Below are 55,528 nucleotides of genomic sequence, written 5' to 3'. Positions count from 1 at the left end.
GACAACTACCGGCGCTCGGGGTTCGCGACCGCCTACCGGACCGCCCGCTATGTCGGAGAAGTCCCTTCCCCGGAGCGCCCGGTGGCCGGGGTCGTGCCGGCCGGGCGGGTCGATCCCGCGCTCCTCGCCGCGTACGACTCCGCCTGTCACCACGCCGAACGGCCCCGCTTCCTCGCCGCCTGGCTCGCGACCCCGGGGCACCGCGCCCTCGCCCGGGTGACGGACGGCCGGGTGACCGGCTACGGCGTCGTACGGCCCTGTCAGGACGAGGCGCGCGTGGGGCCGCTGTTCGCGGACGGCCCGGCGGACGCGGCGGCGCTGCTCGACGCGCTGGCGGAGGAGGCCCGGGGCTTCGGCGCGCGGTCGATCGCCGTCGACGTGCCGGACACGAACCCGGCGGCGGCCCGGCTCGCCGAGGAGCGCGGCCTCACCCCCACCTTCGAGACGGCCCGCATGTACACGGCCCCGGTGCGGCCGGTCGCGACGGACCGCGTCTTCGGCGTCACGACCCTCGAACTCGGCTGAGTCCGGGCCGGAACCGGCCGGGAACCGCCCCTCGGCAGCCCGGCCGCGCCGCCCCACCCCTCGTACCCCTCGCCGCTCCCCGCGCCCTCGCCCCGCACCCCGCCGCGTGCCCGTGAACGGGTCGGATCGCGCCGTTTCGCCGCCCGGAGCGGGGCCGCGGGCCCGCCCGGACCTCCGCGCGCCCGCCGCGCCGGCACCCCCCGGCCGTCCCCCTGCCGTCCCCCGGCCGTCCCCGAGGGGGGACCCCCTCCCCGCCCCTGAGGGGTGACAAGGGTTTTCCCCGTATCGCGTTCACCTCCCCGTTCCCTACTGTCCTCCGCACCGGCGGATATCATCCCCCGCAGCGCACCTGACAGGTGCATGCGGGGAGATCCCCTCCGGTGACGGCCTTGACCCGGGCCGTCGGCGCCGGTGGCGGCGCACGGGCCCCCCAGCCCAGGGACCACGGCCGCGACCCCACTTCGCACCGCGACTCCCGCGCCGCCGCCACTGCCCGCAACCACGTCGTACTCGAAAGGGCCACCCACTTTGAACGGTTCCAGGCGGAGAGTCATATCCGTGGTCGCCACCGCCGCGATCATCGGTGCCACTGCCACCACCACCGGGGCGTTCGCCGCCGCCCCGGCCGCTCCCTCCCCGAAGCCGGCTCCGGCTTCGCAGGCGATGGGGACGCTCCCCAGCGCCCCGGTCGAGAAGGTCATCGTCACCTACAAGAGCCAGGCCGCCGAGGCCGGTTCCAACGCGGCGGCGAAGACCGACACCGCCGAGAAGGCCGCGAAGACCGGCGAGGACCTCGCCTTCGAGCGCCGCCTCTCCGGCGGCGGCGCCCTGGTCGACCTGGGCGACTCCGCCACCTCCCAGGACGTGAACGAGGTCATGGCCGCCTTCCGCGCCGACCCGTCCGTCGCCACCGTCGAACCGGACGTCCGCGCCTACGCCATGGCCGTGGCCCCGAACGACACCGACTACGCCAAGCAGTGGGACCTCTTCGAGGCCACCGGCGGCATGAACGTTCCGTCCGCCTGGGACAAGACGACCGGCTCGGGCGTCACCGTCGCCGTCATCGACACCGGCTACGCGGCCCACACGGACCTCGCGTCCAACGTCGTCTCCGGCTACGACTTCATCTCCACCTCCGCCGACGCCCGCGACGGCAACGGCCGCGACGCGGACGCCAAGGACGAGGGCGACTGGAACGCCACCGACGGCGAGTGCGGCACCGGCTCGAAGGCGTCGACCTCCTCCTGGCACGGCACCCACGTGGCCGGCACCATCGGCGCCGTCACGAACAACACCAAGGGCATCGCGGGCATCGCGTACAACGCGAAGATCCAGCCCGTGCGGGTGCTCGGCAAGTGCGGCGGCTCGTCCTCCGACATCGCCGACGCCATCACCTGGGCCTCCGGCGGCACCGTGTCGGGCGTCCCGGCCAACCCGACCCCGGCCAAGGTCATCAACCTGAGCCTGGGCGGCGCCAGCTCCACCTGCCCGAGCGTCTACCAGACCGCGATCAACGGCGCCGTCTCGCGCGGCACCACCGTCGTCGTCGCCGCGGGCAACAGCAACGCCAACACCTCCGGCTTCACGCCCGCGAACTGCTCGAACGTCATCACCGTGGCGTCGACCAACCGCGCCGGCTCCCGGTCGTACTACTCCAACTACGGCACCCTCGTGGACGTGTCCGCCCCCGGCGGCGAGACCCGCAACGCCACCGACACGCCCGGCACCGTCACCACCCCCGAGAACGCGATCTACTCCACGCTGAACTCGGGCACGACGACCCAGTCGGCCGAGAACTACAAGCCCTACCAGGGCACCTCCATGGCCGCGCCGCACATCGCGGGCCTCGCCGCCCTCCTGAAGTCGGCCAAGAGCACCCTCACCCCGGCCGAGATCGAGTCGGCGATCAAGACGAACGCCCGTCCGCTCCCCGGCACCTGCTCCGGCGGCTGCGGCACCGGCATCGCCGACGCGGCCAAGACCGTGAACGCGGTCACCGGCACCACCCAGCCGGGCACCGTCTTCACCAACGCCAACAACGTCACGATCGCCGACAACACCACCGTGTCGTCCTCGATCGCCGTCACCGGCCGCACCGGCAACGCCCCCGCCGCCCTCAAGGTCGACGTGGACATCAAGCACACCTGGCGCGGGGACCTGGTCGTCGACCTGGTCGCCCCCGACGGCACGGTGCGCAACCTGAAGGCGTCCTCCTCCTCGGACAGCGCCGACAACGTCATCGCGACGTACACGGTCGACGCCTCCAGCGAGGTCGCCAACGGCACCTGGAAGCTCCAGGTCCGCGATGTGGCCTCGGGTGACACCGGCTACATCGACTCGTGGAGCCTCACCTTCTGATCCACCGCTCAACCACCCCCCACATCAGCATCATTGCTGGTCAGCGACGCGCTCGTGGTCTACACCACGGGCGCGTCCTGGCGCGTGGGAGCGCGACCGCGCGGTGCGGCGTGTCCGCATGCCGGACAAGGGGCCTGGACGGAGCGCCCCGGCTCCGTATCCTCTGCGCAGGGCTCATGGGCGGGGCCCACGGGCGGAGGTGGCGACCAGGTGACGACGGTTCCGAACGGCCCCCTGCCCCCACGTGCTCCCGGAGCGGCCGGGTCCCCGGCCCCGGTGGGCCGCGAGGAGCTGCTGTCCCGTCTCGAATCCGTCCTCCACGCCCGCGGCCGCGCCCTGCTCACGGGCCCCGCCGGCGTCGGCAAGACCGAGGTCGCGCTGGCCGCCGCCGCCCGGGCCGAGGCCCGCGGCGAGACCGTGCTGTGGCTCGCCGCCCTCCCCGCCGACCGTGCGATACCCGGCGCCGCCGCGGCCGCGCTGGTGGCCTCCGTGGCGGCCACCGTCGCCCGGCCGGGCCCGCGCGCCGAGCCGGTCCCCGCCACCGAGGACGGCCCGGCCGGCCTCGACGGCACCCCCCTCCCGGGCACCCCCGGCGCCCTGCCCTCCGGAGTCTTCGCCTCCGGCGTCTTCGACGACCTGCCGGGGCCCCAGCGCACCGCCGTCGCCATGCTCTGCCGCGAGGCGCCCATCCAGCAGGGCGGCTGGGACCCGATCGCCCTGCGCCTGGGCATCGCCCGCATCCTGCGCGTGCTGACCTCCCGGGGGCCGGTGCTGCTCGTCGTCGACGGGGCCGAGTTCCTCGACCCCGACAGCACCGACCTGCTCCGCTTCGCCCTCCACCTCGCCCCGCCGTCGCTGCGGGTGATCGCGGTCGAGACCCCGGAGCCGTACGGGGACGCCCACGGCGCCGACGCGCCGGAGCCCGGCACCGGCGCCTCCGGCCGGACGGGCGTCGGGCACACCGCCCACCTGTGGGTCCCGTCCGAGGCCGACCTGCTGCTCGTGCCGCCGCTCCAGGCGGACGAGATCGCCGAACTCCTCATCCACCACCGGCTGCCGTCCCGGATGGCCGGCCGCATCCACCGCGCCAGCGGCGGCAACCCCCGGCTCGCGCTCGCCGTCGGCCGCTCCCTCGCCGACGCCCGCACCCCCGTGCACCACGCGGAGGCCCTGACGCTCTCCGGGCGCGCCCGGGACCTCGCCCGCCAGCTCCTGGGCGCCGCTCCCCCGCCGGTCCGGGCCACGCTGCTGCTCGCGGCGCTCGCCCTGCGCCCCTCGGCGACCCTGGTGCGGCGGGCCGGGCGGCCCAACGCGGAGGCGGACCTCGCCGCCGCCGAGCGGGCCGGCCTGGTGTCGCTCGCCGAGGACGGCTCGCTCGCCTTCACGGCGGGGCTCCTGCCGTCCACCCTGGTGCACGACGCCTGCTGGGCGGAGCGCAGCGCGGGGCACGCGGCGCTCGCCGAGGTCGTGGACGACCCGGTGGAGGCGGTCCGGCACCGGGCGCTGGCCTCCGACCGGCCGGACGAGGAGCTGGCCGCCGAGGTCGCGGCCGCGGCGGAGACCGCCCGGCGGCGCGGGAACAACGCGCTCGCCGCCGAACTCGCTCTGCTGGCCGCCGAGTCCACGCCCGGCCGGGACGGGGCACGGCGCATCGCGCGCCTCGTGGACGCGGCCGAGGAGGCCGCGCGGGCGGCCAGGGCCGACCTGGCGATGCGGGCCACCACGGACCTGCTCGCCCGCGACGCCTCCCCCACCGACCGGGTGCGGGCCCGCCTCGCGGTCCTCGACACGGCGGGACAGGGCCTCACCGACCTGGACGACATGTACGTCCACGCCATGGAGGACTCGGAGGGCGCCACCGCGCTCCGGGCCGCCGTGCAGCTCCGACTGGCCGTCAAGTACGTGCTGGCCGACGGCGATCCGGAGCGCTCCCGGACCGCCGCGATGGAGTCGGCCGCGCTCGCCGCGTCGGTGGGCGACCCCCGCACGGCCGCGCAGGCGCTGACCGTGCAGGCGCGGATGGAACGGGCGCTGGGCACCCCCGACGCGGAACCGGTCCTGGCCCGCGCCCGGGAACTGGAGCTGGCGGAGCGGCCGTTGGGCATCCGCAACGCCGCCCAGATCCTGACGATCCGGCACGCCCTCTTCGACGACCGGCTGACGGACGCCCGGGACGAGCTGAACGCGCTGCTGCCGCTGGTGCAGCGGCGCGGCTCGGTCGAGGACGCCATCGAGCTGTTCCGCACGCTCGCGGAGATCGAGTCGCGGATCGGCGCGTGCGCGGCGGCGCTCGCCCACGCCGGCCAGTCGCTGGCGCTCACCCTGGAGGCCGGCCTCTCCCCCGGCCCCGCCTGGTACGCGCTGGCGCTCGCCGAGACCGCCGGCGGCAGCCTGGGCCGGGCGGCGAGCTACGCGCGGCGCAGCGTGCAGGCCTCCGAGGAGGAGGGCGACCGGGTCTTCCTCTCCCGCAGCCGGTACGCCCTCGGGCGCGTCCAGCTGGTCAACGGCGACGTGGCAGCGGCCCTGGAGACCCTGCGCCGGGTGCAGACCGACGAGCGGGCGCAGTCCACGGTCGACCCGTCGATGCTGCGCTGGCACGAGGAACTGGCGGAGGCGCTGCTCGCCCACGACGCCGTCGACGACGCCCTGGCGCTGCTCGCCGAGGTCCGTCCGGTGGCCCGGCGCCTCGGCAGGTCCACGGTGCTGCTCGGCTGCGACCGGGTGCGGGCGCTGTGCCTGGCGGCGGAGGGGCGGACGGACGAGGCGGCGGAGCTGCTGACCGGGACGGCCGCCCGGTTCGCGGAGGCGGGGCTGCCGCTGGAGCAGGGGCGGGCGCTGATGGCGCTGGCCCGGGTGGAGCGCAAGCGGCGGCGCCGGTCGGCGGCGCAGACGGCGCTGCACGCGGCGGCCACGGTCTTCGAGCGGGCCGGGGCGGTGCCGTGGCTGGCGCTGGCCACGGAGGCCCCGGCCGGTGAGCTGCCGGGGACGGCGCAGGGCGGCGAGGAGGGGCCGACGGCGCTGGCCTCGCTGACCGAGGCGGAGCTGCGGCTGGCCCGGCTGGTGGGGCAGGGCGCCTCGAACCAGGAGGCGGCGGCGAAGCTGTTCCTGAGCGTGAAGACGGTGGAGGCGCGGCTGACCCGCATCTACCAGAAGCTGGACGTGCGCTCCCGCTCCCAGCTGGCGACGGCGCTCCGCCCCTGAGGACGGAGCGCGCCGCCGGGGTCAGGCCCGGTGGACGGAGACGTACGCCCCGCGCGCGGCGGCGCCCCCGGCTCCCGCCGGGGCCCACTCGGCGGTGACGCCCCCGAGCGCGCCGTCCCCGGCGCCGCCCGGCCGCAGGACCCGGTGCAGCCGCAGGACGAGGGCTCCGGCGTCGCCCTCCGCCCGGACGCGGACCTCGGTGTGCCCGGCGCCGTCGACGGCCTCCGCCGGTCCGGCCGCCCGCAGGCCGGGGACGGCGGCGACGGCGACGGTCTCGTCGACGGCGTCGCTGACGGACTGCTGCTGCGGCACGGCCCGTCCGTCGAGCAGTGCCGTCAACTCCCGGACGAGCACCGGGTCGTGGGCGCCGTCGTAGATCCACCGGGTGCCGAGCACCCCGTGCTCGGAGGTGCCGATGAGGGCGTGCTCCGCGCCGTCGAGGGGCTTGCCCCGGTACGTCATCGGGACCAGGTACGCGACCGCCTCCGGCCCCTCGCCGTCGGCGACGACCATGAACTCGATGCCCACCTCGCCCTCGGGGTCGTCGAGCCGGAACCCGCCGACCCTCACCGGCCGCGGCCCGTCCGCCCCGCCGGCGTACCACGCCCGCCTGGGCAGCCAGTCGGCGATGAGCTCCAGCTTGGTCGGCGTCATCGTGGTGCGGTGGATGAGGGCCATGAGCGGGTCGCTTCCTCTCCTCGGGACGGGGAGCCGCCAACGTAACAGAGCGCCCCGCCACGGCCGTCGGCCTCCCGCCGTCCCGGGCGGCGCGGGCGCGGTGGGAGCGTTTGACGTACCGGGCGGGGCGGTGGGCCGGGCGGCGTCGGGGCCGGTGGCCTCGCGGGCGCCGGGGGCGCGGGACGGCCGGCCCCGGGCCGCGCGGCCCGTCCGTGGCTTGAAGTGGGGTCCGCTCGGGGGCCGCTCGGGGGGCGTTCCGGTGGGGAGGGATGGTGGACGGGTCCGTCGCTTCCATTGACGTCGGCGCAACGGTAAGGAAGGTTTCCTGTCAACCATCGCCGACCGCCCGGCGCCGCCCGGCAGGAGGAGACGACCCATCATGCGCAGAGCGATTCCGGCCGCGGCCGCGACGGCCGCCGCCGTCCTGATCGCCGCGGGACTCCTGACCCCGTCGGCCCGGGCCGACGCCGCCCCCGTCCTCACCGCCTCGGTCGCCCGGGCGAGCGTCTGGAGCACCGGCTACGGCGCCGAGGTGACCGTGGCGAACGGCGGGGACGCCCCGGCGAGCGGCTGGACGGTCGAGTTCGACCTGCCGGAGGGCACCTCGGTCAGCGGTCACTGGTCGGCGACGAAGACCCAGAGCGGCCGCCACTACACCTTCACCTCCGTCTCCTGGAACGGCTCGGTCGCACCGGGCGGGACGCAGGGCTTCGGCTTCAACGCGAGCGGCCTCGGCCTCCCCCTCAACTGCACGGTCAACGGCGCCCCGTGCGCCGGCGGCAGCCCCACGCCGACCCCCACGCCCACGCCGAGCTCTACCCCGACCCCGACGCCGACGCCGACCCCCACGCCGAGCTCTACGCCCACGCCCACCCCCACCTCCACGACCGCCCCGCCCGCCGGCCCCGTCGTCGACGTCGCCACCGCGGCGGAGCTCCGGGCCGCGCTGGACTCGGCGACGCCCGGGCGGACGATCCGGCTGGCCCCCGGCGAGTACCGCGGCTCCTTCGTCGCGCAGCGCGCCGGCACGGCGGACCGGCCGATCACGCTGACCGGCCCCCGGACGGCGGTGCTCGTCAACGACGGTCCGTCCGGCAGCGGCCCGTCCTGCCCGGTCCCCACCGCCGGCTGGGACCCGGGGTACGGCCTGTGGCTGTACCGGGCGCCGCACTGGAACCTGGAGGGCTTCACCGTCCGGGACTCCAAGAAGGGCGTGGTCGTCGACGCCTCCCCGCACGTGACGGCGGACGGGCTGCACGTGCACCGCGTGGAGGAGGAGGGCGTGCACTTCCGCCGCTCCTCGGCGGACGGCGTGCTCCGGGACTCGACGGTCGAGGAGACGGGCCTGGCGCAGCCCGGCTACGGCGAGGGCGTGTACATCGGCTCCGCGGGCTCCAACTGGGGCTGCCACGGCAACGAGGGCGGCGCCGACCGCTCGGACCGGGTGCTCGTGGAGAACAACCGGATCGGTCCGGGCGTCGCCGCCGAGGCCGTCGACGTCAAGGAGGGCACCTCCGGCGGGACCATCCGCGGCAACACCTTCGACGGGCGCGGGATCAGCGGTCAGAACTCGGCGGACTCCTGGATCGACGTGAAGGGCGTGGACTACCTGATCGAGGGCAACACCGGCACCTTCACCGCGCCGGGCACCTTCGCCAACGGGTACGAGACGCACAACCCCGTCACCACGCCGGCCTTCCCGAACGGCTGCGGCAACGTGTGGCGCGGCAACTCCTCCGACCTGGGCGGGGTGGGCGCGTACGCCGTCCGGATCACGTCGACCTCGAAGTGCCCGGGGCGGCTCAACGTGGTGCACGCCTCCAACACGGTGCGGGGCGCCACGAGCGGTCTGACCAACATCGCGGTCACGCCGTGAGGCCGTCCTCCCCGTAGGGGTCGAACCAGTGGCCGTCGAAGTGGCGGGCCAGGGAGTGGGGGTGGTGCCGGTCGGTGAGGACGCGGTGGAGGAACTCGGTGACGGTCACATCGAACCGCTCCCAGGAGTCGAAGTCGTCCTCGCAGGCGACGACCGGCCACCGCTCGGGGTCGTCGCCCTCGGTGAGCCAGTAGAAGGTGTCGGCCTGCTCCGTGTCGCCCCACTGCAGGAGGCCGCCGGGCGCCGGGTACACGCCGTACGGCTCCCACAGGCCGGAGCCGCGCGTCCGCGCCCACTCGGCCGACCGGAGCGCGTTCCCGACGAGGTCGGAGCCGCGCGCGTTCGAGCCGGGGACGTACAGCCGGAGGTAGTCGTCGAAGGCGCCCTCGCCGAAGACCTCGGCGAGCTGCTTGTAGTCGGCGGGGAGCGCCGTGCCGAGCCGGGCCTCGGTGTCCGCCCAGTCCACCGGGTGCCGGGGCGCGGCGAGGTCCCGGCCGGTGGCCGCGACGATCCCGCCCAGCCAGGTGGACCCCTCGGGAGGCTCGTCCGCCGGGGTCCGGCCCTCGGCGACGAGGAGCACGGGCAGCGGGCCCTGGGGGTGGCGGATCGCGCCGAGGCCGATCCACCGGCCGCCGTGCGACCAGCCGCGCATCGCGAGGAGCCGGTCCCCGAAGGGGGTGAGCAGCGGCAGGCCGGTGAGGGCGGTCGCGGTCGGGTCCGCGCAGCCGTCCGGGGCGAGGCTCCGCGCCCGTCCGTACCGCTCGACGAGGGCCCTCCGGAACGCGTCGAGCGCGCCCTCCCCGATCGGCGGCGGCAGGCAGACGTGGCCGTCGGGATGACCCGGCTCCCCGCAGCGGAGCTCGCCGGTGTCGGCCCAGGCCAGGCGGCGCACGAGGGCGAGGAGTTCGGCCGGTTCCCCGTCGTGCTCGTTCGGTCGGTCCATGACGGGCATGGAACCAGACGGCACCGACAACGCCGCCCGCGCCCCCGGGCGCGGCGGGATGCGGCGGGGCGCGGCGGACAGGGAAGGCGCCGGCCATGGCGCGAAACTCTGAATGGTGGTTCACTCCTTTCATGGCCTACCGCAAGACCCCCGCCGAAGTCCGCCGGCTCGAAGCGGCCCGGGAGCACCTGGTCGCCTGCGCCACCTCCGTCGTGGCCGAGGTGGGCTGGTCCCAGGCGTCCGTGACCGCGGTCGCCGACGCCGCCGGGATCGCGGCCGGCTCCGTCTACCAGCACTTCCCGTCCAAGGCGGCGCTCGCCGTGGAGGTCTTCCGGCGCGCCGCCGGGCGCGAGGTGGAGGTGCTCGGCGAGGTGCTGGCCGCGCCCGGCGACCCGGTCGAGCGGCTGACCCGCGGCATCCACGTCTTCGCCCGCCGCGCCCTGGAGAACCGCGGGCTCGCCCACGCCCTGCTCGCCGCCCCGGCCGAGCCCGCCGTCGGCGCCGAGCGGCTCGACTTCCGGCGCCGCTACCGCGCGCTGTTCGCCGCGGTGGTGCGCGAGGGCATCGCCGGAGGGGTGCTGCCCGAGCAGAACGGCGAGCTCACCGCCGCCGCGCTCACCGGCGCGGTCGGCGAGGTCCTGGTCGACCCGCTCGGCGCCCCCGGCGGGACCACCACCGAGGCACTCCTCGCCGACCTCACCGCGATGGCGCTGCGCTGCGCGGGCGCGCCCCCGCCGTAGACCGCCGCCGTAGGCCCCCGGCGCAGACCGCCGTACGCCGGCGCGCCCGGCCGGCGCCGTACCGACCCGTCCCCCGCCCCGCCCCGCCTTCCGGAGGAGCAACCACCGTGACCACGACCCCCGGCTCCGACACCGACGCCTCCACCGCTCCCGCTCCCGGCACCGGCACGGGCGCCCCCGGCGCCGCGCCCCGGAGCCGTCCCACCGCCGTGACGCACGCCGTCACCAACCAGGCCCCGCCGCTGACCGGCCACGACGCCGCGGCCGACCCGGTGCTGCTCGAAGGCGTCGAGCGGGAGGGCGCCGGGTGGCACCTGGCGGACCTGCACCGCTTCGGCCGCGTCGTCACGGGCGAGGAGGCCCAGCGCTGGGCGGACCAGGCCAACCGCCACGAGCCCGAGCTGCGCACCCACGACCGGTACGGCAACCGGATCGACGAGGTCGAGTTCCACCCGGCCTACCACCGGCTGATGGACCTGTCCGTGGGCGAGGGCCTCGCCGGCGCCGCCTGGGCCGACGACCGGCCCGGCGCCCACGTGGCGCGCGCCGCCGGCTTCATGCTCGCCGGCATGCTGGAGGCGGGCCACCTGTGCCCGGTCTCGATGACGTACGCGGTGGTCCCGGCGCTGCGGCACTCCCCCGAGCTCGCCAAGACGTACGTGCCGCTGCTCACCAGCCGCTCGTACGACCCCGGGCTGCGCGCCCCGGCGGAGAAGCGCGGGCTGCTCGCCGGGATGGGCATGACCGAGAAGCAGGGCGGCAGCGACGTGCGCGCCAACACCACGACCGCCATCGAACTGCCGGACGGGACCTGGCGGTTGCGCGGCCACAAGTGGTTCACCAGCGCGCCGATGAACGACGTCTTCCTCGTCCTCGCGCAGGCGCCCGGCGGCCTCTCCTGCTTCCTGGTGCCGCGCGTCCTGCCCGACGGCGCCCGCAACACCTTCCGCATCCAGCGGCTCAAGGACAAGCTCGGCAACCGCTCCAACGCCAGCAGCGAGCCGGAGTTCGACGACACGGTGGCGTGGCTGGTCGGCGCCGAGGGCAAAGGCGTGCGGACCATCATCGACATGGTGACGATGACCCGCCTGGACTGTGTGCTCGGCTCCGCCGCCGGCATCCGCGGCGCGCTCGCCCAGGCGGCCCATCACGCCCGCCACCGCTCGGCGTTCGGCGCCACGCTGATCGACCAGCCGCTGATGCGGAACGTCCTCGCCGACCTGGCGCTGGAGTCGGAGGCCGCCACCACCCTCGGCCTGCGGCTGGCCGGTGCCGCGGACCGCGCCCGCCTCGGCGACGAGGGCGAGCGGGCCTTCCTGCGCCTGGCCACCGCCGTCGGCAAGTACTGGGTCTGCAAGCGGCAGCCCGCCGCCGTCGCCGAGGCCCTGGAATGCCTGGGCGGCAACGGCTATGACGAGGCGTCAGGCATGCCCCGCCTCTACCGCGAGGCCCCGCTCAACAGCATCTGGGAGGGCTCCGGCAACGTCAGCGCCCTGGACCTGCTGCGCGCCCTGGCCCGCGAGCCGGAGGCCCTGGACGCCTTCCGCGCGGAGGTCGGGGCGGCGTCCGGCGCCGACCGGCGGCTCGACGCGGCCTGGGCCGCCCTCCAGGGCGAGCTCCGGCTCACCGAGGACGCCCCGCTGCGGGCCCGCCGGGTCGCCGAGCGGGCCGCCCTGGTGCTCCAGGGCTCGCTCCTGGTCCGGCACGCCCCGGCGGCGGTCGCCGACGCCTTCTGCGCCTCCCGGCTCTCCGGCGACCGGGGCCTCGCCTTCGGCACCCTCCCGCCGGCGACGGACTTCACGGGCCTGCTGGACCGCCTGCCGGTCTGAGGGGCCCCGCGCCGAGGCTCTCGCGCAGGACGGCCGCCTCCTCGTCGAGGTGGTGGAGGAGGGCGGCGAGCGCCGGGGTGCGGGTGCGGTGGGCGGCTTCGGTGACGCCCACCGTGCGCCCCACGGAGGGGAGTTCGACCGGCAGCGGCGCCAGGTGTTCGTCGTCGCGCAGGACCAGTTCCGGCAGGAGCGCGACCATGTCGGTCTGGAGCAGCAGCGCCCGCATGGTCAGGATGGACGTGCACTCGACCCGGTCCGCCGGCAGCGAGAGCCCCCGGTCCACGAAGAGCGCCCCCAGCTCGTGGCGGAGGGCGGTCTGCTCGACCGGCAGGATCCACGGGAAGCCGAGCGCGTCCGTGAGCGTGGCCGTCCGCTCCGCCAGCAGCGGGTGCCCGGAGCGGACGGCGAGCCGGATGGGCTCGCGGTAGAGCATCCGGTGGCGCACCTTCTCGCCCTCGGCCGGCGCGGCGCCCACCCGGCCGACGATCACGTCGAGTTCGCCGCCGAGCAGCGCCGGGTGGAGCACGTCCGGGGTGCCCTCCCGGACGACGACGGTCAGCCGGGGCCGCTCCCGCTTCAGCCGGGCGACGGCCCGGGGCAGCAGCACGTTGGCCCCGGCCAGCAGGGTGCCCACGGTGACCGTGCCGTCCTGCCCCTGCCGCAGTCCGGTGAGGTGCTCCTCGGCGCGCCGCACCTCGGCGACGACCGCGCGGGCGTGGGCCACGAGGGCCTCTCCGTAGACGGTGGGCCGCATCCCGCGCGGCACGCGGGTGAACAGCGGCAGTTCGGCGATGGCCTCCAGCTCCCGCAGCGTCCGGGTCGCGGCGGGCTGGGTGAGGTGCAGGGTCTCGGCCGCCCGCACCACGCTCCCGTGCTCGAAGACCGCGAGGAGCAGGGTCAGGTGCCGGAACTTCAGCCGGCCGTCCAGGAGGTCCATCGGAGCCGTCTCCTTCCGGGGGAGCGCCGGCGGCGGGCCGCGCCCCGGCCGTCGCATACCAGGATCGCTATACCTCTCGCACCGATCGGCATTGGATCGGCATAGCTGGGTGGGCGCACTATACCGGCACGCCCCGGGGGCGAGTTTCGGACAGTCCCCGGCCCAGCAACGGAGGTCTGCAAGGTGAGTTCACCCGTGCGGCATTACGTAGGAGGCGGGTTCGACGCGTCCGGCGTGCCGTTCCCGCTCGTCGACCCGGCCACCGGGCGCACCGTCGGGGAGGTGCCCGCGGCCTCGCGGGAGCTGGTCGGCCGGGCGGTGGGCGCCGCCCGGGAGGCGCTGCGCGGACCCTGGGCGGGGTGGAGCCCGGCGGAGCGCTCGCGGGCGCTGCACCGGATCGCCGACGGCATCGAGGCGCGCTTCGACGAGTTCGTCGCCGCCGAGTGCGCGGACACCGGCAAGCCCCGCGGGCTCGCCTCGACGGTCGACGTCCCGAGGGCGGTCGCCAACTTCCGCGCCTACGCGGACCTGTCGGCCGGGCGGAGCGAGCGGTCCTGGCACACCCCCGCCCCGGACGGGCGCGGCGCGCTGAACTACACGGTGCGCAAGCCGCTCGGCGTGGTCGCGGTGGTCTCGCCGTGGAACCTGCCGCTGCTTCTGCTCACCTGGAAGCTCGCCCCGGCCCTCGCCATGGGCAACACCGTGGTCGCCAAGCCGTCGGAGCTCACGCCGTCCACGGCCTGTCTGCTGGCGGAGGTGATCGCCGGGGCGGAGCTGCCCGCGGGCGTCTTCAACCTGGTCCACGGACCGGGGGCGGACGCGGCCGGGCAGTGGCTGACCGAGCACCCCGGGGTGGACGCCGTCGCCTTCACCGGCGAGTCCCGTACCGGTTCGGCGATCATGCGGGCCGCCGCGGACCGGCTGGCCCCGGTCTCTTTCGAGCTCGGCGGCAAGAACGCCGGGCTGGTCTTCGCCGACGCGGACCTGGAGCGGGCCGTGGAGGGGACCCTCCGCTCGTCCTTCACGCACAGCGGGCAGGTGTGCCTGTGCACCGAGCGGGTGTACGTGGAGCGGCCGGTGTTCGAGGCGTTCGCCGGGGCCCTCGCGGCCGGGGCGAAGGAGCGGACCGGGTACGGCCCGATGATCTCCGCCGCCCACCGAGACAAGGTCCTCGGCCATCTGGCCCGGGCCGCCACGGACGGCGAGGTCCTCGCGGGCGGCGGGGCGCCGTCGTTCGGCGACGCGCGGGACGGCGGCTTCTGGGTGGAGCCGACGGTGCTCGCCGGACTGCCGGAGGACCACCCGGCGGTACGGGAGGAGATCTTCGGCCCCGTCGTGCACCTGGCCCCCTTCGACACCGAGGAGGAGGCCCTCGCCCTGGCCAACGCGGGTCCGTACGGGCTGGCCGCCACGGTGTGGACCGGCGACCTGAGCCGCGCCCACCGGGTCGCCCCCGCCCTCGACGTCGGCGTCGCCTGGGTCAACACCTGGAACCTGCGGGACCTGCGCACCCCCTTCGGCGGGGTGAAGGCGTCCGGGATCGGGCGCGAGGGCGGGGACCACTCCCTCGACTTCTTCTCCGAGCCGATGAACGTGTGCGTGAAGCTGTGACGACGACGGACGGGCCCGTGCCCGTGCCCCGTGGTACGGCGACCCACCCGGCCGCGACCCGGCCCGCCGAGAGCCGCCCCACCGAGGCCGTGGAGGCCGCCGCCGCCCGCATCGAGGAGGCGTACCGCACCGGCGTCCCGTGCGCCCCCGTGCGGGAGTTGCTGCCGCCGGACGACCTGGACGCGGCCCACGCCGTCCAGTCCCTCGTGACCGGACGCCGGCTCGCCGCCGGCCGCCGGGTCACCGGCTGGAGGACCGGCCCGGCCCTCCCGGCGGAGCGGGACCCGCGCGGCGCCGGAGCCCCGCGCTCCGGCGTCCTGCTCGACGACACGGCGGTCCCGGACGGCGCCGAGATCCCCTGGGGCGCGGTGCTCCAGCCGTGGGCCGGGGCCGGGGTGGCCCTGGTCCTGGACCACGGCCTCGTCCACGAGCGGCACACGGTGGCCGACGTGATCCGGGCGGTCGCCTTCGCGCTGCCGGTGATCGAGGTGGCCGGCAGCCGGATCCGCGACTGGGACGTCACCGCCGTCGACGCCCTCGCCGACAACGCCTGCGGCGGCGCGTACGTCCTGGGCACCTGCCCCGTCCCGCTGCGCGGGACGGACCTGCGGACGGCGGGGACGGTGCTGGAGCGGCGGGGCGAGCCCGTCTCGACCGGCGCGGGCGCCGCCCCTCCCGGCCATCCGCTGCTCGCGGCGGTGCGGCTGGCCGACGCGCTGGTCCGGCGGGGGACGCCGCTGCGGGCCGGGAACACCGTCCTGACCGGCGCGCTCGGACCGCTGACGGCCGTGGCGCCCGGAGACGTGCTGGAGGCCCGGATCGACGGACTCGGCTCGGTGCGCGCGGCCTTCGGGCCCGCCGGGCCGGAAGGAGACGCACGATGAGCACGACGACGGTACCGGCCGGGACCCCGGCCGAGGACCTGGCCGGGGCACTGGACGCGGCGGCCCTGGAGGCCCGCCCGCTGCCCGGCGGCGGGAGCGGCCTCGCGGACGTCGCGGAGGCGTACGCGGTGCAGGAGGCGCTGGTCGCGCGGCGGCTGGCCCGCGGCGAGCGGCTCACCGGCGTGAAGCTGGGGTTCACCAGCCTCGCCAAGATGCGGCAGATGGGGGTGGCCGACCTGATCCACGGACGGCTGACGGACCGCATGGAGATCGCGGACGGCGGCCGGTGCGAGGTCGCCGGACTGATCCACCCCAGGGTCGAGCCGGAACTCGCCTTCCTCCTCGGCTCGGTCCTGGCCCCGGGCGGCGACCCTGCGGCGGCGGTCGCCGCGGTGGCGCCCGCCCTGGAGGTCATCGACTCCCGCTACGACGGCTTCCGCTTCTCCCTCCCCGAGGTGATCGCCGACAACACCTCCGCCGCGGCCTACGCGGTCGGGCCGTGGACCGCGCCCCGCGACCTGGGCGGCCTCGGCGCGCTCGGCAACCTCGGGGTGCTCCTGGAGCTGGACGGGCGCCCGGCCGGGACCGGCTCCACCGCCGCGATCCTCGGGCACCCGCTGCGCGCGCTGGCCGCCGCGGCCCGGCTCGCCGGCCCGCTCGCCGCCGGCACGGTGATCCTCGCGGGCGCGGCCACCGCCGCCGTGCCCCTGCCGCCCGGCACCCATGTGCGCGCCACGGTCGCCCGCCTCGGCCACGTCTCCGTCACCACCGGGGAGGCGGCGTGATCGTCCCCGGAGCAGCCCCGCCGCGCGGCCGCTTCCCGCACCTGAGGCGCGCGGGCGACCTGGTCTTCGTGTCCGGTACGAGCTCCCGCCGCCCGGACGGCGGCTTCGCCGGCGCGAGCGCCGACCCGATGGGCGTGACGGACCTCGACATCCGGGTCCAGACCCGGGCGGTGCTCGACAACATCGCGAGCCTGCTGGCGGCGGCGGGCGGCGGTCTCGGCGACCTCGTGTCGGTGACCGCGTACCTGGTCAGCATGAACGACTTCGGCGGCTACAACGAGGTCTACGCCGAGTACTTCGACGAGACCGGCCCGGCCCGCACCACCGTCGCCGTCCACCAACTCCCCCACCCCCACCTGCTGATCGAGATCAGCGCGGTGGCCCACCTCCCGCAGAGCGAGGAACAGCGCCGATGACGATGAGACCGTTCAACCTCCACGCCTGGATCGACGAGCACCGGCACCTGCTGAGGCCGCCGGTCGGCAACGTCCAGATCTGGCGGGACGCCGACCTGATGGTGACCGTCGTCGGCGGCCCCAACCGCCGCACCGACTTCCACGACGACCCGATCGAGGAGTTCTTCTACCAGCTCAAGGGCGACATGGTGCTGCGCGTCATGGAGGAGGAGGGCCGGCCGCCGCGCGACCTCCACATCCGCGAGGGCGACGTCTTCCTCGCCCCGGCCCACCTGCGGCACTCCCCGCAGCGACCGGAGGAGGACAGCATCGGCCTGGTCGTCGAGTTCGCCCGCCCGCGCGGCAGCCTCGACGCCTTCGAGTGGTACTGCCTGGAGTGCCACCACCTGGTGCACCGCAGCGAGGTCCAGCTCACCTCGATCGTCGACGACCTCCCGCCGCTCTTCGGCGCCTTCTACGCCGACGAGGCCGCCCGCGCCTGCGGCCGCTGCGGCGCGCTCCACCCCGGCCGCGACTGGCCGGAGGAACTGCGCCCGCGCACCCGCCGCGACGGGGCGGGCGGCGCATGACCGTCGTCGACGTCCACGCGCACGTCTTCCCCGCGCTCGGCCGCGCCGAGTCCCGCCGGCTCACCGGCTCCGACGACGGCCCCTGGCTGCGCACCACCGACGGGCCCGACGCCGGGATGATGATGGCCGGCGCCACCGAGTACCGGCCGGTGCGGCGCACCCTGTGGGACCCGGCCGCCCGCGTCGCCGACCTCGACCGGCTCGGCGTCGACGTCCAGGTCCTCTCCAGCACCCCGCTGCTCTTCGGCTACGGCCTGGAGCCCGGGCGCGCCGCCGACTGGTGCCGCACCGTCAACGCCCACCTGCTGGAGTACGCCGCCCACGCCCCCGACCGGCTGGCCCCGCTGTGCCAGGTGCCGCTCCAGTCCACCGAGGCGGCCTGCGAGACGCTGAGCGAGGCGGTGCGGCAGGGCTTCCGCGGCGTCCACATCGGCAACCACCTGGGCGACCGCGACCTCGACGACGGGGCGCTGACCGAGTTCCTGACGCACTGCGCGCACGAGGGCGCGGCCGTCCTCGTCCACCCGTGGGACCTGCCGTCCGGGCCGCGCCACGCGCGGTACATGCTGGCCTGGCTGGCGGGCATGGCGGGCGAGACCCATCTGACGATCCTGTCGCTGATCCTCTCCGGGGCCTTCGAGCGCCTCCCGTCCTCGCTGCGGCTCCTCTTCGCGCACGGCGGCGGCAGCTTCCCGTACCTGCTGGGCCGGGCCGACAACGCCTGGCACCGGCGCGACCTCGTCCGGGCCGACAGCCCGCACCCTCCGTCGCACTACACCGACCGGTTCTCCGTCGACTCGGCCGTCTTCGACCCCGGGGCGCTGCGCCTGCTCGTGGACGTGATGGGCGCGGAGCGGGTGCTGCTCGGCTCCGACCACCCCTTCCCGCTCGGCGAGGAGGAGATCGGCCGGCTGGTGCGCGACAGCGCCCTCACCGACCGCGAGAAGACCGCCGTCCTCGGCGGCAACGCCGTCCGCTTCTTCGGACTGAACCGGCTGCCGGAAGGAGCCCCCGCATGCTGACCGAGCGTGCCGCCGCGCTGGACGCGGCCGACCCCCTCGCCGCCGTCCGCTCCCGCTTCCTGCTCCCGGAGGGGGTGGTCTACCTGGACGGGAACTCGCTGGGGGCGCTGCCCGCCGCCGTCCCGGCCGTCGTCGAGGACGCCGTGCACCGCCAGTGGGGCACCGACCTGATCCGCTCCTGGAACGCCAACGGCTGGTGGGAGGCACCGGCCAGGACCGGGGACGCCGTCGGCCGGCTGATCGGCGCCGCGCCGGGGCAGGTCGTCGCCGGGGACTCCACGAGCGTCCAGCTGTTCAACACCCTCCTCGCGGCCGCCCGGCTGCGGCCCGGACGCCGGCTGCTGCTGACCGACCCCGACCACTTCCCCACCGACCAGTACGTCGCCGACTCGGTGGGCCGCCTCCTCGGCCTCGACGTCCGCCGGGTGCCGGCCCGGGAGGCCGCCGCCGTGCTGGCCACCGAGGGCGCGGACGTGGCCGTCGCCGCGTACGCGCCGGTGGACTACCGCACCGGCGAGCTGTACGACATGGCCGCGCTCACGGCCGCCGCGCACGCCGCAGGCGCCCTGGCGCACTGGGACCTCTGCCACGCGGCGGGCGCGCTGCCGGTCGGTCTCGACGCGATCGGGGCGGACTTCGCGGTCGGCTGCGGCTACAAGTACCTGTCCGGCGGGCCCGGCGCACCGGCCTTCGCCTATGTCGCCGCCCGCCACCAGGACGGCTTCGACCAGCCGCTGACCGGCTGGCACGGGCACGCCGAACCCTTCGCGATGTCCGGCACGTACGCCCCCGGGCCGGGCATCGGCAGGGCCAGGATCGGCACGCCCGCGCTGCTGTCCCTGCTCGCCCTGGAGGCCGCGCTCACCGCCTTCGACGGGGTGGAGATGGCCGAGGTGCGCCGCAAGAGCCTGTCGCTGACCGGCTTCTTCCAGGAGTGCGCCGACTCCCTCCTCGACGGCCTCGGCTTCGCCTCCGTCACCCCGCGCGACCCGGCGCGCCGGGGCAGCCAGGCCGCGCTGCGGCACCCGGAGGCGTACCCGCTCGTCGCCGCGCTCACCGCCCGGGGCGTGATCGGCGACATGCGCGCCCCGGACCTGCTCCGCTTCGGCTTCAACGCGCTGTACGTCACGCACGCCGACGTCCTGCGCGCCGTCGAGGAGTTGAGGGACATCACGGTCTCCGGCGCCCACCGGGCCCCCGAGTTCCGCGAGCGCCCGACCGTCACCTGAGCCCCCCACCCCACAGCACCGCTCCCTCCCCCGCGTACGTCTCCGAAAGGACCGTCCCATGCGCTCCACCCGCAGAAACGCGGCGCTCGCCGCCGCCGTCGCCGCCGCCGCGACGGCCACGCTGCTCGTCCCCGGGGTCTCCGGCGCCACCGCCGGGGCCGCCGGTCCGGCTGCCGGCGACCCGGACGTCCGCGCCGTCTGCGCCGACCGCCGGCCGGAGCAGGCCGACCCCGGCGCGTACGGCATGCAGCTCGACGGCACCTTCCGGCACCCCTCGCTCACCCCGGTCGACGAGGAGTCCGAGCACCCCTTCCCGGGCCGCCGGGCGGAGTACGACACCCGGTCGTACATCAAGAACATGAAGGTCGAAGCGGCCTACGAGGGCGCCGACTTCACCCCGGACTACTTCCACACCTGGCAGAACGTCGTCGACTTCGACGGGCGCCGCTACCTCTTCCAGTACGACCGCTCCGAGGGCCGCGTCTACGACATCACCGACGTCAGGAAGGTGAAGGTCGTCGAGAAGCTGAGCCGCGAGGACGTCGGCGGCGACGAGACCCGGGCCAACGGCGACTGGGCGGCGCACGACTACTGGGGCGCGTCCACCGTCCAGTGGAGCGAGAAGCTGGACGCCTACGTGATGGTCCAGAGCTTCGAGAGCAGGCGGCAGATCTCCGAACTCTCCGACCACCCGCCCCTCGACAAGTACAACAACCCGGACGGCGTGCGGAAGCTGCGGGAGAAGCCGGGGCTGAAGGGCTTCAAGGTCTACCGGCTGGACGGGCCGCGCAAGAAGGACTGGAAGCTGCTCGCGACGGTCTCCACCGACGCCACCCAGGCCGACCCGCTCCGCTCCGACCCGGCGGCCGCGCAGCAGGGCTCCGGCTCGATCGACGTGCCCCACTGGGCGGGCGGGCGGTACATGTTCATCGCCACGGCGCCGGACGACACCTACTCCGGCACCGAGTACCCGACCAACCTGCACTCGGCCGGCTACCAGTCCTGGGACATGTCCGACCCGGCCCGCCCCCGGCTCCTCGACACCTGGCACCTGCCGGGCCAGCGCACCGGCGAGGACGCCGCCTACCGGAAGAACCCGCGCTGTGGCAACCGCACCAGCTGGATGGGCGCCCGGATGCCGCTCTTCCTCCCCAAGCCCGTGGAGAAGGGCGGGCGTTACGCCTTCGCCGCGATGGGCGGCTACGGCCTGACGGTCCTGGACGTGTCCGATCCCTCCGACCTGAGGACGGTCTCCCACCTGGACCTCCCGGCGTCGGTGGCGGGCACGGAGGGGGACAACATCGACGTCTCCCAGTACGAGGAGACCGGGATGATCTACTACTCCGGCTACCCGCTCACCGAGGACTGCTACGAGCCCTACAAGGACGTCTACCAGATCGACGTCCGCGACCCCGCCCGCCCTCGCGTGGTCGGCGCCCTCCCCCGCCCCGTCCCGCCGCGGACGGCCGGCTTCGCCGACTACTGCCAGCGCCGGGGCAGTTTCGGGCCCAAGCGGACCGGCTACTACACCAACCCGGGCCGCCACGACGCCGGGCTCCTCGGCTACGGCTTCTACAACGCGGGCGTGCAGTTCTTCGACGTCTCCGACCCGGCCCGGCCCGAGATCGCCGCGTACTTCGTGCCCAAGGCGTACGGCCGGGACACGGCGGACTACGCGTACGGCAACCAGACCCACGGGGTCTACGTGGAGTGGGACCGCAACATCGCCTGGGCGCTGACCAACCACGGCATCTACGCCCTGTCGTCGAAGGTCCTGGGCAAGCCCGACCTCGACCGGCCCGCGAAGCCGTTCCGCACCAGCGAGTTCTGAGCCCCCTCCCCCGCGCTCCCTCGCTCCTTCCCCCTCCCTCTCCCTCCTGTTCCCGTCCCCCGGAAGGGTCCCTCCGTCATGCCCGCATCCAGCGACTCCGCAGGACTGGTCCGCTCGCTCACCCACCGCCAGACCACCATGATCGGACTGGGCTCCGCGCTCGGCACCGGTCTCTTCCTCGGCTCCGGGACGGCGATATCCGTCGCCGGGCCGGCCGTGATCGTCTCGTACGCGATCGGGGCGGTGCTGGTGGCCGTCATCGCCGTGCTGCTCGGCGAGATGTCCGCCGCCCACCCCGTGCCGGGCTCGTTCGGCACCGTCGCGCACCGCTACCTCGGCCCGTGGGCCGGCTTCCTCAGCCGGTGGCTGTACTGGTTCAGCGCGGTCGTGGTCATCGGCACGGAGGTCGTCGCCTCCGCGCTGTACATCCGGTGGTGGTGGCCCGGCGTGCCGATGTCGCTGGCCATCGTGGCGATCGCCGGGATCGTCCTCGCGGTCAACGTCATCAGCGTGAAGTCCTTCGGCACCACGGAGTTCTGGCTCTCCACCGTCAAGGTGGTGGCGCTGTGCGCCTTCGTGCTCTGCGCCGCGCTGCTGGTCTTCTTCGGCCTGCCCGACACCGAGGCCACCGGCCTCGCCCACCTCACCGACGACGGCGGCTTCCTCCCGCACGGCGCCGAGGCCGTCTGGATCGGCATGTCCGTGGTGATGTTCGCGTACGCCGGCTTCGAGGTCGTCGCCATCGCCTCCGCCGAGGCCGCCGACCCGCAGCGCGCCGTCCGGACCGCGATGCGCCAGCTGGCCTGGCGGCTCGCCTTCTTCTACCTCCTCTCCATCACCCTGGTCCTGGCGCTGATCCCGTGGCGCAGACTCGCCGCGGGCGACGGCAGCGTCGAGGCCAGCCCCTTCGTGCGGGTCTTCTCGGAGATCGGCGTGCCCGCCGCGGCGACCGTCACCAACGCGGTCGTCCTCATCGCCGCCATGTCCGCCGCCAACGCCCACCTGTACGGCGCGTCCCGGCTGCTGCACTCGCTCGGCGCAGACGGCCTCGCCCCGGCGCCGATGGCCCGGCTCAGCCGGCGCGGGGTCCCCGCCCCCGCCCTGGCCGCGTCCACCCTGGGCATCGCGGTGGCCGCCCTGCTCGCCTTCCACGACGTCAGCGGGCTCTTCGGGATCCTGATGTCGATCGCCCTCTTCGCCGTCCTGATGGTGTGGCTGCTGATCCTCGCCTCGTACGTGGCCTTCCGCCGGCACCGGAACGCGCACCCGGAGGAGTTCACCGGCTTCACCGTGCCGGCCGGCGACAAGCTCGCCGTCGTCGCCGGGGCCGGGGTCCTCGCCGTCGCCGCGACCGCCGTGGAGGTCCCCGACATGCGGCAGGCGGCCGGCATCGGCCTCGCCTTCACCGCCGTCCTCCTGGTCTGTCACGCCCTGACCCGCGCCCGCCGGGCGGCCCGCGGCGGGCGGCCCGACGCCTCCCCGGTCTCCCCGGCGGCCCCCGCCGGGGAAAGGCCCTAGAAGATTTCCGCGCCGGGGCGAATCCTCCGCGGGGTCCCCCGTCTCTTATCCGCGTACCGGCCGCACGGGCCGGTACCGCCGGAAGGAGACATCATGCTGATCACCGCCCTCGTCGTCGTCGGGGTCCTGCTCGTCGGAGCGTGCGGCTGGCACCTGACGCGGCGGTACCGGAGCCGCACCTGATCCGCGCCCGCCCACGGGAACCCGCAGAGCACGAGGAAGAGCCCATGAACCGACCCTTCTCCTGGCCGGACGAACGCCTGGTCAGAGCCGCCCAGGAGGGCGACACCGCCTCGCTGACCACCGTCGTCGCGGAATCGCAGCCGCACGTGCGGAAGTTCGCCCGCTCGCTGTGCGCCTCCCCGCAGGACGCGGAGGACGCGGCGCAGGAGGCCCTGATCATCCTCTACCGGAAGATCGGCACCCTGCGGGCGACGGGGGCGCTCGCCTCGTGGATGTTCCGCATCGTGCGCAACGAATGCCTCCGGCAGGTCCGGCTGCTCGTGTCGCGGCCCGAGGAGCCGGTGGCGGCCGGACCCGAGGGCGCCGCGGAGCCGTCCGCCGAGGAGGCGGTCCTGCACCGGCTGGAAGCACGGCGAATCGCCGCCGCCCTCGGGGCCCTGCCCCGGGAGCAGCGGCAGGTGCTGATCATGCGGGACGTGCAGGGCCTGCCCGGCAGGACCGTCGCCCACGCGCTCGGCCTGAGCAACGCGGCGATGAAGTCCCGGCTCCACCGGGCGCGCGCCGCCCTCCGCCACTCCCTGGCGACGACCGACTGAGCGACCGGGCCGGCCACCGGCCCGGGGGCCGAGCGACCCCCGCCCCGACGAAGGAGACCCGCGACCATGAACCCCCTCCCGACCCTCGACGCCGTCCGGGCCGCCGCCACCGAGAAGACGGCCCGGCCGGGCCCGGACTTCGCAAGCACGTCGGTCCCGCGCCACCTGGCGCGCGGCGCCCTCGGCTTCGGGCTGGTCATCGGCTCGGTCGCCCTGGTGCCGGTCGCCGGACCGGCCACCCTGCTGGCGGCCCCGCTGGCCCTGATCGCCTTCCGCGGGTGCCCCACCTGCTGGATGGTCGGCCTGGTCCAGACGATCTCCCGCGGCCGGCTGGAGCGCCGGTGCGCGGACGGCGCGTGCACCCTCGCCAAGGCGCACCCGCACCCCGGCGGAACGCCCGGCACCTGACGGCCCCGGACGGGCCGTCCGCAAGTCTGGTAGGAAACCTTACTATCCGCTAACATCCCGGCAGCGGCTCGGCGCGGCGCCCCCTTCCGAGGGGCGTGACGCGCTCAGTGAGAGCTCTGACCCGGCCGCCGAGCACCACCCCGTCGTGTGGCGCCCCGAACGCCACGCGGTCGGTCGTCCGCGCCCATGTCCCAGGGTGTTCGCCCTTGGGCGCGGACGGCCCACTCCGTGGTGCCCGTCACGGTGTCCAGCTCTCCCCCTCAGGCCAGGGAGCCCAGGTATGCGCCTGTACGCCTCCGCACCGCACCGCCGCACCACGACCCCCCTCTCCCTCGTCCTCGCCGCCGTGCTGCTGCTCGTCGGCGGGCTCCTCCTCGCCCTCCCGGACCGGGCGGGCGCCGCCGCCGACACCCTGATCTCCCAGGGGCGGCCGGCCACCTCGTCCTCCGTCGAGGACAGCACCTTCGGACCGGAGAAGGCCTTCGACGGCGTCTCCACCACCCGCTGGGCCAGCACCGAGGGCGTCGACCCGCAGTGGCTGCGCGTCGACCTCGGCCCCTCCGCCACCGTCTCCCGGGTCAAGCTCGTCTGGGAGGTGGCCTACGCCAAGGCGTACCGCGTCGAGATCTCCGCCGACGGCACCACCTGGACCCGCCTCGCCACCGAGACCGCGGGGAACGGCGGCACGGACGACTGGACCGGACTCACCGGCCAGGGCCGCTTCCTGCGCGTGTACGGGACCGCCCGCGGCACCTCGTACGGCTACTCGCTCTGGACGGTCGAGGTGTACGGCACGACCGGCACGACCACCCCGCCCACCGGCTCCTTCACGGTCGTCGCGGCCGGCGACATCGCCGCGCAGTGCACGGCCTCCAGCAGCTCCTGCGCCCACCCGAAGACGGCGGCCCTCGCCCAGCGGATCGCCCCGTCCTTCTACCTGACGATGGGTGACAACCAGTACGACGACGCCCTGCTCTCCGACTTCAAGAACTACTACGACAAGAGCTGGGGCGCCTTCAAGGCGAAGACCCGGCCCGTCCCGGGCAACCACGAGACGTACGACCCGGCGGGCCCGCTCGCGGGGTACAAGGCGTACTTCGGCTCGATCGCCTACCCGCAGGGCGAGCCCTACTACAGCTACGACCAGGGCAACTGGCACTTCGTCGCCCTCGACTCCAACTCCTTCGACGACCCCGCGCAGATCCAGTGGCTCAAGGACGACCTCGCCCGCACCACCAAGGGCTGCGTCGCCGCCTACTTCCACCACCCGCTGTACTCCTCCGGCGGCCACGGCAACGACCCGGTCTCCAAGCCCGTGTGGGACATCCTGTACGCCGCCAGGGCCGACCTGGTGCTCAACGGGCACGACCACCACTACGAGCGCTTCGCCCCGCAGGACCCCGCCGGGCGGGCCACCGCCGACGGCATGGTCGAGATCGTCGGCGGCATGGGCGGCGCCGAGCCGTACGACATCGAGACCGTCCAGCCGAACAGCCAGAAGCGGATCAGCGGCACCTACGGCGTGCTGAAGCTGGACCTCACCGACACCACCTACACCTGGCAGTACGTCGGCACGGACAACCAGGTCAAGGACTCCGCCCCGACCTACACCTGCCACTGATGTACCTCGCGACCACCGGTCGCCCCGACGCGCCGCCCGCCCCCTCGGGGGTCCGGCGGCGCGTCCCGGGCACCGTCCTCGCGCTCGGCGCGGTCAGCCTGGTCACCGACGTCTCCTCGGAGATGGTGACCGCCGTCCTGCCGCTCTACCTGGTCCTCGGACTCGGCCTCTCACCCCTCCAGTTCGGGCTGCTGGACGGTCTGTCGACCGGCGCCACCGCCCTGGTACGGCTCCTCGGCGGAGCCGCCGCCGACCGCGGCGGACGCCACAAGACGGTCGGCGGACTCGGCTACGCCCTCTCCGCCCTCTCCCGGCTCGGGCTGCTCCTCGCCGGCGGCGCGACCGGCTGGATCGCCGGCTCCCTCGCCGCCGACCGGCTCGGCAAGGGCGTCCGCACCGCCCCGCGCGACGCCCTGATCACCCTGCACAGCCCGCCCGAGGACCTGGGCCGCGCCTTCGGCGCCCACCGCGCGATGGACACCACCGGTGCCCTCCTCGGCCCCCTCGCCGCCTTCGCCCTGCTGTGGGCGACGGCCGACGCCTACGACGCCGTCTTCGCCGTCAGCTTCTGCGTCGGGTCCTTCGGCGTGCTGCTCTGGCTGCTGCTGGTCCCCGGCCGCGGCCGCCCCGCGCGCGTGGCACCGCCGGACGTCCCGCGCCCGCCACGCGCGCGTGGCGGGCTCCTGGGCGCGCCGCGCACGCCCGGCTACCGGCGGATCGTCCTGTGCGCCGGGCTCCTCGGGGCCGCCACCATCGGCGACTCCTTCGTCTACCTGCTGCTCCAGCGCCGGCTCGGCCTCGACGCGACCTGGTTCCCCTTCCTGCCGCTCGGCGCCGCCGCCGTCTTCCTGCTGCTCGCCGTGCCGGCCGGCCGGCTCGCCGACCGCCTGGGCCGGCGCGGCGCCCTGCTGTACGGCCACGGGGCGCTCCTCCTCGCCTACGGCCTGCTCCTGACCCCGCTGCCCGACGCCGCCGTCCTGCCGGGCGTCCTCGTCCTGCTGGGGGCGTTCTACGCGGCCACCGACGGCGTCCTCATGGCGCTGGCCGGCCCCTTCCTCGCCGAGGGGCGGCAGGCGGGCGGCCTGGCCGTCGTCCAGACCGTCCAGGCGCTCGCCCGGGTGGGCGCCGCCGTCGCCTTCGGCGCCCTGTGGACGGCGAGCGGCCCGGAGACCGCCCTGGTGGCCGCCCTCCTGGCGCTCGCCGCCGCCGTCTGCTGCTCCGCGCGCCTGCTGCCCCGGGGGCTCGCGGCCCCCGCCGGACCCGCCGCCCCCGAGCCCTCCGAGAGGACCGACTGACCATGCCCGCCCCGACCGGCGCCTCCCGCCGTACCCGCGTGTGGATCATCGTCCTCGCGCTCCTGCTGCTCGGCGGCGGTGCCACCGCCTACACCCTGCGGGCGGCCTCGGGCCACCGGGCCGCCGACCGCGCCGCCGATCCCGGCTTCACCCTGGACGGCGGCGGACCCGGCGCGTTCTACGTCCGGGACGCCCCGACCGGACGCGTCGCGCGCGTGGACCCGGCGGCGCCCGGCGGCCGGGTGGCCGCCGGGCCCGCCTGCGACCGCTTCCACGCGGCCGGGAACACCGCGCTGTGCCTCCAGCGGCGGCCGGGCGTCCCGGCCCGCTCGTACGCGATCGTGCTCGACCGGCGGCTCCGGGAGGTGCGCCGGGCGGGCCTGCCGGGCATCCCCAGCCGGGCCCGGGTCTCCGCCTCGGGGAACATGCTCGCCTGGACGATGTTCGCGACCGGCGACTCGTACGCCCGCTCGTCCTTCTCCACCCGCACTTCCGTGCTCGACCTGCGCACCGGCTACCTGGTGAAGAACATCGAGCAGATCCCGCTGACCCTCGGCGGGCGCCGCCACCACGCCCCCGACGTCAACTACTGGGGCGTCAGCTTCGCGGCCGACGACAACCGCTTCTACGCCACCGTCTCGACCGGCGGCCGCACCCACCTCGTCGAGGGCGACATGGCGAACTGGTCGGCCCGCGCCCTGCGCGAGAACGTCGAATGCCCGTCCCTCTCCCCCGACGGCACCCGGATCGCCTTCAAGAAGCGGGTCGCCGAAGGACCCCGCGAGCCCTGGCGGCTGTACGTCCTCGACCTGGCCACCGGCCGCGAACACCCGGTCGCGGAACGGCACGGCATCGACGACCAGGCCCTGTGGACGGACTCCGGCACCCTCGCCTACGGCCGGGGCGGGGACGTCTGGTCGGTCCCCGCCGACGGCACCGGCTCCCCCCGCCTCCTGGCCCGCGGCGCCTCCTCCCCGACCCTCGCGGCGCGCCCGTCCTGACCCGCCGGACCCCCGCCGAGGCCCCCCGGGCCGGGGCGCGGGCCCGGTCCGGCCGCCGCGGATCAGACGGTACGGGCCAGCAGCATGACGCCCATCGTGAGCATCGTGGCGGCCACGAGGGCGTCCAGGACGCGCCAGGCGGCGGGGCGGGAGAGGACGCCGCCGAGGAGGCGGGCGCCGTAGCCGAGGCCGGTGAACCAGGTCAGGCTCGCCAGCATCGCGCCGAGGCCGAAGACCCAGCGCAGCGAGCCCCGGTCGGCGGCGACGGAGCCGAGCAGCAGCACGGTGTCCAGGTAGACGTGCGGGTTGAGCCAGGTCATGGCCAGGCAGGTCAGCACGGCGGTGCGCGCCGAACCGGCCGCCGCGCCCTTCGTCGCGAGCGCCTCCCCCGCGGGGCGCAGGGCGCGGCGGGCGGCCAGGAGCCCGTAGCAGATCAGGAAGGCGCCGCCGGCGAGGCCGACCGCGGTCAGCCCGGCGGGCCAGGCGGTGACGACGGCTCCGAGGCCGGCCACGCCGAGGGCGATGAGGAGCGCGTCGGACGCCGCGCAGATGCCGACCACCGCGAGGACGGCCTGCCGGCGTGCGCCCTGGCGCAGGACGAAGGCGTTCTGCGCGCCGATGGCGACGATGAGGGACAGGCCCGTGCCGAATCCGGCGACGGCCGCCGGGATGATGCCGCTGTTCATGCGTCGACGCTACGAGCCGGACCCGTCTTCAGTACACCTAAAGATCCTTAGCCACATGAAGCCGTGCTTAAGGTGGGGGCATGGACGAGCTGCCCTTCGACCAGGTCCGCACGCTGCTCGCCGTCGTCGACGGGGGCACCTTCGACGCCGCCGCCGCGGCCCTGCACGTGACGCCCTCCGCCGTCAGCCAGCGCGTCAAGACGCTGGAGCGGCGCACCGGGCGGGTCCTGCTCACCCGCACCAAGCCGGTCCGGCCGACGGAGTCCGGGCAGGTGGTGGTGCGGTACGCGCGCCGGCTGGCCGCGCTGGAGCGGGACGCGCTGACGGAGCTGGGCATCGCGGGAGGGTCCGGCCCGGCCCGGCTGCCCATCGCGGTGAACGCGGACTCCCTGGCCACCTGGTTCCTGCCGGCCCTGACCCGGGTGCCGCAGGACCCTCCGGTCTGTTTCGAGCTGCACCGCGAGGACGAGGCGCACACGGCGGCCCTGCTGCGCGACGGACAGGTGATGGCGGCGGTGACGTCCTCGGCGGAGCCGGTCGCGGGCTGCACCGCGCGGCCCCTGGGCCTGGCGCGGTACCTGCCGGTGGCGAGCCCGCCGTTCGCGGCCCGGCACCTGTCGGGCGGGCCGCTGGAGCGCCTCCTGCCGGACGCGCCGGTGATCGCCTTCGACCGGCGCGACGAACTCCAGGACCGGTTCGTCCGCGCCCTCGCGTCCGGCACGCCGGGCGCGAGCGGGCTCCGGCACCTCGTGCCCACGTCGGAGGGCTTCTGCGACGCCGTCACCGCGGGCCTCGGCTGGGGCCTGGTCCCCGAGCCCCAGGCCGTGCCCCTGCTCCGCTCCGGCGCCCTCACGGAACTGGCGCCGGGCCGCCACCTGGACGTGCCCCTGTACTGGCAGCAGTGGAAGCTCGACGTCCCGGCCCTGGCCCTCACGGCCCGGACCGTCGCGGCGGCGGCCGCCGGGTCCCTCCACCCCCTGGCCCCTCCCGGCCCCGTCCTCACGGGCCGGGACGGCAGGGGGTGAACCCGCGTCAGGCGCCGGCCCGGCGCCTGCCCCGCACGCGGCGCGGGTACGGGAAGAGCCGCGGGGAGCGTTTCGCGGCCACGTCCTCGACCCAGCCGAAGACCAGCACCAGCAGTCCGATCAGGGGGACCGCCACCATCAGCGGGAACCACTGGCTGGCCAGCAGCCACCGGAAGTGCTCGTAGACGAAGCCGACGGACCAGAGGGGGTCGATCAGGGGGATGGCGGCCACCAGCGCGACCTGGTGCCAGAGGTAGACGCTGACGGCACGGCTGTTGAGCAGGCTGATCAGGCCGTTCCAGCGTTCCAGCGGCCGGGGCCACCGCTCCCAGGAGGGACTGACGTGCAGCAGGAGGGCGACGAAGCCGAAGGACCACAGGGCCTGGGCCACCGGCCAGCTCTCGATGTCGGTGTGCACGGTCGGATCGACCGGCCGGGTCTGGAGGTACCACCAGCCGGCCACCATGATCAGCGGCGCCACGGACGGCACGACGTACCGCGGGATCTTCCTGAGCAGGCCCTCCTGGTGGGCCATGCCGAGGATCCAGCAGGAGCCGAAGGTGGCGAAGTCGCTGGTGTTCTCCCAGACGCGGCCGTAGAGGAACTCCTGGTCGATGAAGAACGTGTGCATGACGATCACCAGGCCGAGCGGCGCGCACAGCGTCACCACCGGCATCCGCCGCAGCGCCCACAGCATCAGCGGTGACAGCAGGACGAACCAGAGGTACGCGCGGAGGTACCAGAGCGGGACGATGACCTGCACCGCCCAGCCCTGCCCCACGAGGTGGTCGAAGCCGTTCAGGGCCTCGGCGTACGGAGGGGTGCTCAGCGGCAGGATCCAGAAGAGCAGCTTGCCCCACCACCAGTCGGGGTGCCCCTCGGCGTCGGGCCCGTCGCCGTCGAGGATCTGGGCGGTGAGCAGGATCGCGCCGAACAGCCACATCGGCGGCAGCAGCCGGCGCAGGCGGCCCCGGATGACGCCGAGGGCGGGCCGGCTGAGGGAACGGGCCATCAGCAGCCCGGCCAGCGCGAACATCACGCCCATCGACGGGAAGACGACGGGCAGCCAGAACCAGCCGAAGTTGTGGTAGACCACCACGCGGACCAGCGCCAGGGCGCGCAGCAGGTCGAAGTAGCGGTCCCGGCCGCCCTTGGCCCTGGCCGGTGCCGTGGGGTCCGGCTCCGGATCGTGCGCCGGTTCCCGTCGGGGGGCGGCGGGGACGCGCAGCCGGAGGGTCTCGTGGGTGCCCACGGATTCGAAGGACGCGGTCATGGTCAGGCCTCCACCGGTGCGGCGACCTCGCCGGTGCGCCGGAGCTTCTGCCAGCGCAGCCGGCCGCCGGTCAGCGCCGTGATCACGGACTGCAGCAGGACGATGTACATCAGCTGCCGGTAGACCACCTGCTGGATCGGCAGGCTGATGAGGTGCAGGGGCTTCTCGCCGTCGAGCCGGAAGGCGTACCAGGACAGCGCGGCCTGGAGCAGGATGAAGCCGCCCCAGCCGGCGAGGGTGATCGGGGCGTCCGCGAACAGCACGCCGTACAGCAGGAACATGTCGACCAGCGGCGCGAGCAGCGGGGCGACCACGCCGAACATCACGACGAGCGGCAGTCCGAGCCGGCCGAAGCGTCCGGCCGGGCCGCGGGAGGTCACGGCGCGGCGGTGCTTCCACATCGCCTGCATGCTGCCGTAGCTCCAGCGGTACCGCTGGGACCAGAGCTGCTGGAGGCTGGCGGGGGCCTCGGTCCAGGCGCGGGCGCGCTCGGCGTAGACGATCCGCCAGCCGTCGCAGAGCACCGCCATGGTGATGTCGGTGTCCTCGGCGAGGGTGTCGTCGCTCATCCCGCCGACCCGCCGCAGGGCCTCCTTGCGGAAGGCGCCGACCGCGCCGGGGATGGTCGGGATGACGTTGAGCATGTCGTACATCCGGCGGTCCAGGTTGTGGCCGAGGACGTACTCGATGTGCTGCCAGGCTCCGATCAGGCTCTCGCGGTTGCCGACCTTGGCGTTGCCCGCGACCGCGCCGATCGTCCGGTCGCCGAAGGGCTGGACCAGCTCGCGCACGGTGGACGGCTCGAAGACGGTGTCGCCGTCCATCATCACGACGATGTCGTACGACGCGGCCGCGATGCCGGTGTTGAGCGCGCTGGACTTGCCGCCGTTGGGCTGGCGGATCAGCCGGACGAAGGGCAGGGCCATCGCCTCGACGATGTCCGCCGTGCCGTCCGTGGAGCCGTCGTCGACGACGATGACCTCGATCGGGTAGTCACTGGCGGCCAGCGAGTTGAGGGTGTTCGCGATGCACTCGCGTTCGTTGTAGGCCGGGACGAGGACGGTCACCGGCTCGGTGACGGGCGGTCCCCACGCGTCCCGCCGCCGGGAGCGCCGGGCGTGGAGGGGCGCGAGGACGAGCATCAGCGCGAACCGTCCGAAGTTGAGGAAGCCGACGACGGCCAGCAGCGCGACCAGCACCGGCAGGGTGAGCACGGCGGCCTGGCTGGCCCAGATGAACCCCTTGCCCGCCCACAGCCGGTAGCCGTCCACCGGCACGGTGGCGTCGGTGGCGCCGAGCGCCTCGGAGACGGTGGCGAAGCGGTAGCCCTCGCCCTGCAGCCTGTCGATGATCTTCTCGAGCGCGGCGAGGGTCTCGGTGCGGTCGCCGCCCGCGTCGTGCAGCAGGACCAGCGCGCCCGCGCCGGGCTTGCGCGGCATCGCCGCCTCGACGATCGCGTCGACGCCGGGATGCTTCCAGTCGTCGGTGTCGCGGTCGATGAACGCGGTGAGGTAGCCGCGGGAACCCACGTACTTGATGACCGGGTAGTTCCAGTCGTCGAGCGCCGAGGCCTCGGAGGAGTACGGCGGGCGGAACAGCGCGCTGTGGACGCCCGCGACGCCGGCCAGCGCCAGCTGCGTCTGCGCCAGCTCCCAGCTGATCCGGGCCTCGGACTGGTACGCCAGATCGGGGTGGGTGAAGGTGTGCACGCCGATCTCGTGGCCGCCCGCGACGATCTGCCGGATGAGCTCCGGGTGGCGCGTGGTCATCGCGCCGGTCACGAAGAAGACCGCGTGGATGTCGCGGGCCGCGAGCACGTCCAGGATCTTCGGGGTCCACTCCGGCGAGGGGCCGTCGTCGAAGCTCAGGACCACGGTGCGGTCGGGGACCCGGTAGCTCACCGGGTGCTCGTTCCTGTCGCCGCGCGCGTCGATGATCGGCCCGCCCTTGAGCAGGGTCTCCGGCACGGTCGTCTTGTCGACCGAGGTCGCGATCCGGGTGTCGTGGAACGCCTCGTTGGTGGCGAGGCCGCGGAGGACGAGGAGCGCGAGCAGGCAGGCCAGCAGGGACAGCGGCATGAAGAAGCGCAGCGGCGGCGCGGCCAGTCGGCGCGGTCTCAGCAGGGACTGCCGGCGGCGCTGGTGGCGGGACAAGGGCGCTCCTGGAGATGGGTGGTGCGGACGATCAGGCGGGCCCGGCCGGCCCGCGGGCGCCGCTCCGGGCGGCACGGCGGTCGCGGCGCGCCGTGGGGCGTCGCGGGGTTCGGCGCGGGGCCGGACTTCTCGGTCGGGTCTCGCGGACCGCGCCCTCTAGGGCCAGAAGGGAGGCAGGGGTCCGCTGGTGGGCAGGTACGCGGGCTTCGGCGGAATCTCCATCGCCGGCGCGTCGGACTGCATGCCGATCAGGCTGCCGCCCATGGCGGCCGCCAGGATCGCGCCGACCACGGAGACCGGCCAGCCGAGGCGGCGGAACAGGCGGCTGCGCAGACCCGACTGGTCGACGAACACCGGTGCCGGAACGGGCTCCTGGGGGCTGGATTCGGCCACGCCGGGTGGTGCCGGGTACGCCGGTTCACGCCCGAAGGATGTGGAGGCTCGGCGCATCTCGTGTGGCCTTTTTGTGCAGGGATGTAAACGGCTGAAGCGTAGAGCGGACCGTATCGAATCCCGCCGGGCGATTGGTGCGCGATATCCGGTTTTGACATGATCCGATCGAATGTCGTAACCGGATCGGTATGTCGGCGGACACCTCCCGGCTGCCGGCCGGCCGGCTCCGGCACACACGGCGGGATGGCCGAAACCCTTCGCTAGGATGACGCCTCCATTCCCGTGATCAGCGTGCGGCCCCCTCCGAGGGGCGCGCCCAGCCATCGCCCCACTCCCCGAGGAGCCCGCGTGAGCCAGCCCCGCCGCACCCCTCGTCGCCGCGCGTGGACGGCGCTCACGCTGCCCGTCCTCCTGTGCGCACTCGCCGCGTGTGCCGCCGACCCCGTGGCCGGCGGGGACACCGACGCCGCGGGGCCCGCGCGGGACGCCTCGCCCACGCCCACCGGACCGCCCGGCACCCTGTTCGACGACTTCGACTACACCGGCGCCGACGACCCCTCCCTCGCCGCGCACGGCTGGGAGATCCGTACCGGCGGGGGCGGCCCGGGGATCAAGGACACCTGGAGCGCCGACGGCGCCGCCTTCCCCGCCGACCCGGCGGCCGAGGGGGGCAAGGTCCTGCGGCTGCGCTCCTCCACCGACGGCACCGCGCGGGGCACCACGCAGACCGAGGTCCACACCACGGGCCGGAACTTCTTCACGGGGACCTTCGCCGCCCGGGTCCACCTCAGCGACGACCCCACGAGCGGCCGCGACGGCGACCACGTCGTCCAGACCTTCTTCCCGATCTCCCCCTCGGACTCCTCGGAGAACTACAGCGAACTCGACTTCGAGTACCTGCCGAACGGCGGCTGGGGTTCGGTGGGTCCGCGGCTCGACAACGTCAGCTGGTACAAGGCAGACCCGCCGGACCGGGTCCACAAGACCCTCCAGCGGCGCCTCGGGGGCTGGCACACCATGGTGATCACCGCCATGGACGGGAAGGTCACCTACTCCCTGGACGGCGAGAAGCTGTTCACCAGCTCCGGCAAGTACGTCCCGCGCGAGCGGATGGACATCCACTTCAGCAACTGGCTCATCGACCTCCCCTTCACCGGCGGCCCGCGCACCTGGGACATGAAGGTCGACTGGGTCTACCACAAGGCCGACGAGGCCCTCTCCCGGGCGGACGTCCAGAAGGCGGTGGACGGCTTCCACGGCGCCGGCACCGCCTACGTCAACACCGTCCCGAAGCCCTGACCCCCTCCGCCGCGGACCGCGGCGGAGGGTGCTTCACGACCACGAGGCGTCCGTTCCCGGACCCTCAAGGTCCGGTGTCCGGGTGGCGCACGCGGGGGCACGGCCCCTCGTGGTGCGGACGTTTGACCGTGAGAAGCGGTGGAAGAGCTGATTCCGACCACCGGTCGGCCGGGGCGCGGTGGGGGCGGCCGGACTTTCCCGCCGCCACGACTCGAACGGAGCCCTCCGTTGCGCTTCTACGCCCAGACGCCCGCACGGCGGAGCCGCCAGGTGCTCGTGGACCTGGTCGCCGTGGCCCTGATCGCCGCGGCGGTGTGGGGGGCCCTCGCCGTCGGCGGGGCGATCACGCTGCTGGCCGAACCGGGGCGGAAGGTGGAGAGTTCCGGCGACGGCCTCGCCAGGGAGCTCGACCGGGCGGGGGACGCGGCGTCGGACGTGCCGCTCGTCGGTGACCTCCTGGAGAAGCCGCTGCGGTCCGCGGCCGACGCCGGTTCGGGGTTCGCCGACGCGGGCGCGTCGTTCCAGGAGACCGTCGGCCAGGTCGCCGATGTCGTCACGGCCGCCCTCATCGTCGTCCCGGTGCTCTTCGTCCTGCTGCTGTGGCTCCCGCCGCGCCTGCTCTGGGTCCGCCGGAGCAGCACCCTGCGCCGTCTCGCCGGGGCTCCCGGGGGCGCCGATCTGCTCGCCCTGCGCGCCCTCACCGGGCCTCCGGGCGCGCTGGACGGGCTCCCGGTGCCGCCCGGCGGATGGGCCGACGCCTGGCGCCGGGGGGACCAGCGGGCCATCACCGACCTCAGCGCGGTCGCGCTCGAACGCGCCGGGCTCCGGCCTTGAGGCGGCCGGCGGTCGGTGTCCGGCCGCAGGCGGCCGGGCCGGGTGAGCACGGTGGCCTCGTTCCGCAGCCCCGGTGGAGGCGATACTGACCGGGTGGGCGCCCCGCCGTCGCGCCGGTCGCGGGACCGGCCGGTGGGGTCCGCCCCGTCGACGTCTGCGAGGGGAGCCGTTCATGAGCACGGCGAAAGACCTGTTCCTCATCTCGGTGGATCCGGGGCCGGGGCCCGACGTGGGGCAGGGCGACCTGTCACTGGCGCTCGCGGGAGCCGAGCTGATCGACCTCGTCGGCGCGGGGGCCGCCGGCGTGGACGGCGACCGCATCGTGCCGGGCGCGCCGTCGGGGCCGGACGACCGGCTTCTGGCCGGGGCCGGGGCGGCACTCGTCCGGCAGCCGCCCTACGAGCGGGTCGAGGACTGGCTGTGGCGCCGGGGCCGGGACCTTTCGGCCGCCTACCGGACCGCGCTCGAGGAGGACGGCGAGCTGAGGCGGAGGCGGAGCGGCCGGCTGCCCTTCGGCCCGGAACGGGTGGAGCCGGCCGACACGCCGGCCTTCCGCCGGGCGGTCGGCCGCCGGGAGGAGGGGGAGCCCGTCCTGGCCGCCCTCGCCTCGGCCGTGGGCATCGGCGGCGAGGTGCGCGAGGAGGAGCCCGGTTTCGACGACGAGGCGGTGACGAGCGTGGTGGCCGCCGTCCACGACGCGGTGATGGAGCTGGAGGCGGTGCGCCGGCGGCGGACCATCGAGAACACGGCCTTCGCCAACGTGTGGCGCGGACCGTGAGCCGGTCGCCCGCGCCGCGCCCCGGCCCCGACGGCGTTCCGGGGCCGGGAGCGTGATGATCCCGCGACCCCGCCGAGCAGGCGTCGGGCCGGGGCGGCCCGGGACGGCCTCGGACGGCCCCCGAAAACGACCGAGGGGCCGTCCCAGACGAATCTGAAACGGCCCCTCGGACCACGACTTCGAAAAGTCGGGACGACAGGATTTGAACCTGCGACCCCTTGACCCCCAGTCAAGTGCGCTACCAAGCTGCGCCACGTCCCGTTACCTGTCTGACCTGGGGTTTCCCCCGGCCCGACGTGCAAGAGAACCATACCGCACTTCCCCCGGTGGTCACGAACCGCTTTGCGGGGGTCACTCCGGGCGGCGGCCCAGCGGATGTCATATGCCAGCGGCATGTGGCGGAAAGACGACCCTCCCCGAGGGCCTTCCGGCGGACGATGTGGCTCCGGATCACCCAAAACATAGTCGGAAGCGATCGTCAACAGCACCTGTTTCGGACAAAGACCGGGGCAATATTGATCCATCACGGAAAGATCAACACCATGAACGGGTCGGCCTGTTCGGGACGGGACCACCGCCGATGCACCACCTGCCCGGATCACGCCGGGCAGGCGCTTCGCAGGGGAGGTACTCGTATGGACAGCTATTTCAGCAGCAGGCTCCATCATCGGCTCCGGGAGACGGTCCGCGGCTTCGCGGAACGGGAGGTGAGGCCCCGCATCGAGGAGATGGAGGCCTCCCGGACGGTGCACCACGAGCTGTCCCGCCGGATCGCCGAGCAGGGCTGGCTGGGCGCGACGATCAGCCCCGAGTACGGCGGCATGGGCGCGGGGCACCTGGCCAAGACGATCATCATCGAGGAGCTGTCCCGGGTCAGCGGCGCCATGGGCGCCATGGTCCAGGCCTCCCAGCTGGGCACCGCCAAGATCGTCCACTTCGGTTCCGACGCCCAGCGCAAGACCTGGCTGCCGAAGGTCGCCTCGGGCGAGTGCCTGCCGACGATCGCGGTGACCGAACCGGAGTCCGGCGGACACGTGCTGGGCATGGAGGCGAGCGCGGTCCGGGACGGCGACGACTACGTCCTCAACGGCAGCAAGGTCTACGTCGGCAACAGCCACGTCGGCGACCTGCACGGCGTGGTGGTCAGGACCGGCCCCGGATCGAAGGGGCTCACCGCCTTCCTCGTCGAAGCCGACCGCCCGGGCTTCCGGCTCGGCCCGCAGCAGCCCGCCATGGGGCTGCACGGCTTCAGCTTCGGCGAGCTGATCTTCGAGGACTGCCGGGTGCCGGCCGCCAACCGGCTGGGCGACGAGGGCGACGGCCTGTCCGTCGCGTACTCCTCCAGCGTGCTGTACGGGCGGGCCAACCTCACCGCCGTCTCGCTCGGCATCCACACGGCGATCCTGGAGGAGACCACCCGCTTCGCCACCGAGCGGATCCGCTACGGCAAGCCGCTCTCCGAGCTGCCGACGGTGAAGCTCAAGCTGGGCCAGATGCAGTCCCGGCTGATGACCGCCCGGCTCGCCGCGTACCACGCGGTGCACCTGCTCGACCAGGGTCTCTCCTGCGACACCGAGCTGATGAACGCCAAGCTGGTGAACGTCGAGTCGGCCATCGACTCCGGCCGCAACGCCATGGAGATCCACGCCGCCGCCGGCCTCTTCACCGACCGCTCCATCGAGCGCTACCTCCGCGACGCGCACCACATCTTCGCGCCGGCCGGCACCTCCGACATCCAGCTCCTCCGGCTGGGCGAGGTCGCCCTCGGCCAGGACAAGGGCAGCTGGTCGGAGCGCCTCTCCGACCTGGTCCGCACCCCGGAGCCGGCGGCCGCCCCCGCGTGACGGACGGGTGAGGGCCCGTACGGCGTGCCGTACGGGCCCTCACCACCGCGCCGTCCCGGGTCAGAACACGCCGTCCTCGCGGCGGTGGATCTGCTCGACCAGCTCCGCCGCCATCGCCTTGATGGTCTCCAGGCCGGACCGGCCCCACGGCCGGACGTCGGTGTCGACCACGCAGATCGTGCCGAGCGCCACGCCGGTGCGGTCGATCAGCGGCGCGCCCATGTAGGAGCGGATGCCGATCTCGTCGACGACCGGGTTGCCCGCGAAGCGCGGGTAGTCGCAGACGTCCTCCAGGACGAGCGCCTTGCGCCGGACCACGACGTGCGGGCAGTAGCCGTGGTCGCGCGCCATGAAGCGGCCGACGCCGCCCGCGCCGGCCGCCGCCGCGCCGAGGTCGCTGCCCGAGTGGGAGCCGCCCGGGGTGTGCAGGCCAGCGAAGAACTGCCGGTTCTCGTCGATGAAGTTGACCATCGAGAACGGGGCTCCGGTCACCTCGGCGAGCCGCTGCGCGAACTCGTCGAAGGCCGGCTCCGGGCGCTCCCCGAGACCGAGTTCGCGCAGCCGCCGGACCCGGTCCGGGGCTTCCTTGTCGATGGGGGTCAGGAGGAGGTGACCGGTCGGGTCGTAGGTCATGGCGTGACTCCGAAGCTCGGCTCGCTGGCCGGGGTCGAGTTGAGGAGGTGCTGGACGAGGGTCAGCAGCGTGCTGATGGCGGAGCTGGAGATCCGGGCGTCGCAGAGGACGATCGGCACCGCCGGGTCGAGGTCGAGGGCCTGCCGGACCTCGTCCGGGTCGTAGCGGAAGGCGCCGTCGAACTCGTTGATCGCCACCACGAAGGCGATGCCGCGCCGCTCGAAGAAGTCGATGGCGGAGAAGCACTCCTGGAGGCGGCGGGTGTCGGCGAGGACGACCGCGCCGAGCGCGCCCTCGGACAGCTCGTCCCACATGAACCAGAACCGCTCCTGGCCCGGGGTGCCGAAGAGGTAGAGGACGTTGCGGTCGTCGAGGGTGATCCGGCCGAAGTCCATGGCCACGGTGGTCGTGGACTTGGACTCCACGCCCTCCAGGCTGTCGGTGGCGGCGCTGACCGAGGTCAGCAGCTCCTCCGTGCTGAGCGGTTCGATCTCGCTGACCGCTCCGACGAAGGTCGTCTTTCCCACGCCGAAACCGCCCGCCACGAGGATCTTCAGCGCGGTGGGGAAGGGGTCGGCAGCGAAACCGTCATGGCGTTCAGAGCCGCTGTCGTAGGCCATCGAGCACTGCCTCCAGCAAGGAACGGTCGGATGGGTTGGCGTGGAAGCGCGGGGCGCGCGCGGTGAGGGCCCCGCAGTCCACGAGGTCGGAGAGGAGGACCTTGGTGACGACGGCCGGGAGCCTTAAGTGCGCCGCGACCTCGGCCACCGAGGTGGGCCCGTCGCACAGCCTGAGGGCCAGGCCGTGCTCGGGGCCCATGTGGGGCTGCGGGGCGGAGCCGGTCGCCATCACCAGGGAGAGCAGGTCGAGCGAGGTGGTGGGCTTGGTCCGTCCGCCGCTCACGGTGTAGGGGCGGATCAGCCGGCCGGCCGCGTCGTCGAGCCAGGGCCCTTCCTGCGGAGGAGACGCGCTCACTGACCGGCGCCACCCGCCGCTGCGGCCGCCTGCCGGGCGGGCGTCACCAGGTACGGGCGGACGCTCTTGACCAGCATCGCCATCTCGTAGCCGAGGACGGCGGCGTCGGCCTCGCGGCCGGCGAGGACGGCCAGGCAGGTGCCGGATCCGGCGGTGGAGACGAAGAGCAGGGTGGAGTCGAGCTCCACGACGACCTGCCGGACCTCGCCGCCGTCGCCGAACCGGACGCCGGCGCTGCGGCCGAGCGAGTAGAGCCCGGAGGCGAGGGCCGCCATGTGGTCGGCCGCGTCGGGGTCGAGCCCGTGGACGGATTTCACCAGCCCGTCGGAGGAGAGCAAAACCGCGCTGCGGGTGTACGGGACCCGCTGGACCAGACCGCTCAGCAGCCAGTCCAGATCCGAGGAATGGCCGGTCGGCACATTGCTCGCCATCGTGTATCTACTCCTTGTGCGCGTCGCCGTGACGCAGCGACTCCTGGGGGGTGGGCTGGGATTCGGCCAGGCCGATCCCACGCTGGAACGCGGCCATCAGGCCGGGGTCGTGCAGGGCGTGCTCCTCGGCGGGCCGGGCCTGCGGCTCGTCGCGCAGCTGCGGGACGAGGTGTTCCTGGGCGCGCCGCTTGGGCAGGTCGGGCCGGCCGGGCGCCTCCGCGCGGGGCGCCGGCGGGACCGGCGGCACGGCGGAGCCGTAGCCGGTCGCGGCGGTGCCGTGCTCCGCGTACCCGTTCGCCGCTCCGGTGCGGGAGGGGACGAAGGGGTTCGGGGCGGCGGGGCCCTCCGGCCGGGCGGCGGGCGCGGGGGACGCGGCCGGCGCCGCGGGGGCGGGGGGCTGGTAGGGGTACGCGGCGGGGGCCGGGGCCTCCGCCGGTACGGGCGCGGGGGCCGGGGTCCCGGCCGGCGGCAGCGGGGCGGAGGGGGTGCCGCTTAGGGGGTGCTGCGGCCGGTCGTGCTGCACCGGTACCTGGGGCTGCTGGGGGGGCTGCGGCTGCTGGGGCGGCAGCGGGGTGGAGCCGGTGACCGCGGCGGTCTGCCGCTCGTGCTGGGCGAGGCCCTCCGGATCGGCGCCGAGGAGGCCCTGCGGGAGGACGAGGACGGCCTGGATGCCGCCGTAGATGTTCGACTGGAGGCGGACGGCGATGCCGTGGCGCCGGGCCAGCGCGGAGACGACGAAGAGGCCGATCCGGCCGTCCTGGAGCAGGTGGGCGACGTTGACCTGGTCGGGGTCGGCGAGCAGGGCGTTCATCTTGTTCTGCTCGCCGACGGGCATGCCGAGTCCGCGGTCCTCGACCTCGATGGCGAGGCCGGCGGTGACGTACTGGGCGCGCAGCAGCACGGTGGTGTGCGGCGCGGAGAACACCGTGGCGTTCTCGACGAGTTCGGCGAGGAGGTGGATGACGTCGGCGACGGCGTGGCCGCGCAGGGTGCCGTCGATCGGCGGGACGAGCTTGACCCGGGGGTACTGCTCGACCTCGGCGATGGAGGAGCGGAGGACCTCGGTCATGGTGACCGGGTTGGACCACTGGCGGCGGGAGATCGCGCCGCCGAGGACGGCGAGGTTCTCGGCGTGGCGGCGGATGCGGGTGGCCAGGTGGTCGACCTGGAAGAGGCCCTTGAGCAGGTCGGGGTCCTCGACCTCGTTCTCCAGCTCGTCGAGGAGCTGGATCTCGCGGTGGACGAGGGACTGGAGCCGGCGGGCGAGGTTCACGAAGACCTCGACCTTCTGCTCGTTGCCGACGCTGCTGGAGAGCCGGGAGGCCTGGACCACGGCGGCGACGGCGGCCTCGTGGGAGCGGGTCAGTTCGGCGCCGAGCCGGTCGAACTCGTCGCCTCCGGTGGCGTCGGGGAGGGCGGGCCGGGGGGCCGGGTCCTCGCCGCGGCGCAGCTGTTCGACGAGCGTGCGCAGCTCGCCCTGGTCCTGGGCGGCGTCGCGGCGCAGCGCGGCGACGCGGTCGAGGACGGCCCGGGCGGCGCGGTCGGCGCCGAGTGCCGCGGCGGTCACCGAGGCGATGGCGAGTGCGGCGGCTCCGGTGAGCGCGGCCCACAGCCCGGGGGTGGGGGTGGTGCCGGTCGAGCGGAGGGTGAAGAGGACGGCGGCGGCGCCGCCGAGGGCGACCGCGACGGCGGGGAGGACCGAGGTGCGCAACAGCTGGGGCCGTATGCGGACTTCGGCGGGAGCGGCCGTCGCGGCCCTGGCCGGGCCGGTGCCGGTGGTCGTGGTGCGGGCGCCCGAACGGCCGTGCCGCCCGCCCTCGCGGCGGTCGGACCGCGGGGAGGGTGCGCGAAGTTGTGACATGGGTGTCCTTGGTACGTGCCCGGGAAATCGGCGTACTGAGGGGTACTTGGGGGGACTCGTGGGCTGGGGGGAGGGGACGGCAGGTGCGATGAGCCTACCGATGATCACCGACCACACACTGTAGTCGTCAACCGTTCATGTGCGGTGCGCAGTTGGCAAACTTGCCCGTAGACCTGCGAAGTCTGCTATTGCCATCCGTCCGACAGGCCGAGATCGATTGGCCGAAAGTCGCCATCGTGGCGCGGGAGTTGCCGGGAACGGAATCGTGCGAAAGAGGGCGGAGGCGCCAATTGACCTCCCTTCTCTGCGGAAACGTCTCCGCCGCGCCCGCGACCGGAATCCCTCGAAGGGGGTCGGATCCGGCCGTCATGACCCCGGCCGTCACGGAGCGTGAACACCTCCGGGTGGGTCCCGTACGAGGTCGGGCCGGGGCCCGTCCGGGGGCCGGAGGCGGCCAGGGCCGGAGGCGGCCGTAACCGTCGGTAAGACCGGAACCGGCCATCCGTGCGGAGTCCGCCGGCGGGTGCGGGGGACGGAGCCCGGCGGGCCGCCGGCCGTCGCCCCGGAAGTCCGTTGTCCGCCCCCGGGGCCCGTGAGAGCATCGGCGCTCCGCGCAGTCCACCACCATCCCTCCGCGAAGGACGGGTACCGCTGATGTACACGACAGAGCCGGCAGAAGCCCGCATCGAGGCCGCGGGGAGCGTCCTGGTCGCGCCCTCGGCGGTGCGGGACGGCGGCCTGGGCGGGGAGTTCGCCGGGGTCGTCATGACGCCGGAACGGCTCTCCTCCGGCGCGCCCGACCTCGCGGGGAGGACCGTCTACCTGTGCGGGGACCTCTCCCGGATCGACGCGGGGCGGCTGCGCGCCGCCGAGCGGGTGTTCGTCGTCAGGGAGCTCTCCCGGGGGCGGGGTTCCGCCGGGGGCGCCGGCCCGTCCTGGACCCCCGTCGGACTCGGCCGGGTCCCCCTGCGGGTGCACGGCGTCGGCGTGCACTACCGCCGCTTCTTCGAGCCCGGGGACGGTCACTACGGACGGATCCGCGCGGAGCACGAGTTCCAGTCCCTCACGGAGTCCACCAAGCCCGGCACCGCGCACCGCAGCGGGATCTACCTGACGCCCGTCACGCGGGACGGCGACGCGCTGCACTTCCGGCTGCTCCGGTGCTCCACGAACCTCTCGGGGCCGACCGAGGGCTTCGGCCCGACCGACACGGAGGTCGTCGGGGAGCTGAACCGCGAGGCGGACGCCGTCTTCCGGGGCCACGCACCGCTCAACCACGTCCTCGCGCAGGTCTACCACAACACCCGGGCCACGGCGGAGCGCAAGCAGTCCAAGGCCAGGATCTCGGCCCACGCCGACAAGACCAAGGACATGCCCGTCAACGGCGTCATGGCCTTCTGCACCTTCTACGACGGGCTCGACGGACTGAGCCCGCTGGCCGGCGACCCCTTCGACCTCGGCGTGAAGGGGACCAGCGGGCTGACCCGGCTCCACTTCCGCCTCAAGGAGACGGCCGCCCGCGGGGGCGACCGGGAGGACGGCCGGGAGAGCGAAGGGGGCCCGCTCCCCGCGCGGTTCACCGTGACGCTCCACCCCGGCTCCGTCTTCTTCATGCCGCTGTCCACCAACCGCCTGTACACGCACGAGATCCGGCCCTCGGGGCTGGCCGCGGAGCTGCTCCCGACCCGCCTGGGCTACGTGGTGCGCTGCTCGGGCACCGAGGCCGTGCACCGGGACGGGCGCACCTTCCTCAAGCGGGACGGCGACGTGGTGGAGCTGGAGGCGCCCACGCCGGACGGGATGGAGGAACTGCGCGGGCTGTACGCCGAGGAGAACAGGACCTCGTCCCCCGTCGACTACGGCGGCAGGTTCCTCTTCAGCATGAACACGGGGGACTACCGTGCCCCCCGCGCCTAGGATCCCGGACCTGGTCCTCTCGTGCGCGGTGCCGGAGGAGGAGGACCTCTTCGCGGAGCTGTCCGCGGCGACCGGCTGGGAGGACGTGGGGAAGGGCCGGCGGGGCGCCGTGCTCACCCGGGTCGACGAGTCGGGCGGGGTGCCGCTCGTACGGACGACCACGCGGTACGCCCGCCCGGCACAGCGGTTCCGGGCCGTGCACGAACGGCTGGCCCGGCGGGTCCGGGAGCGCGCGGGGCTTCCGGTCGCGTTCGACAACGCCCTCGCCGAGACGTACACGAACGCCTACCGGACCATGGGCGCCCACTCCGACCAGGCCCTCGACCTGGCCGAGGGGTCGTTCATCGCCGTCTTCTCCTGCTACGAGCACCCCGACGCGGGCCCGCCCAGGAAGCTGGTGTTCGCGTCGAAGGAGCCGGACGGCGAGAGGTACGAGGTCCCCCTCGTCCACCACGGGGTCGTCGCGTTCTCGGTCGCCGCGAACCGGCGGCTCAGGCACCGGATCGTCCTCGACGCGCCCGGCCCGGTGGCGGACAACCGGTGGCTGGGGGTCACCTTCCGCACCTCGAAGACCCTCCTGCGGTTCCGCGACGGAGCCGCGCACCTCCCGGGGGGCGCTCGCCTCGCCCTGGCCGACGAGGAACAGAGCCGCGCGTTCTACCGGCTGCGGCGCCTGGAGAACGAGGGCACCGACTTCGTCTACCCGCCGCTGGCGTACACCGTCAGCGGGAGCGATCTGATGCCGCCCGTCTGACGCGCGTCCCCGGCCGGCCGCCCGGCCGTCCCGGCTGCCATCCTGGCCCCATGGACACCGAAGAGCCCCCGCCGCGTCCGCTGCTCGTCGTGGACGGCGCCAACGTCGTGGGCTCCGTGCCGGACGGCTGGTGGCGCGACCGGCGGGGGGCCGCCGAGCGGCTGCGGGACCGGCTGGCAGCGCACGGCGGCCCCGTCGACGGGCCGTACCCGGGGCCGTACGAGATCGTGCTGGTGGTCGAGGGGCGGGCGCGGGGGGTGGAGTCCGTGCCCGGCGTGCGCGTGGAGGAGGCCGCCGGCAGCGGGGACGACCTGATCGCCGCGCTCGCCCGCGAGGCCAGCGGCCGGCCGTGCCTGGTGATCACGTCCGACCGTGAGCTGCGCCGCCGGGTGGAGGAGACGGGCGCCCGCTGCGCGGGGCCGCGCGGCCTCCCCGGGGCGACCGGCCGGAGCCGCTAGTCGGGACGGCCGGTCGCGAGGGCGTACGGGTCAGTGGCGTTCGGGCAGGTCCCGCTCTGCGGGCAGCGGTGCCGCGTCGGCCGTCGCCGCTCCGGAGGCGGTGCGCGCGGACGGCGCGGGCGCCGGCTTCGGGCCGCAGAAGGCCGCTTCCAGGGTGCCGCCGAGCGCCGTGTTCGCGGCGCCGTGGTTGGAGGTGTTCGCGACCGCCGAGAGGCTGCGCCGGCCGTCGCGGGTCGAGAAGGCGTACGTGTAGAAGCCCTGCACGGTGCCGGTGTGGCCGTACACGCGGGCGCCGCAGGACAGGTCGTACCGGCGCAGGCCGAGCCCGTAGAAGCGGGTGCCGGTGGTGTCCGTCGGGGTGACGGTCGTCATGGCGTCCAGCATCTCCGGGGAGAGCAGCCGGCCGCGCATCAGCGCGCTGGTGAAGGTGTTCAGGTCGGCGGGGCTGGAGATGACCGCACCCGCGGACTGCGCCCAGGAGACGGTCTGTTCGGTGGAGTCCACCAGTGGCTCGCCGGCCGCGTCGGGGTGCAGATAGCCCCGCACGGCCAGGCCCTTGATGCGGGTGTCGGGGTGGACGTAGGAGGTGTCGCGCAGCTTGAGCGGCTTGAAGATCCGGCGCTCGTAGGCGCGGTCCACCGGCCGGCCGGTGAGCTTCTCGATGAGCATGCCGACGACCACGAAGTTCGCGTTCGAGTAGCGGTACGCCACGCCGGGCTCGGTGGTGCGCGGCTCGCTCAGCGACAGGTCGACCAGCTCCTGGTACGTGAACACCCGGTTCCGTACGGCCTCGAAGCCCGGCACGGTGTCGGCGAACATCGCGTTGGTGTAGTCCGCGAGGCCGCTGCGGTGGGTGAGCAGGTGGCGGACGGTGATGCGGTCGTCGGGCAGCAGCCCCGGCAGGTGGCGGTTGACCGGATCGTCGAGCTCCAGCCGTCCCTCGTCCACCAGTTGCAGCAGCACCACGGCGGAGAAGGTCTTGCTGACGCTGCCGATCCGGAAGCGGGCGTGGATGTCCATCGGCGCGCCCGAGGCACGGTCGCGGACGCCCTCGGTCAGGCTCTCGACCCCGCCGGGGCCGGAGAAGCGGGCCATCGCGCCCGGAGCGCCTGCGGCCATGGCCGCGTCCAGGGCGGCGACGATGCCGTCCACGTCCGGCGCGGGGGCCTCGGCCACGGCCGGCGGGGCGGAGACGGGCGCGGGCGCGGGGGCGGCGAAGGCGGTCGTGGCGGGGGCCAGTCCGGCGGCGAGGGCGGCGGCCAGGGTGGCGGCGGCGCCGGCGGTCAGGCGACGGTGGGACGTCAGGGGCACGGTGGATCCTCGGCTGCTCACGTGGTGTTCGGCGCGGCGCACGCCATCCGTGGCCGCGGGGCCGGGGCACGCTCGTCGGCTCCGACCGCGTCCCCTCCCGACGATCATGAGGGGCTCAGGCGGCGAAAGGTTCCAGGCGCGCCCTCCGGTTTCCGCCGCCCGTCGGTCGTCGTCAGACAGGCGGTGGCGGTCGCGTCGGCGCGGGACCCGGAACCGTGGACGCCGTGGCCCTGTCCGCCGAGGACGGTGACCAGCCGGGCGCCCTTCGCGACCCGGCGCAGGCCCTGGCCGCTGACCAGCGGCGTCCGGGAGTCCCGCTCGTTCCGACGGACCAGAAGGCGGCGTCCACGTGGTCCGCGGGGATCCCGGCGGCCCCGGGGCCGCCGGGGGCGGCGGGACGGGCCGGGGCGGGGCGGACCTCGTACGCCCCGAGGAGGAGGAGTCGCCGGAAGAGTGGTCCCGGAACGGTTTGACCGGGGCGCCGACGGTGAGGCGGAGCCCATGGAGAATTCGCTGCGGCTGATGATCGCCCTGTGCGGCTCGGCACTGGTCGCGTACGCCGTCGTGCGGGCGGCGGACCTGGTGACCCGGCGCGCGGACGCCCGGCGCCCCGGGACGCCCCTGTGGGGGCTGCTGCGCCGCTGTCGTACGCCCCTGTTCGTCGTCCTGTTCACGGCCCTGCTCGGCTGGGCCGTGCGCGCCACCGGCTGGACCCCGGCGCGGGACTACGCCGGGGTCGTCGACCGGATCCGGGTGCTGTGCCTGATCGGCAGCGGGGCCTGGCTGACGGTGCGGTTCGCCGCCGCGCTGGTGGAGTCCTCCTACGCGCGCTACGCCGGGCGCACGCTCGACCGGGCCCGGGTGCGCCGGGTGCGGACCCAGGTCACCCTGCTCACCCGGGTCGTGTCGGTGGCCGTCGGGGTGCTCGCCTGCGCGGTGGCGCTCGTGACCTTCCCGTCGTTCCGGGCGCTCGGCACCTCGCTGCTCGCCTCCGCCGGGATCATCGGCATCGTGGCCGGCGTGGCGGCGCAGTCGACGCTCGGCAACCTCTTCGCCGGCTTCCAGATCGCCTTCGGCGACATGGTCCGGATCGGCGACACCGTCGTCGTGGACGGCGAGTGGGGGCTGGTCGAGGAGATCACCCTGACCTTCCTCACCGTGCGCACCTGGGACGAGCGGCGGGTCACGCTGCCGGTCTCGTACTTCACCTCGCGGCCCTTCGAGAACTGGTCCCGGGGCGGTGCCGAGATGACGGGCACGGTGTTCCTCCACTGCGACCACGCCACGCCGGTGCCGCTCCTGCGGGCCCATCTGCGCCGCTTCCTCGACGACTGCCCCGGCTGGGACCGGCGCGGCTGGGACCTCTCGGTGACGGAGACCTCCCCGACCGGCATCACCGTCCGCGCGCTGGTCACGGCCAAGGACCCCGACGAGCTGTGGACCGTGCGCTGCGCCGTGCGCGAGGAGCTGGTCCGCTGGCTGTCCGAGGAGCAGCCGGCGGCGCTGCCGAAGGTCGTGACGGCCCCGCCCCCGCCCCCGGCCGCCGCGCCGGCGCCGGCGCCCCGACGCGGCGGCGAGCGGCTGTCCGGCGGCTGACTCCCGTCCGGCGGCGGCATGGGGCAGGCTGGGGGGATGAGCGACTTGCACGGTGCCGCCGTCGTCCTGCGTCCCGCCGTCCCCGGGGACGTCCCCGCCCTGGCCGCCGTCCGGGCCACGCCCGAGGTGCGGGCCCGCTGGCGCGGCGCGGACGACCTGGCCGGCGAGGTCGCCGCCGACCTGGAGGACCCCGCCACGCGCTGTCTGACGATCCGTCACCAGGGCCGGATCGTCGGCATGATCCAGTGGTACGCCGAGGACGAACCGGACTACCGGCACGCCGGCATCGACCTGTTCCTCGACCCGTCGGTGCACGGCCGGGGCCTGGGCACGGACGCCGTCCGCACCCTCGCCCGCCATCTCGTCGACGACCACGGCTTCCACCGGCTGGTCATCGATCCGGCCGCCGACAACGCGGCGGCGATCCGCTGCTACGAGAAGGCCGGGTTCCGCCCCGTCGGGGTGATGCGCCAGTACGAGCGCGGCGCGGACGGCACCTGGCACGACGGCCTGCTGATGGACCTGCTGGCGTCGGAGCTGGTGCGCTGAGCGGCACCCGCCGCGGTCAGTCGCCCCCGCAGCCCCCGCAGCCCCCGCCGCAGCCGCCTCCGTCGCCCCCGGCGCCGCCGGAGCCGCCGCTTCCTCCGCCGCCGCCGCTCTCGAAGGCGCTGACGACGGCCCAGACGACGACCGCGATGACCACGAGTCCCAGGAAGTCCGCCACGGTGTCCCCTCCCCGCGCCGTCCCACGACGGCTCCCCACGGGTATACCCAGCCCGCCGCGCGCCGGAGCGCGCGCGGCGGCACGGGCCGCGCGGATCAGCCCCGGCCGAGGATCCCCCGGTCGTAGCCGGCGGCGACGGCCGCCGCCCGGTCCTTGACGGCGAGCTTGGCGTAGATGTGGGTGAGGTGGGTCTTCACCGTGGCCTCGCTGATGAAGAGTCCGGCGGCGATCTCGCGGTTGGAGGTGCCCCGGGCGACCAGGACGAGGATCTCGCGCTCACGGGCGGAGAGGGTGTCGTCGACGGGCCCGGCGGGCCGGCGCACGGCGCTCACCAGGCGGGTGGCGACGGCCGGGGAGAGGACGGTGCGGCCCTCGGCGGCGGCCCGGACGGCGGCGAACAGCTCCTCGCGGGGCGCGTCCTTGAGGAGGTAGCCGGTCGCGCCCGCCTCGATGGCGGGGAGGGTGTCGGTGTCGGTGTCGTACGTGGTGAGCACGAGGATCCGGGCCCGGGCGCCGTGCCGGGCGAGGGCGGCGATGGCGTCGACGCCGCCGCCCGCGGGCATCCGCAGGTCCATGAGGACGACGTCCGGGTCGAGGCGGAGGGCCAGCTCGACGGCTTCGACGCCCCCGGACGCCTCGCCCAGGACCCGGAACCCGGGGCCGGCGTCGAACATGCCGCGCAGGCCGTCCCGGACGACGGGGTGGTCGTCGACGAGGAGCAGGGTGATCTCAGTCATGGCGGGCCAACGGTACGCGAACGGAGATCGCCGTGCCCTCCCCCGCCGCCGACTCGATCCCGACCTCCCCGGCGAGGCGTTCGGCACGGGCCCGCATGCCGTCCAGCCCGAAGCCCCCGTGGGAGCCCCGGGCGGGCGGCGCGGCCGGGTCGAAGCCGCGCCCGTCGTCGCGGATGTCGAGGACGACCTCGTCGCCCATGTACGAGAGCGTGATGCCGGCCCGGGTCGCCCCGGAGTGGCGTTCGGCGTTGGCCAGCGCCTCCTGGGCGATCCGGAGCAGGGTGGCGGCGACCTCGTCGTGGAGGGGGCGGGGGGTGCCGGTGGCCGTGAACCGCGCGGTGATGCCGGTGCGTTCGGCCCAGGCGCCGGCGGTCTTCGCCAGCGCCTCGGGCAGCGTGTCGTGCTCCAGGGCGGCCGGGCCGAGGTCCTGCACGGAGCGGCGGGCCTCGCCGAGGCTGTGCCGGGCGAGGCCGGCGGCCCGCCGGCGGTGGACGCGGGCCTGGTCCTCGTCGGCGGTCTCGGCGGCCTGGAGCTGGGCGATGATGCCGATGAGCCCCTGGGCGAGGGTGTCGTGGATCTCGGCGGCGAGCCGGCGCCGCTCGTCGGCGACGCCGGCCTCCCGGGCCTGGAGGACGAGTTGGGCCTGGAGGGTGGCGTTCTCGGCGAGTGCCTGCTCCAGGCGGGCGTTGGTCCGGGCGAGCTGGGCGATGGTCGCGGAGCGTTCGGCGGCCTTCTCGGTCTCCTTGGCGCCGAGGTGCGCGAGGCCGACGGCGAGGCTCGCGTTGAGCAGGAACAGTCCGCCGAAGGCGACCCAGTGGAGGGTGGAGGCGGGCGGCAGTCCGCCGGCCTGGGAGCCGGCCAGGGTGAGGGCCACGGCGAGCAGTCCCGCACGGGTGAACACCGGCCGGGGCGGCAGGAGTTGGACGGCGTCGAAGTAGCCGACGCACGCGTGGACGGCGAAGAACGGGTTGAGCCAGGTCAGGGCGAAGGCGAGCGCCGTCCGCAGGACGAAGTAGGCGACGGAGCCGGGCCCGGGGGCGCCCGGGACGAGCACGACCGGCCCGGTGCCGTCCCCGGCCCCCCGCGGTGGCGCGGCCGCCCGCCGGGTGTGCCAGCACAGCTGGAGGGCGAGGGCGGCGGCGACCAGGACGCCCGCGGCGGCCTTCTCGGGACCGCTCATCAGCTCGCCCGCGGTGGCGGCGGCGAGCGCCGTGGCGATGCCGAGGAGCGCGTACGGCCCCCAGCGGAAGAACTGCCGCCACCGTTCCTCGACCGTCGCCGCCGTCTCCGGCACCCCGCCCACCGTCCCCTCCCTCACTCCCAGCGGAAGCGGCGGATCGCCGCAGCCGTCAGGACGACCGCCCAGAAGAGCATCGCCCCGGCCGCGAGCGGGCTCGGCCAGCCGCCGCGCGCCGCCTCGTCGAGGGCCCGCGAGGCGGCGCCGAACGGCGTGAACTCGACGATCCGGCGCAGCGTATCCGGCATGGCCTGGACGGGCACCCAGACTCCCGCCGTGAACATCGTCGGGAAGAAGACCGCCGTGCCGACGGCGGTGGCGATCTTCTGGGTGCGGGAGAGCGCGCAGACGGCCGCGCCGAGGGCGAGCGAGCCGCCGGCGGCGAGCAGCAGCGCGGCGAGGTACCCGGGGAGGTTCCCGGGGAGGGCGACGCCGAGGGCGGCCCGGCCGACCGCGGTCACGAGCAGGGCGGAGACCAGCGCGGCGGCGGCGTGCAGCACGAGCTGGGCGGTGAGCAGCGCGGCCGGGCGGACCGGGGTGGCGGACATCCGGCGCAGGATGCCGCGCTCGCGGTAGCCGGCGAGGACCGGCGGCATGGCCTGGAGCCCGGCCATGATCAGGGCGAAGAGGACGGAGACGGGGACGTAGAGGTCGATCACGCGGCGGCCGCCGAGGTCCGGGGACGCCTCCCGCAGGGACGGGACGAGCCCGAGGATCACCAGGAGGAGGGTCGGCGAGGCCATCACCCAGAACAGGGAGGCCGGTTCGCGGGCGAAGAGGCGGGCCTCGGTCCTGAGGACCGCGCGGGTGGCGGAGGCCGGTGCGGTGGTGCTGGCCATGGGACTGCTCCTGTCGGGGAGGCGTGCGGCCGGACGTGGGCCGGGTGGGGTTCAGGAGGCGGGGTTCAGGAGGTGAGGTCGAGGTAGGCGTCGTCGAGGGTGGTGTCGGTGATGCGCAGTCCGCGGGCGGTGACCGCGCGGCGGGCGAGCAGCGACACGAAGGCGTCGACGGTCGCGTCCGTGCCGGTCACGACGGTCCGGCCGTCGCGGACGGTCACGTCGGCGGCGCCGGGCAGGGCCAGGAGTTCGGCCGGCTCCAGCGGGCTGTCGGCGGCGAAGGAGATCACCCGGGCGGTGGCGGTGCGGCCGATGAGGCCGGCGGGGGTGTCGACGGCGGTGACCCGGCCGCGGTCGATCACCGCGATCCGGTCGCAGAGGCGCTGGGCCTCCTCCATGACGTGGGTGACGAGGAGGACGGTGACGCCGGTCGCGCGGACCGACTCGACGAGGGCCCAGGTGTCGCGGCGGGCCCGGGGGTCGAGCCCGGTGGTGAGTTCGTCGAGGATGACGGCGCGGGGGTCGCCGACGAGGGCGAGCGCGATGAACAGCCGCTGCTTCTGCCCGCCGGACAGCTTCCCGAACCGGACGTCCAGATGGGCTTCGAGCCCGAGCCGGCCGGCGAGCGCGTGCCGGTCGGCGGGCCGCTCGTAGAAGGAGGCGTACAGCTCCAGCGCCTCCCGGACGGTGAGCCTGGCCTGGAGTTCGCTCTGCTGGAGCTGGACGCCGAGCAGCCGGGTGACCCGGTCGTGGTCGGCGACGGGGTCCAGGCCCGCCACCCGCACCACGCCGGAGTCGGCGGCCCGGAGTCCGGCCACGCATTCGACGGTGGTGGTCTTTCCGGCGCCGTTGGGCCCGAGGATCCCGAAGACCTCTCCCTCGTCCACGGAGAAGGAGACGCCGTCGACGGCCTTCCGCTCTCCGTACGCCTTGCGCAGGTCCCGCACTTCGATCATCGGCATGCCCCCACGATCGTCCCCGCGGGGGCTTCCCCACATCCTCCGTCCCGCTCGACCGGCGATCAGCCGATCGGACGATGGCGGTACGACGTCCGGGCGGGTCCGGAGCGCGCGGGCGGGGCCGGACGCCGGGCCCGGGGGCGCCCCGCCGGAACCGCGGGCCCTTCGGGAACGTCTGCTTCCAGGGGGTCGCCCGGTGGCCGAGGGGAAGGAAGGGTTTCGTGGAGCAGACCAGGACCGCGTTGGCGGAACGGATCGCCGACCGGAGGGCGGGGACCGGTGATCCCCGGGCGCTGGTGGGTGAGATGCGGCGCTCGATCCTGCTGGTGCCGGTCTCCGGCGGCGGCCTGTGGTCGGCGCGTTCCGGCGGGGTGCGCTGGATCTGCGGCTTCACCGACGAGGCGGCCCTGGCCAGGTTCGCCCTGCGTCACGGGCCGGGCGGGCGGCCGATGGAGTACGCGGCGCTCCTGGGGGCCCGCCTCGTGGACGAGATCGTGCCGTCGCTGGGCGAGCCCGCCGGTCTGGCGGTGGACATCGCCGACGAGGACGGGTCGATGTTCTTCCCGCCGGTCACCGGGATCGTCCCGGACGGCGTCGCCGTCGACCGTGACGCACGGGACGGAGGGCCGCGGTCATGAGCGGTGACGGGGCGGACCTGAACTTCGACCAGGCGGCGGTGGCGAAGTTCACTCAGGGGGTCGGCGCCACCATCGACGGTCTCGGTGACCTCGGCGGCGCCACCGGTTCGGTGATGGGCAAGGGGTTCTCCGAGTTGTCGATGACGGGGATGGAGGCCGGGCACCACGGCCTGTCGACCGACTTCGAGGACTTCTGCGAGCGCTGGGAGTGGGGCGTGCGGGCGCTGGTGCGGGACGCGAGCGAGATCGCGAACCGGCTGGGCCTCGCGGCGGGCACGCAGTGGGAGCACGACCAGTACGTCGAGGGCGCGTTGAAGGTGGGCGTGAACTCCGTCATGGGCGGCAACCCGCACGCCTCGGAGGACGAGATCACCAAGCAGAACTGGGGCGACGTCTTCACCCCCGACTACCTGAACCCCGACTGGAGCCCCGAGTCGTTCGAGAAGGCCGGCCAGGAGATGGAGCAGACCTGGAAGGACACCGGCCGCACCGTCCTGACCGAGGGGCAGGGCGGCCGGCAGTCGCAGATGCTCAACGACGCGCTCGGCATCTCCGACGACCAGTGGGACCGGGCGCTGGACGACACCTTCGGCCCGTCGCCGGAGGAACGCGCCCGACAGGCGCAGCAGCAGGGTGAGAACGGGGACAACTGAGCGTGGGCATCGGCGACATCATCAGCGACATCACTCCGGACTCGGTGGAGGACGCCGTCGAGGACGGTGTCGAGTGGGTCGGCAACCGGGTCGAGGACGCCGGTAACTGGACGGCGGACCGGCTGGAGGACGTCGGCTGGGAGTCCGGCGCGGACTGGGTGCGGGAGCAGTCGCGCTCGGTGGCGAACCGGATGGGCGCCGAGGTCGACGAGATGGACCTGGGGCAGACCGAGGACAAGACCAAGCTGGTCTACGGCAGTCCCGACAAGATCCGTTCCACGGCGGGCAAGCTGCGCGGTTTCCAGAAGGCGTTCGACGACGCCGGCGGCGGATTGAGGGGGCTGGACTCCTCGCGGCTGAAGGGCGAGGCGGCCGACGCGCTGCGCAGGGCGGTGAGCACCCAGCCGCCGAAGTGGTTCACCGGCGCCGACGCCTGCGAGAAGGCGGCCGGCGCGCTGGAGGCGTTCGCCGGGACCGTGACCTGGGCCCAGGGACAGGCCCAGACGGCGATCGACAAGTGGAAGGAAGGCGTCAAGGCGTCCGAGAAGGCCGCCGACGCGCACCGTGCGAAGGTCGACGACTACAACAAGGCCGTCGACCGCTACAACGCCCAGGCCCCGGACAAACGCGACCCCGCCACCCTCCCGCCGCGCCCCGCCGCCACGTTCGACGACCCGGGCAAGAAGCTGATGCAGGAGGCGCAGGAGCTCCTCGCCCAGGCCCGTGCGCAGCGGAACACGGCGGCGGAGACCGCCCGCGGGGCCGTCCGCGCCGCGCGGGACCTGGCTCCGCAGAAGCCGTCGTACGCGCAGCAACTGGGCGACGGCATGCAGGAGTTCCAGATCATGGGCGACCACGTCGGCGGCGGCATCATCAAGGGCACCGCAGGTCTGCTCAACTTCGTCCGGGGGATCAACCCGCTCGACCCGTACAACCTCACGCACCCCGCCGAGTACGCCACCAGTCTCAACAGCCTCGCCGCCGGACTCGTCGTCGCCGCCAACGACCCGGTCGGCACCGGCAAGCAGATGATCAGCGACTTCATGAAGGACCCCTACGAGGGCCTGGGCCGGCTGGTGCCCGACGCCGCCCTGACCGTCGCCACCGGCGGCGGCGGAGCCGCAGTCAAGGGCGTCCGCGTCGCCGCCGACGCCGCCGACGCCGCACGCCTGCGCAAGCTGGTCGACGACGCCCCCGACGGCACGCACAACCGCCCCGACGGCGAGCGCACCACCGACGGCACCGACCCCGTCGACCTCGCCTCCGGCCGGATGTTCCTGCCCCAGACCGACCTGGCGATCCCCGGCACCCTGCCCCTGCTCTTCACCCGCCGCACCGAGTCCGGCTGCGCGGCCGGCCGCTTCCTCGGCCCGTCCTGGACCTCCACCGTCGACGAACGCCTGGAGGTCGACCCGGTCGGCGTCGTCCACGTCACCGCCGACGGCCTCCTGATCACCTATCCGCACC

At 74.8% G+C, this 55,528-nt stretch carries 52 protein-coding genes and 1 tRNA gene (2 of these 53 running past the window's edge); 33 read left to right on the top strand and 20 right to left on the bottom strand.

All coding sequences use genetic code 11. From position 1 onward, the window contains the following. From ACF1ED_RS01855 to ACF1ED_RS01845, 3 genes are all read left to right on the top strand, one after another. Positions 1-525: the 3' portion of a GNAT family N-acetyltransferase gene (locus ACF1ED_RS01855; RefSeq protein WP_391756408.1), read on the top strand. It extends 342 nt beyond the left edge of the window; the window shows 525 of its 867 coding nt (coding positions 343-867); its start codon lies beyond the left edge, outside the window; its stop codon occupies positions 523-525. A 663-nt stretch (positions 526-1,188) separates the two neighbouring features. Next, the gene (locus tag ACF1ED_RS01850; RefSeq protein WP_391756797.1) at positions 1,189-2,883 is read left to right on the top strand and encodes a S8 family serine peptidase; all 1,695 of its coding nucleotides are present in this window, start codon (positions 1,189-1,191) and stop codon (positions 2,881-2,883) included. 210 nt (positions 2,884-3,093) lie between these two features. Beyond that, entirely contained in the window at positions 3,094-6,084 is a 2,991-nt protein-coding gene (locus ACF1ED_RS01845; protein WP_391756407.1) for an AAA family ATPase, read from the top strand. Positions 6,085-6,105: 21 nt separating this feature from the next. Here the strand turns inward: ACF1ED_RS01845 and ACF1ED_RS01840 are convergent, their stop codons facing one another. Next, positions 6,106-6,762: a 1,4-alpha-glucan branching protein gene (locus tag ACF1ED_RS01840; RefSeq protein ID WP_391756406.1), complete on the bottom strand. Its 657-nt coding sequence runs from the start codon at positions 6,760-6,762 to the stop codon at positions 6,106-6,108. A 379-nt stretch (positions 6,763-7,141) separates the two neighbouring features. Between ACF1ED_RS01840 and ACF1ED_RS01835 the strand changes: the two genes are divergently transcribed. Next, positions 7,142-8,638, top strand: a complete 1,497-nt coding sequence (locus tag ACF1ED_RS01835) for a cellulose binding domain-containing protein (protein ID WP_391756405.1) — start codon at positions 7,142-7,144, stop codon at positions 8,636-8,638. On the opposite strand, the gene ACF1ED_RS01830 is transcribed toward ACF1ED_RS01835, so the two are convergent. After that, a complete protein-coding gene (locus tag ACF1ED_RS01830; protein WP_391756404.1) occupies positions 8,628-9,581 on the bottom strand; it encodes a hypothetical protein in 954 nt (317 codons plus the stop codon). The genes ACF1ED_RS01835 and ACF1ED_RS01830 overlap by 11 nt on opposite strands. A gap of 131 nt (positions 9,582-9,712) precedes the next feature. On the opposite strand from ACF1ED_RS01830, the gene ACF1ED_RS01825 reads away from it, so the two are divergent. Both ACF1ED_RS01825 and ACF1ED_RS01820 read left to right on the top strand, forming a co-directional pair. Then, positions 9,713-10,321 (top strand): TetR/AcrR family transcriptional regulator, encoded by a 609-nt coding sequence (locus tag ACF1ED_RS01825; RefSeq protein WP_391756403.1) that lies wholly within the window; start codon positions 9,713-9,715, stop codon positions 10,319-10,321. A 209-nt stretch (positions 10,322-10,530) separates the two neighbouring features. Beyond that, positions 10,531-12,150 carry an acyl-CoA dehydrogenase family protein gene (locus tag ACF1ED_RS01820; protein WP_391756796.1) on the top strand — a complete coding sequence of 540 codons (1,620 nt, stop codon included), beginning with the start codon at positions 10,531-10,533 and terminating at the stop codon, positions 12,148-12,150. Here the strand turns inward: ACF1ED_RS01820 and ACF1ED_RS01815 are convergent. Next, complete coding sequence (locus tag ACF1ED_RS01815) at positions 12,119-13,087, bottom strand: LysR substrate-binding domain-containing protein (protein WP_391756402.1); 969 nt, start codon at positions 13,085-13,087, stop codon at positions 12,119-12,121. The two genes, ACF1ED_RS01820 and ACF1ED_RS01815, sit on opposite strands and share 32 nt — an antisense overlap. A gap of 195 nt (positions 13,088-13,282) precedes the next feature. Here ACF1ED_RS01815 and ACF1ED_RS01810 point away from each other — a divergent pair, with 195 nt between their 5' ends. From ACF1ED_RS01810 to ACF1ED_RS01745, 14 genes are all read left to right on the top strand, one after another. Next, positions 13,283-14,698 (top strand): 2-hydroxymuconic semialdehyde dehydrogenase, encoded by a 1,416-nt coding sequence (locus ACF1ED_RS01810; protein ID WP_391756401.1) that lies wholly within the window; start codon positions 13,283-13,285, stop codon positions 14,696-14,698. A gap of 23 nt (positions 14,699-14,721) precedes the next feature. Continuing rightward, positions 14,722-15,582, top strand: a complete 861-nt coding sequence (locus tag ACF1ED_RS01805) for a 2-keto-4-pentenoate hydratase (protein ID WP_391756795.1) — start codon at positions 14,722-14,724, stop codon at positions 15,580-15,582. After that, positions 15,579-16,367, top strand: coding sequence for a 2-keto-4-pentenoate hydratase (locus ACF1ED_RS01800; RefSeq protein WP_391756400.1), 789 nt, complete (start codon positions 15,579-15,581; stop codon positions 16,365-16,367). Before ACF1ED_RS01805 ends, ACF1ED_RS01800 begins: the two co-directional genes overlap by 4 nt. Beyond that, positions 16,364-16,783 (top strand): RidA family protein, encoded by a 420-nt coding sequence (locus tag ACF1ED_RS01795; protein ID WP_391756399.1) that lies wholly within the window; start codon positions 16,364-16,366, stop codon positions 16,781-16,783. Before ACF1ED_RS01800 ends, ACF1ED_RS01795 begins: the two co-directional genes overlap by 4 nt. Further along, positions 16,780-17,352, top strand: a complete 573-nt coding sequence (locus tag ACF1ED_RS01790) for a 3-hydroxyanthranilate 3,4-dioxygenase (protein WP_391756398.1) — start codon at positions 16,780-16,782, stop codon at positions 17,350-17,352. The genes ACF1ED_RS01795 and ACF1ED_RS01790 overlap by 4 nt, the downstream gene beginning before the upstream one ends. Beyond that, positions 17,349-18,374 carry an amidohydrolase family protein gene (locus tag ACF1ED_RS01785; RefSeq protein WP_391756397.1) on the top strand — a complete coding sequence of 342 codons (1,026 nt, stop codon included), beginning with the start codon at positions 17,349-17,351 and terminating at the stop codon, positions 18,372-18,374. Before ACF1ED_RS01790 ends, ACF1ED_RS01785 begins: the two co-directional genes overlap by 4 nt. Then, the gene (kynU, locus tag ACF1ED_RS01780) at positions 18,368-19,603 is read left to right on the top strand and encodes a kynureninase (protein ID WP_391756396.1); all 1,236 of its coding nucleotides are present in this window, start codon (positions 18,368-18,370) and stop codon (positions 19,601-19,603) included. Before ACF1ED_RS01785 ends, kynU begins: the two co-directional genes overlap by 7 nt. A gap of 58 nt (positions 19,604-19,661) precedes the next feature. Beyond that, positions 19,662-21,434 (top strand): hypothetical protein, encoded by a 1,773-nt coding sequence (locus ACF1ED_RS01775; RefSeq protein WP_391756395.1) that lies wholly within the window; start codon positions 19,662-19,664, stop codon positions 21,432-21,434. A gap of 78 nt (positions 21,435-21,512) precedes the next feature. Further along, positions 21,513-22,952 (top strand): amino acid permease, encoded by a 1,440-nt coding sequence (locus ACF1ED_RS01770; RefSeq protein WP_391756394.1) that lies wholly within the window; start codon positions 21,513-21,515, stop codon positions 22,950-22,952. Between the two features lie 227 nt (positions 22,953-23,179). Continuing rightward, a complete protein-coding gene (locus tag ACF1ED_RS01765; RefSeq protein WP_391756393.1) occupies positions 23,180-23,731 on the top strand; it encodes an RNA polymerase sigma factor in 552 nt (183 codons plus the stop codon). Between the two features lie 66 nt (positions 23,732-23,797). Then, complete coding sequence (locus tag ACF1ED_RS01760) at positions 23,798-24,139, top strand: hypothetical protein (protein ID WP_391756392.1); 342 nt, start codon at positions 23,798-23,800, stop codon at positions 24,137-24,139. A gap of 280 nt (positions 24,140-24,419) precedes the next feature. Then, complete coding sequence (locus ACF1ED_RS01755; RefSeq protein ID WP_391756391.1) at positions 24,420-25,760, top strand: discoidin domain-containing protein; 1,341 nt, start codon at positions 24,420-24,422, stop codon at positions 25,758-25,760. Then, positions 25,760-27,055, top strand: coding sequence for an MFS transporter (locus ACF1ED_RS01750; RefSeq protein ID WP_391756390.1), 1,296 nt, complete (start codon positions 25,760-25,762; stop codon positions 27,053-27,055). Before ACF1ED_RS01755 ends, ACF1ED_RS01750 begins: the two co-directional genes overlap by 1 nt. Positions 27,056-27,057: 2 nt before the next feature. Further along, positions 27,058-28,056 (top strand): TolB family protein, encoded by a 999-nt coding sequence (locus ACF1ED_RS01745; RefSeq protein WP_391756389.1) that lies wholly within the window; start codon positions 27,058-27,060, stop codon positions 28,054-28,056. Between the two features lie 62 nt (positions 28,057-28,118). Here ACF1ED_RS01745 and ACF1ED_RS01740 read toward each other — a convergent pair whose 3' ends face one another. After that, on the bottom strand, positions 28,119-28,742 hold the full coding sequence (locus ACF1ED_RS01740; RefSeq protein ID WP_391756388.1) for a LysE/ArgO family amino acid transporter: 624 nt from the start codon (positions 28,740-28,742) through the stop codon (positions 28,119-28,121). An 80-nt stretch (positions 28,743-28,822) separates the two neighbouring features. Between ACF1ED_RS01740 and ACF1ED_RS01735 the strand changes: the two genes are divergently transcribed. Next, positions 28,823-29,767 carry a LysR family transcriptional regulator ArgP gene (locus tag ACF1ED_RS01735; protein WP_391756387.1) on the top strand — a complete coding sequence of 315 codons (945 nt, stop codon included), beginning with the start codon at positions 28,823-28,825 and terminating at the stop codon, positions 29,765-29,767. Between the two features lie 7 nt (positions 29,768-29,774). On the opposite strand, the gene ACF1ED_RS01730 is transcribed toward ACF1ED_RS01735, so the two are convergent. From ACF1ED_RS01730 to ACF1ED_RS01720, 3 genes are all read right to left on the bottom strand, one after another. Next, on the bottom strand, positions 29,775-31,040 hold the full coding sequence (locus tag ACF1ED_RS01730; protein ID WP_391756386.1) for an acyltransferase: 1,266 nt from the start codon (positions 31,038-31,040) through the stop codon (positions 29,775-29,777). Between the two features lie 2 nt (positions 31,041-31,042). Then, positions 31,043-33,118: a bifunctional polysaccharide deacetylase/glycosyltransferase family 2 protein gene (locus ACF1ED_RS01725; RefSeq protein ID WP_391756794.1), complete on the bottom strand. Its 2,076-nt coding sequence runs from the start codon at positions 33,116-33,118 to the stop codon at positions 31,043-31,045. 231 nt (positions 33,119-33,349) lie between these two features. After that, positions 33,350-33,586, bottom strand: a complete 237-nt coding sequence (locus tag ACF1ED_RS01720) for a hypothetical protein (protein ID WP_391756385.1) — start codon at positions 33,584-33,586, stop codon at positions 33,350-33,352. 348 nt (positions 33,587-33,934) lie between these two features. Between ACF1ED_RS01720 and ACF1ED_RS01715 the strand changes: the two genes are divergently transcribed. The 3 genes from ACF1ED_RS01715 (at position 33,935) to ACF1ED_RS01705 (ending at position 36,497) form a co-directional block, all read left to right on the top strand. After that, a complete protein-coding gene (locus ACF1ED_RS01715) occupies positions 33,935-34,885 on the top strand; it encodes a glycoside hydrolase family 16 protein (protein ID WP_391756384.1) in 951 nt (316 codons plus the stop codon). 228 nt (positions 34,886-35,113) lie between these two features. Further along, complete coding sequence (locus ACF1ED_RS01710) at positions 35,114-35,719, top strand: hypothetical protein (protein ID WP_391756383.1); 606 nt, start codon at positions 35,114-35,116, stop codon at positions 35,717-35,719. Between the two features lie 172 nt (positions 35,720-35,891). Further along, entirely contained in the window at positions 35,892-36,497 is a 606-nt protein-coding gene (locus tag ACF1ED_RS01705) for a GPP34 family phosphoprotein (RefSeq protein ID WP_391756382.1), read from the top strand. A 187-nt stretch (positions 36,498-36,684) separates the two neighbouring features. On the opposite strand, the gene ACF1ED_RS01700 is transcribed toward ACF1ED_RS01705, so the two are convergent. Further along, positions 36,685-36,758, bottom strand: a tRNA-Pro gene (locus tag ACF1ED_RS01700). Positions 36,759-37,132: 374 nt separating this feature from the next. On the opposite strand from ACF1ED_RS01700, the gene ACF1ED_RS01695 reads away from it, so the two are divergent. Next, positions 37,133-38,341, top strand: coding sequence for an acyl-CoA dehydrogenase family protein (locus ACF1ED_RS01695; RefSeq protein WP_391756381.1), 1,209 nt, complete (start codon positions 37,133-37,135; stop codon positions 38,339-38,341). A gap of 60 nt (positions 38,342-38,401) precedes the next feature. Here ACF1ED_RS01695 and ACF1ED_RS01690 read toward each other — a convergent pair whose 3' ends face one another. Genes ACF1ED_RS01690 through ACF1ED_RS01670 form a run of 5 tightly spaced genes read right to left on the bottom strand, consistent with a single transcriptional unit; the run spans position 38,402 to position 42,241 of the window. After that, positions 38,402-38,974: a GAF domain-containing protein gene (locus ACF1ED_RS01690; protein ID WP_391756380.1), complete on the bottom strand. Its 573-nt coding sequence runs from the start codon at positions 38,972-38,974 to the stop codon at positions 38,402-38,404. Next, positions 38,971-39,594, bottom strand: coding sequence for an ATP/GTP-binding protein (locus ACF1ED_RS01685; RefSeq protein ID WP_391756379.1), 624 nt, complete (start codon positions 39,592-39,594; stop codon positions 38,971-38,973). Before ACF1ED_RS01685 ends, ACF1ED_RS01690 begins: the two co-directional genes overlap by 4 nt. Continuing rightward, a complete protein-coding gene (locus ACF1ED_RS01680) occupies positions 39,572-39,949 on the bottom strand; it encodes a DUF742 domain-containing protein (RefSeq protein WP_351847471.1) in 378 nt (125 codons plus the stop codon). Before ACF1ED_RS01680 ends, ACF1ED_RS01685 begins: the two co-directional genes overlap by 23 nt. After that, complete coding sequence (locus tag ACF1ED_RS01675) at positions 39,946-40,380, bottom strand: roadblock/LC7 domain-containing protein (RefSeq protein ID WP_351105369.1); 435 nt, start codon at positions 40,378-40,380, stop codon at positions 39,946-39,948. Before ACF1ED_RS01675 ends, ACF1ED_RS01680 begins: the two co-directional genes overlap by 4 nt. Before the next feature lie 7 nt (positions 40,381-40,387). Next, positions 40,388-42,241, bottom strand: coding sequence for a sensor histidine kinase (locus ACF1ED_RS01670; RefSeq protein ID WP_391756378.1), 1,854 nt, complete (start codon positions 42,239-42,241; stop codon positions 40,388-40,390). Between the two features lie 654 nt (positions 42,242-42,895). Here ACF1ED_RS01670 and ACF1ED_RS01665 point away from each other — a divergent pair. From ACF1ED_RS01665 to ACF1ED_RS01655, 3 genes are read left to right on the top strand one after another with little or no spacing between them, the layout of a single operon-like run. Then, the gene (locus ACF1ED_RS01665; protein WP_391756377.1) at positions 42,896-44,158 is read left to right on the top strand and encodes a hypothetical protein; all 1,263 of its coding nucleotides are present in this window, start codon (positions 42,896-42,898) and stop codon (positions 44,156-44,158) included. Then, on the top strand, positions 44,142-44,912 hold the full coding sequence (locus tag ACF1ED_RS01660) for a hypothetical protein (RefSeq protein ID WP_391756376.1): 771 nt from the start codon (positions 44,142-44,144) through the stop codon (positions 44,910-44,912). The genes ACF1ED_RS01665 and ACF1ED_RS01660 overlap by 17 nt, the downstream gene beginning before the upstream one ends. Before the next feature lie 50 nt (positions 44,913-44,962). Further along, on the top strand, positions 44,963-45,370 hold the full coding sequence (locus tag ACF1ED_RS01655; RefSeq protein ID WP_391756375.1) for an NTP pyrophosphohydrolase: 408 nt from the start codon (positions 44,963-44,965) through the stop codon (positions 45,368-45,370). Positions 45,371-45,400: 30 nt separating this feature from the next. Here ACF1ED_RS01655 and ACF1ED_RS01650 read toward each other — a convergent pair whose 3' ends face one another. Continuing rightward, a complete protein-coding gene (locus tag ACF1ED_RS01650) occupies positions 45,401-46,681 on the bottom strand; it encodes a serine hydrolase domain-containing protein (protein WP_391756374.1) in 1,281 nt (426 codons plus the stop codon). A 104-nt stretch (positions 46,682-46,785) separates the two neighbouring features. Next, positions 46,786-47,184, bottom strand: a complete 399-nt coding sequence (locus ACF1ED_RS01645; RefSeq protein WP_391756373.1) for an alpha/beta hydrolase — start codon at positions 47,182-47,184, stop codon at positions 46,786-46,788. Between ACF1ED_RS01645 and ACF1ED_RS01640 the strand changes: the two genes are divergently transcribed. Beyond that, positions 47,183-48,277, top strand: coding sequence for a mechanosensitive ion channel family protein (locus tag ACF1ED_RS01640; protein WP_391756372.1), 1,095 nt, complete (start codon positions 47,183-47,185; stop codon positions 48,275-48,277). The two genes, ACF1ED_RS01645 and ACF1ED_RS01640, sit on opposite strands and share 2 nt — an antisense overlap. 36 nt (positions 48,278-48,313) lie before the next feature. Further along, positions 48,314-48,826, top strand: coding sequence for a GNAT family N-acetyltransferase (locus ACF1ED_RS01635; RefSeq protein ID WP_391756371.1), 513 nt, complete (start codon positions 48,314-48,316; stop codon positions 48,824-48,826). Between the two features lie 16 nt (positions 48,827-48,842). On the opposite strand, the gene ACF1ED_RS01630 is transcribed toward ACF1ED_RS01635, so the two are convergent. The 5 genes from ACF1ED_RS01630 to ACF1ED_RS01610 all read right to left on the bottom strand — a co-directional run bounded on the left by ACF1ED_RS01630 (position 48,843) and on the right by ACF1ED_RS01610 (position 52,773). After that, positions 48,843-49,001: a hypothetical protein gene (locus tag ACF1ED_RS01630; RefSeq protein WP_391756370.1), complete on the bottom strand. Its 159-nt coding sequence runs from the start codon at positions 48,999-49,001 to the stop codon at positions 48,843-48,845. Positions 49,002-49,096: 95 nt separating this feature from the next. Next, positions 49,097-49,738, bottom strand: a complete 642-nt coding sequence (locus ACF1ED_RS01625; protein WP_391756369.1) for a response regulator — start codon at positions 49,736-49,738, stop codon at positions 49,097-49,099. Beyond that, positions 49,731-51,041, bottom strand: a complete 1,311-nt coding sequence (locus ACF1ED_RS01620) for a sensor histidine kinase (RefSeq protein WP_391756368.1) — start codon at positions 51,039-51,041, stop codon at positions 49,731-49,733. The genes ACF1ED_RS01625 and ACF1ED_RS01620 overlap by 8 nt, the downstream gene beginning before the upstream one ends. An 11-nt stretch (positions 51,042-51,052) precedes the next feature. Then, positions 51,053-51,814, bottom strand: a complete 762-nt coding sequence (locus ACF1ED_RS01615; protein WP_391756367.1) for an ABC transporter permease — start codon at positions 51,812-51,814, stop codon at positions 51,053-51,055. A 65-nt stretch (positions 51,815-51,879) separates the two neighbouring features. Further along, positions 51,880-52,773, bottom strand: a complete 894-nt coding sequence (locus ACF1ED_RS01610; RefSeq protein ID WP_391756366.1) for an ABC transporter ATP-binding protein — start codon at positions 52,771-52,773, stop codon at positions 51,880-51,882. Between the two features lie 218 nt (positions 52,774-52,991). Between ACF1ED_RS01610 and ACF1ED_RS01605 the strand changes: the two genes are divergently transcribed. The 3 genes in view from ACF1ED_RS01605 to ACF1ED_RS01595 are tightly spaced (at most 2 nt apart) and all read left to right on the top strand, a layout consistent with a single transcriptional unit that may run on beyond the window. After that, positions 52,992-53,408 carry a hypothetical protein gene (locus ACF1ED_RS01605; protein ID WP_391756365.1) on the top strand — a complete coding sequence of 139 codons (417 nt, stop codon included), beginning with the start codon at positions 52,992-52,994 and terminating at the stop codon, positions 53,406-53,408. Beyond that, the gene (locus tag ACF1ED_RS01600; protein WP_391756364.1) at positions 53,405-54,061 is read left to right on the top strand and encodes a hypothetical protein; all 657 of its coding nucleotides are present in this window, start codon (positions 53,405-53,407) and stop codon (positions 54,059-54,061) included. Before ACF1ED_RS01605 ends, ACF1ED_RS01600 begins: the two co-directional genes overlap by 4 nt. A 2-nt stretch (positions 54,062-54,063) precedes the next feature. Then, a protein-coding gene (locus tag ACF1ED_RS01595) for a putative T7SS-secreted protein (protein WP_391756363.1) crosses the window boundary here: on the top strand, positions 54,064-55,528 show its 5' end (the start). Its footprint extends 3,332 nt past the window's final position; 1,465 of the gene's 4,797 nt are visible here — the first part of the coding sequence; the start codon lies at positions 54,064-54,066; its stop codon lies beyond the right edge, outside the window.

Origin of the sequence: Streptomyces sp. NPDC014656 (assembly GCF_043084305.1) — a bacterium.
Classification (GTDB): Bacteria; Actinomycetota; Actinomycetes; order Streptomycetales; family Streptomycetaceae; genus Streptomyces.
Note: the sequence above shows the minus strand (reverse complement) of the source record. Positions and strands in the feature narration are given on the sequence as shown.

What these genes read in the sequence shown, in the direction of transcription:
- ACF1ED_RS01850 (WP_391756797.1), top strand. Translation starts at nt 1,189, where the DNA reads ATGGGGACGCTCCCCAGCGCCCCGGTCGAGAAGGTCATCGTCACCTAC.
- ACF1ED_RS01840 (WP_391756406.1), bottom strand. Translation starts at nt 6,762, where the DNA reads ATGGCCCTCATCCACCGCACCACGATGACGCCGACCAAGCTGGAGCTC.
- ACF1ED_RS01835 (WP_391756405.1), top strand. Translation starts at nt 7,142, where the DNA reads ATGCGCAGAGCGATTCCGGCCGCGGCCGCGACGGCCGCCGCCGTCCTG.
- ACF1ED_RS01830 (WP_391756404.1), bottom strand. Translation starts at nt 9,581, where the DNA reads ATGGACCGACCGAACGAGCACGACGGGGAACCGGCCGAACTCCTCGCC.
- ACF1ED_RS01825 (WP_391756403.1), top strand. Translation starts at nt 9,713, where the DNA reads ATGGCCTACCGCAAGACCCCCGCCGAAGTCCGCCGGCTCGAAGCGGCC.
- ACF1ED_RS01815 (WP_391756402.1), bottom strand. Translation starts at nt 13,087, where the DNA reads ATGGACCTCCTGGACGGCCGGCTGAAGTTCCGGCACCTGACCCTGCTC.
- ACF1ED_RS01800 (WP_391756400.1), top strand. Translation starts at nt 15,579, where the DNA reads ATGAGCACGACGACGGTACCGGCCGGGACCCCGGCCGAGGACCTGGCC.
- ACF1ED_RS01790 (WP_391756398.1), top strand. Translation starts at nt 16,780, where the DNA reads ATGACGATGAGACCGTTCAACCTCCACGCCTGGATCGACGAGCACCGG.
- ACF1ED_RS01785 (WP_391756397.1), top strand. Translation starts at nt 17,349, where the DNA reads ATGACCGTCGTCGACGTCCACGCGCACGTCTTCCCCGCGCTCGGCCGC.
- kynU (WP_391756396.1), top strand. Translation starts at nt 18,368, where the DNA reads ATGCTGACCGAGCGTGCCGCCGCGCTGGACGCGGCCGACCCCCTCGCC.
- ACF1ED_RS01775 (WP_391756395.1), top strand. Translation starts at nt 19,662, where the DNA reads ATGCGCTCCACCCGCAGAAACGCGGCGCTCGCCGCCGCCGTCGCCGCC.
- ACF1ED_RS01770 (WP_391756394.1), top strand. Translation starts at nt 21,513, where the DNA reads ATGCCCGCATCCAGCGACTCCGCAGGACTGGTCCGCTCGCTCACCCAC.
- ACF1ED_RS01765 (WP_391756393.1), top strand. Translation starts at nt 23,180, where the DNA reads ATGAACCGACCCTTCTCCTGGCCGGACGAACGCCTGGTCAGAGCCGCC.
- ACF1ED_RS01760 (WP_391756392.1), top strand. Translation starts at nt 23,798, where the DNA reads ATGAACCCCCTCCCGACCCTCGACGCCGTCCGGGCCGCCGCCACCGAG.
- ACF1ED_RS01755 (WP_391756391.1), top strand. Translation starts at nt 24,420, where the DNA reads ATGCGCCTGTACGCCTCCGCACCGCACCGCCGCACCACGACCCCCCTC.
- ACF1ED_RS01750 (WP_391756390.1), top strand. Translation starts at nt 25,760, where the DNA reads ATGTACCTCGCGACCACCGGTCGCCCCGACGCGCCGCCCGCCCCCTCG.
- ACF1ED_RS01745 (WP_391756389.1), top strand. Translation starts at nt 27,058, where the DNA reads ATGCCCGCCCCGACCGGCGCCTCCCGCCGTACCCGCGTGTGGATCATC.
- ACF1ED_RS01740 (WP_391756388.1), bottom strand. Translation starts at nt 28,742, where the DNA reads ATGAACAGCGGCATCATCCCGGCGGCCGTCGCCGGATTCGGCACGGGC.
- ACF1ED_RS01735 (WP_391756387.1), top strand. Translation starts at nt 28,823, where the DNA reads ATGGACGAGCTGCCCTTCGACCAGGTCCGCACGCTGCTCGCCGTCGTC.
- ACF1ED_RS01730 (WP_391756386.1), bottom strand. Translation starts at nt 31,040, where the DNA reads ATGACCGCGTCCTTCGAATCCGTGGGCACCCACGAGACCCTCCGGCTG.
- ACF1ED_RS01725 (WP_391756794.1), bottom strand. Translation starts at nt 33,118, where the DNA reads ATGCCGCTGTCCCTGCTGGCCTGCCTGCTCGCGCTCCTCGTCCTCCGC.
- ACF1ED_RS01705 (WP_391756382.1), top strand. Translation starts at nt 35,892, where the DNA reads ATGAGCACGGCGAAAGACCTGTTCCTCATCTCGGTGGATCCGGGGCCG.
- ACF1ED_RS01695 (WP_391756381.1), top strand. Translation starts at nt 37,133, where the DNA reads ATGGACAGCTATTTCAGCAGCAGGCTCCATCATCGGCTCCGGGAGACG.
- ACF1ED_RS01690 (WP_391756380.1), bottom strand. Translation starts at nt 38,974, where the DNA reads ATGACCTACGACCCGACCGGTCACCTCCTCCTGACCCCCATCGACAAG.
- ACF1ED_RS01685 (WP_391756379.1), bottom strand. Translation starts at nt 39,594, where the DNA reads ATGGCCTACGACAGCGGCTCTGAACGCCATGACGGTTTCGCTGCCGAC.
- ACF1ED_RS01675 (WP_351105369.1), bottom strand. Translation starts at nt 40,380, where the DNA reads ATGGCGAGCAATGTGCCGACCGGCCATTCCTCGGATCTGGACTGGCTG.
- ACF1ED_RS01670 (WP_391756378.1), bottom strand. Translation starts at nt 42,241, where the DNA reads ATGTCACAACTTCGCGCACCCTCCCCGCGGTCCGACCGCCGCGAGGGC.
- ACF1ED_RS01665 (WP_391756377.1), top strand. Translation starts at nt 42,896, where the DNA reads ATGTACACGACAGAGCCGGCAGAAGCCCGCATCGAGGCCGCGGGGAGC.
- ACF1ED_RS01655 (WP_391756375.1), top strand. Translation starts at nt 44,963, where the DNA reads ATGGACACCGAAGAGCCCCCGCCGCGTCCGCTGCTCGTCGTGGACGGC.
- ACF1ED_RS01640 (WP_391756372.1), top strand. Translation starts at nt 47,183, where the DNA reads ATGGAGAATTCGCTGCGGCTGATGATCGCCCTGTGCGGCTCGGCACTG.
- ACF1ED_RS01645 (WP_391756373.1), bottom strand. Translation starts at nt 47,184, where the DNA reads ATGGGCTCCGCCTCACCGTCGGCGCCCCGGTCAAACCGTTCCGGGACC.
- ACF1ED_RS01635 (WP_391756371.1), top strand. Translation starts at nt 48,314, where the DNA reads ATGAGCGACTTGCACGGTGCCGCCGTCGTCCTGCGTCCCGCCGTCCCC.
- ACF1ED_RS01625 (WP_391756369.1), bottom strand. Translation starts at nt 49,738, where the DNA reads ATGACTGAGATCACCCTGCTCCTCGTCGACGACCACCCCGTCGTCCGG.
- ACF1ED_RS01615 (WP_391756367.1), bottom strand. Translation starts at nt 51,814, where the DNA reads ATGGCCAGCACCACCGCACCGGCCTCCGCCACCCGCGCGGTCCTCAGG.
- ACF1ED_RS01610 (WP_391756366.1), bottom strand. Translation starts at nt 52,773, where the DNA reads ATGCCGATGATCGAAGTGCGGGACCTGCGCAAGGCGTACGGAGAGCGG.
- ACF1ED_RS01600 (WP_391756364.1), top strand. Translation starts at nt 53,405, where the DNA reads ATGAGCGGTGACGGGGCGGACCTGAACTTCGACCAGGCGGCGGTGGCG.